The following is a 57671-nucleotide window of genomic DNA, read 5'->3' as shown; positions in this document are numbered from 1 at the left end:
CAGAAAAAGCAACACAAAGATTAAATTTCGCACAATCATTTAATGGTTTGGCGGCTTCTGTTGCTCCGATTATTGGTGGTATTTTTATTTTAGCAGAAGAACCAAAATCTCAGGATGAACTTTCGACATTGAGTGAAGCAGCAAAATTAGCGTATATCCAGGCGGAAACCTTTTTGGTAAAAGGACCTTACATGATTTTAGGATTAATTCTTTTATTGGTTCTTATCCTATTTTTCTTCATTAAATTGCCTGATGTGACCGAAAGCGAAGAAAAATCAACAAAAAATTATCTGCAGGTTTTAGGCGTAAGAAATGTCGGCTGGGGTGTTTTAGCTCAATTTTTCTATATCGGAGCACAAATTTACGTCTTTAGCTTTCTTCTTGTTTTTGCAGAAGATGCCATCAATATGGGCGGACAAGAAGCCAAATATTATGCAGGAGTCGCAGGATTTTTATTTATGATTGGACGTTTTGCGGGAACCTTTTTTATGAAATATGTTTCGCCTCAAAAATTATTGAGAATTTACAGTGTCATCAGCATAATTCTCAGCATTTACGTCGTTGCTGGCTCAGGAATTTCAACTTTATATGCACTTGTCGGATTGACATTTTTTATGTCCATCATGTTTCCAACGATTTTTGCTTTGGGAATTGAAGGCGCAGGTTCAGAAACCAAACCAGCCTCAAGTTTATTAATTATGTCAATTGTTGGCGGTGCCATTATTCCCCCGATTGCCAGTAAAATCACAGATATTTCAGGGAATATTCACTTATCTTACCTTGTGCCTCTACTTTGTTTTATCATCGTTTTTTTATTTTCATTGAGATTCAAAACTAAAAATAATATTGAATAAATTATAAAATAAAAGAGAAAGTCTAATTTAAGTGAAACGGCTTTGTGAGACTAGAAACAGTTAGTAATTGAAACCTTTAGTGAACTTTGTGTTCAATCAGCACTATATAATAAAAATGAGCAATTTAATTTTAAAAATAAATCAAAAAGATAATGTTTTGGTCGCTTTGCAGGATATTCCGGCAGAAACCGAAATTATTTTCGAAAGTGTAACCTACAAAACTTTAGAAACCATTCCTGCCAAACATAAATTCTTTATGACTGACATGAAACAGGGAAAAGAAATTTTCATGTACGGAGTTTTGGTTGGAAAAGTTCAATACGATTTGCCTGCTGGAACGAGAATGACCACAGATAATACCAAACATGCTGCCGATCCTTACTATTATCGTGATGTTGACTATCAATGGACAAAACCTGATGTTTCTAAATTTCTGCATAAAACTTTTAAAGGTTATTATCGTTCAAACGGCGAGGTAGGAACAGCCAATTACTGGCTTTTTATTCCGACTGTTTTTTGCGAAAACCGAAATTTGGATATTATTAAAGAATCGCTTTACAATGAATTGGGATATGCGGTTGACGAAAAATATAAGAGCTATACACATCAGTTAGTTGAAGCCATTTCTAAAGGAGAGAATTTAGATGAGATTGATTTTTCAACCTCAAATATTCCTAAAAAAGAAAGAGTTTTCAAAAATGTGGATGGAATTAAATTTCTCAATCACACCGGCGGTTGTGGCGGAACGAGGCAGGATGCAGATACGCTTAGCAAACTTTTGGCTTCTTACGCAGACCATCCTAATGTCGCAGGAGTTACTTTGTTGAGTCTGGGATGTCAACATTTACAAATCGAAAATTTCAGGAAAGATTTATTAAACAGAAATCCTGATTTTTCTAAACCTCTGCTTGTTTTCGAACAACAGAAAGCCGAAAGCGAAGAAACCATGATTAAAAATGCGATTTTTGAAACTTTGAAAGGACTTTTAGAAATCAATAAAATTGAACGTGAAGATGCGCCACTTAGTAAACTTTGCGTTGGCGTAAAATGTGGTGGAAGTGATGGTTTCAGTGGTATTTCGGCGAATCCTGCTGTGGGACATTTGGCGGATATTCTTTCAGTTTTAGGAGCAAAAGTTTTACTGGCAGAGTTTCCGGAATTGTGTGGTGTCGAACAGGAATTAATTGACCGTGCCATTGATAAGCCAACCGCAGAAAAATTCATCCGGTTGATGACAGAATATGATGAACTCGCCCATGCAGTCGGTTCAGGGTTTTATATGAATCCTTCTCCGGGAAATATTAAAGACGGATTAATTACTGATGCTATCAAATCGGCAGGAGCAGCAAAAAAAGGTGGTTCTTCGCCTGTTTTCGATGTTTTAGATTATACCGAACCAGCAACGAAACCAGGACTGAGTCTGGTTTGTACACCTGGAAATGATGTAGAAGCAACCACAGGAAAAGCAGCGTCGGGAGCTACTCTGATCTTGTTCACCACAGGACTTGGAACGCCGACGGGAAATCCGGTTTGTCCGGTTATTAAAGTGGCTACGAATACAATTTTAGCTAAAAAAATGTCTGATATTATTGATATTGATACAGGTGCAATTGTTCGTGGCGAAAAAACGATTCAAGAAATGGGCGAAGATATTTTGGATTTCTGTATTGAAGTGGCAAGTGGAAATATTATTCCTAAAGCGGTGGCTTTGAATCAGGATGATTTTATTCCCTGGAAACGAGGGGTAAGTTTATAGGGAGAGCCAAGTAAAAAGTAGAAAGAGACAAAGTGAAAAATACTGTCAACAATTCCCCACCTTTGGAGGGGTGGCGAAAAATCTTCGATTTTTGATGGGGGGGGGTGGTTTATACAAACAATATCATCAAAGCTAAAAGTTATTAGTAAAATTGTAAATAAAAATATATAAATGTTTTCATTAAAAAATAAAAAAGCCGTTGTGACAGGCGGTGGAAGTGGAATTGGGCAGGCGATTGCGGTTCAGTTGGCAGCCAATGGTGCGGAAGTTCATATCCTTGAAATTACACAGCAGAATGGGCAGGAAACGCTTGGAAAAATTAAGTCTGCGGGAGGAAATGCGAAAGTTCATGCATGTGATGTTTCAAAACAGAAGGATGTTTTGGAAGTTTTCGGACAGATTGGAGCGATCAATATTTTGGTTAACAATGCTGGAATTGCCCATATTGGGAAAGCTGACACGACTTCGGAAGAGGATTTTGACAGAATTTATAATGTCAACATTAAAGGGGTTTACAATTGTCTGTTTGCAGCAATTCCTCAGATCAGAAAATCTAACGGCGGCGTGATTATTAATATGGCTTCGATTGCTGCGTTGGTGGGAATTCCGGATCGGTTTGCTTACAGTACGGCAAAAGGTGCGGTGAAGGCAATGACGATGAGTGTTGCGAAGGATTATATCAGTGAAAATATCCGTTGTAATTCTATTTCTCCGGCGCGGGTGCATACGCCTTTTGTGGATGGATTTTTAAAGAATAATTATCCTGATAATATTGAAGAAATGTTTGCTAAATTATCAAAGACACAACCTATCGGAAGGATGGCTCATCCTGAGGAAGTGGCCTCGTTAGCGCTTTATCTGTGCAGTGACGAAGCGTCATTTATTACGGGTGTAGATTATCCTATTGACGGTGGTTTTACAACTTTGAATAATTAAAATTTGTAAATTAACTAAAGAGTTGAAAAAGAGCAAAACTACCCTAGCCCCGATAGGAACGGCATCCTTTTTTGTCATTGCGGTGGCGAAAAAGTTCAGCTTATTATCCCAGTTGTCCGCAATGACAAAAAAGATACAGTGGATAGCGGGATTAAGCTCCTAAAAAAAATCAAGTGGATTAAATTCTGCAATCAAATATTTAACAATAATCAAATATGAAATTAATAAAATTCGGACAGCCGGGACAGGAAAAACCGGGCGTCATCATCGGAGACAAAAGATATGATGTGTCTCATCTTGTGAGAGATTATGATGAAAATTTCTTTTCAGGTGAGGCGATTGAAAATTTAAAATCTGAAATACATACCCATAATTTACCCGAAATTTCTGCTGAAGAAAGACTGGGAGCACCTTTGGCAAGACCTTCAAAAATCATCTGTGTGGGACTGAATTATAAAGACCATGCCGCTGAAACCAACGCGCCAATTCCGCAGGAACCGATTTTGTTTTTTAAGGCGACTTCTGCGATTGTGGGTCCAAATGATGATTTAATCATTCCAAAAACGAGCACCAAAACCGATTGGGAAGTTGAGTTGGCCATTGTGATTGGAAAAAAAGCAAGTTATGTTTCCGAAGAAAATGCCCTCGATCACGTTGCAGGATATGTTTTGCACAACGATTACAGTGAAAGAGAATTTCAGCTTGAGAGAAACGGACAGTGGGTAAAAGGAAAAAGCTGTGATACATTTGCGCCGATTGGGCCTTTTATTGCGACTCCTGACGAAATTGAAGATGTTCATAATTTGCGTCTTTGGTTGAAAGTTAATGGGCAAATTTTGCAGGACGGAAATACTTCAAATTTGATTTTCAATATTCCTTTTGTGGTAAGCTATATCAGTCAGTTTATGACGTTGCTTCCGGGAGATGTGATTACGACGGGAACGCCTGCTGGTGTTGGTTTGGGACAGAAACCTGAGCCGTGGTATTTAAAAGCTGGAGATGTTGTTGAATTAGGAATTGACGGTTTGGGAAGCAGTACTCAAAAAGTAAAAGCGTACGAAGCGTGAAAAAATATTGCCTTGCTTTAGATCTCGTTGATGATCCTGAATTGATCGCAGAATACGAAAAATATCATCAAAATGTCTGGCCGGAAATCAAGCAAAGTATTTTGGATTCGGATATTACAAACATGGAAATCTATCGTGTTCAAAATCGATTAATGATGATAATTGAGGCGGATGAAAATTTCTCTTTTGAAGCTAAAAATGAGGCAGATAAAAGCAATCCTAAAGTTCAGGAATGGGAAGAATTGATGTGGAAATTTCAGCAACAATTACCCAATTCTAAGGCGGAAGAAAAGTGGCAGTTGATGGATAAAATATTTTCACTGTAATTTTTTAACCACAAAAGATTTAAAAGATAAGGATTGAGAAAATAGAAGTTCAAAAGTTAACAAAATGATTGTTAAATAACTTGTTACATTTTGTTAACTTTTGATTCTCTAAAAACATCAGAAAATCTTTTGGTGCTTTTGCGGTAAATATATTCAACAAAAATTAATTAAATAATGATTATTGATTCTCACATGCATTTTTGGAAATTTGATCCGATTCGTGATGCCTGGATTACGAATGAAATGACTGCAATTCGGAGAGATTTTTTACCAGAAGATTTTTCGTTTTATTTAAATGAAAATCAGGTTGAAGGTTGTATTGCAGTTCAGGCTGATCAAAGTGATGAGGAAACTTTCTTTTTGTTGAATTTGGCTAAAGAAAATCCTTTTATCAAAGGAATTGTGGGTTGGATTGATCTGACTTCCGAAAAGTTGGAAGAATCGCTTCAAAATTATCAACCTGAAAAATTAATTAAAGGTTTCAGACATATTGCTGAAGGTGAAGAAATGGGGTTTTTACTGCAGGAAAATATATTGAATGGAATTTCTAAACTGCATCAGTTTAATTATACTTTTGATATTTTGTTAAGACAGCACCAACTTTCTGATGCGGTAAAACTTTCGGAAAAATTACCCGATCAGCCTTTCATTTTAGACCATTGCGGAAAACCAGATTTACAAACAAATGATCTGAAAGACAGGAAATCGAACATATCAGAATTGGCTAAAAATCCGAATGTGTATTGTAAAATTTCAGGACTTTTAACACAAGGAAATTTGAATAATATTGATGAAAAATCAATTTTTGAAACTTTGGATTTTGTTTTTTCTCAGTTTGGAATTCGACGTTTGGTTTTCGGAAGTGATTGGCCTGTGATGTTATTAGGAGGAAATTATAAGATGTGGTTGGAGTTAGTTTCAAAATATGTCAATCAATTTTCAAAGGAAGAACAGGAACTTTTTTTCTTTGGAAATGCGGTGAAATTTTACAATTTATAATTTTTTACACATAAATCACATTAGATTTAAATTAAAAAACTTTGTGATCTTAGTTAAGTGAAACGCCTTTGCGAGCTTAAAAACAATTAGTATTTAAAAAAATCTTTGCGCACTTTGCATTAAAAACAAATATAATCAAATCATGAACTTAGGTTTAGAAAATAAAATAATCATCATAAGCGGCGGTGCAAAAGGCATCGGAAATGGTATTGCAAAAATTCTAGCAGAAGAAAAAGCAATTCCAATAATCATTGGTAGAAATGAAAACGACAACAAAAAAGCTATTCAGGAAATCATTGATAATGGTGAAAAAGCAGATTTTGTAACTGCCGAACTTTCCCAACCTGATGAATGCAAAAAAGCAATTGATGAAGTCGTAAAAAAATACGGTAAAATTGATGGAATTGTTAATAACGCGGGAGTCAATGACGGAGTTGGTTTGGAAAACGGTTCGTATGAAGGATTTATGGCTTCGTACCATAAAAATGTGGTGCATTATTATCTTTTGGTACATCATGCACTTCCCTACTTAAAAGAAAGTAAAGGTTCTATTTTAAATATTGGCAGTAAAACTGCTGAAACCGGACAAGGCGGAACTTCAGGTTATGCCGCAGCAAACGGTGCAAGAAATGCCTTAACAAGAGAATGGGCGGTTGAACTTTTGCCATATAGCATTCGTGTGAATGCGATTATTGTTGCAGAAGCCTGGACTCCACTCTACCAATCGTGGATTTCTACTTTTGAAAATCCTGAAGACAAACTGAAAAGCATTACTTCAAAAATCCCTTTGGAAAAACGGATGACGACTTCGGTAGAAATTGCGAATATGGCGGCGTTTCTTTTATCGGAAAAGTCTTCGCATACGACAGGGCAATTGATTCATGTGGATGGTGGTTATGTGCATTTGGATAGGGGTTTGGGGTAAAATTTTCAGAAATTTCTCACCACGCAAAATCCCGAAAAATATTGATAAAAAAAGCGGAAGATTTTTCTCCTGCTTTCTTTTATTTTATTTTAGAACTACATCGTCATTATCGTAAAGCTACTGCTGCAATAACTATAAGTATGGTTCTATTTTCTATCAATGAATTAAAATCACTTATCTTCGTAATGTCCCATTGCAGAAATAATTTCAACTATTACAGTATTTTCCTCGACAGTGTAGATCATTCTGTCTTTTTGATTAATTCTTCGGAACCAAAAACCTGAAAGCTTATATTTTAATTGTTCAGGTTGACCGATTCCAATGTACGGATGCTCTTCCAATTCCGATATAATTTTTGAAATTCTGTTCAGTGTAGCTTTATCTCCTGATTTTTTGTGTTTCTGTAAATCTTTAATTGCTGTTTCAGTATATTTTATCAGATACTTTCCCACAGCTTATCAGTTTCAATGATTACACGCTTATCATTTTTATGAGAATTTAAAATCTTTTCAACAAACTCTTCGCTATAATTGTCTTTTTCCGAAATTATTTCAACTCCATTCTTCTCTTTAGAAAAAATGTCAATCAAATTTCTCAAAGTCTTACCTGCTTTGATACGTTCGTTAATTTTAATCGTTATTGTTGTGATATTGAAAGATTTACATTACAAATTTAATAAAAAAACCTAACAGTTTAAAAAAGCTGTTAGGTTTAATTTATGAAAGTCGAAACGTGCTAAAACTACATCGTCTCCATCTTAAAGCTCATACTTTCAATCACTTTCAGGATCGCTTCAACTGTATCCATTGATGTTAAACAGGGTACACCGTTTTCAACACTCATTCTTCTGATCTGGAAACCGTCTCTTTCAGACTGTTTTCCTTTGGTCATGGTATTGACAACGTACTGAACTTTTCCTTTTTGAATTAAATCGATCAGGTTGACATCTTCTTCGCCGATTTTGTATCCGATTTTGCATGGAATACCTTTTTCTTCGAAGAATTTTGCCGTTCCTTCCGTTGCCCAGATTCTGAAACCAACTTCGTGGAATCTTGAAGCCAGATCAGCGGCTTCCTGTTTGTGTTTATCAGCTACCGTAAACAGGATTGAACCGTGCATCGGAACTTTTCTTCCGGCTGCAACCAATCCTTTGTAGAGTGCTTTTTCCAAAGTCGTGTCTTTCCCCATAACCTCTCCTGTAGACTTCATTTCTGGGCCTAAAGAGATGTCAACTTTCGTTAATTTTGAGAAAGAGAACACTGGAACTTTTACGAAAACGCCTTCTTTATTCGGTACCAATCCGTTTTTATAGCCTAAATCTTTCAGTTTCTGACCTAAAATCGCTTTCGTAGCCAAATTTGCCATCGGAACATCGGTAATTTTAGACAAGAAAGGAACTGTTCTCGATGAACGAGGATTCACCTCGATTACATACACATTACCTTCAAAAAGAACATACTGAATATTCATTAAACCGATCACATTCAGTCCTTTAGCCAGTCTTTGAGTATAATCAACCAAAGTATCGATTTCTGCCTGAGAAACATTCTGTGGCGGATAAACTGCAATCGAGTCACCGGAGTGAACTCCTGCTCTTTCGATGTGTTCCATAATTCCAGGAATGATTACCGTCTCGCCATCGCAAATTGCATCGACTTCCACTTCTCTTCCCGTAATGTAACGGTCAACCAAAACCGGCTGATCCGGACTTGCGTCTACCGCAAACTCCATGTAGTGCGCCAATTCTGCTTCTGTGTACACAATTTCCATCGCTCTACCTCCCAAAACGTAGCTTGGACGAACCAAAACCGGATAACCGATCTCGTTTGCAATCACAATCGCTTCTTCTTTTGAAGTTGAAGTTTTTCCTAAAGGTTGTGGAATTCCCATTTCCTGAAGGGCTTTTTCAAACTTATCTCTATTTTCAGCTCTATCCAAATCTTCCAGTGAAGTTCCTAAAATCTGAACTCCATAAGCTGCTAATTTATCGGCTAAATTAATTGCTGTCTGTCCACCGAACTGTACCACAACACCTTTTGGTTTTTCAAGGTCGATGATGCTCATCACATCTTCTTCCGTCAAAGGCTCGAAGTATAATTTATCTGAAATCGAGAAGTCTGTAGAAACCGTTTCAGGATTATTGTTGATGATTATCGCTTCGTAACCCATTTCTTTGATCGCCCAAACCGAGTGAACCGTTGCGTAATCGAACTCAACTCCCTGCCCGATTCTGATCGGACCAGAACCTAAAACGATGATTTTTTCTTTATCTGTAACTACAGATTCGTTTTCCTCTTCGTAAGTTCCGTAAAAATAAGGAGTTTCAGATTCAAATTCAGCAGCACAGGTGTCTACCATCTTATAAACAGGCACAATTCCGTTTTCTTTTCTGAAATTATAAACTTCTCTCTGAGTAGATTCCCATAAATGAGCGATATTCTGATCTGAGAAACCTAATTTTTTAGATTGAATTAAAATTTCTTTGTCGAATCTGTTAGCTGCAATTGTCTTTTCGAAATCAACTAATTTCTTTAATTTCCAGATGAAGAATTTGTCGATTTTACTCCATTCTACGATTTGTTCCCAATCGTAACCTCTTCTCAAGGCGTCACAGATGATAAACAGTCTTTCGTCATCACAAACTCTGATTCTTCTTTCGATATCTTCGTCTGTTAAAGCTGCAGCCTGTTTTGTTTTTAAACCTAAATGTCTCAAACCAGTTTCCAAAGAACGAACTGCTTTCTGTAAAGACTCTTCAAAATTTCTTCCGATCGCCATTACTTCTCCGGTAGCTTTCATTTGAGTTGACAATCTTCTGTCCGCAGTCTCAAATTTGTCGAAAGGGAATCTTGGGAATTTAGTAACCACATAATCCAAAGCCGGCTCGAAGCAAGCGTAAGTTTTTCCTGTAACCGGATTCATGATTTCATCTAAAGTCAATCCGACAGCGATTTTAGCAGCGATTTTAGCAATCGGATAACCTGTTGCTTTTGATGCCAAAGCCGATGAACGGGAAACTCTTGGATTTACCTCGATGATGTAGTAATCGAATGAATGTGGGTCTAAAGCCAACTGCACGTTACATCCACCTTCGATTCCTAAGGCTCTGATGATTTTCAGTGAAGCGTTTCTCAGCAACTGATACTCTCTGTCTGAAAGCGTCTGAGAAGGTGCCACAACGATTGAGTCACCTGTGTGAACTCCCACCGGATCTATATTTTCCATATTACAAACCACAATCGCGTTGTCGTTTGCATCACGCATTACTTCGTATTCAATTTCCTTGAAACCTGCGATTGATCTTTCAATCAAACACTGGGTAACCGGACTGTATTTCAGACCTAATTCTGCGATTTCCTTTAATTCAGCTTCTGTAGCAGCGATTCCACCACCGGTTCCTCCCATGGTGAAGGCTGGACGAACGATTACAGGATATCCGATCTCATTAGCAAAATTAATTGCTCCTTCTACCGTATTCACGATGTCAGATTCAGGAACAGGTTCGTTTAATTCTCTCATCAGTTCACGGAACAAATCTCTGTCTTCCGCTCTGTTGATCGCAGAAAGTGTAGTTCCCAAAACTTCCACCTTGCACTCTTCAAGAATCCCTGATTTTTCAAGTTCCACCGCCATGTTCAGACCTGTTTGTCCGCCAAGTGTCGGTAAAAGAGCATCCGGACGCTCCTTTCTAATGATGTGACTTACAAACTGAAGTGAAATCGGCTCGATGTAAACCTTGTCAGCGATTTCAACATCCGTCATAATCGTTGCAGGGTTTGAGTTGATCAAAATCACCTTGTAACCTTCTTCTCTCAGGGAAAGACAGGCCTGCGTTCCTGCGTAATCAAATTCCGCCGCCTGACCGATGATAATTGGGCCGGAACCGATTACTAAAATTGTTTTTATGTCGTTTCTTTTCATTTTTCTTTTTATTAATATTCAAATTCGGACTTTTTCAATTCAAATTTCATTTCATATTCAAACAAAGAAATATCTGTTGTTGAAAGAATTGCATATTTGATTTTTTCATCCATTTTATTAGCAACAAGAACACCTTTCACTTTTTTACCTTTAGCTAGATTAACTTTAACCCAACCCATATATCTTAATAATTGTCCAATTGCTCTATCTGCTCCCTTAGATAATTTCAATTCAAAAACTACAAAATTTCCATTTTCATCATTAGTTAAAATATCAATATTTCCTACCGTTCCAGCGGGATATTCTTTTCCATCTCTTCCATTTTCATCTTCAAATAATTTGAGTTTTGAACCTTTGAAAGTATCTAAGTTTTTAATTAAAAAATCTCTGAGATTTGCTTCAATTGGAAATAAAAAGTTTGAATTTTCAATAACTTCTTCTTCAATCTCATCTATAACTTCCTCATTATTCACTTGTCTTATACCTAATCCACCGAATTCATTTTCATAAATTTCCCAAAGACCATGTTCCTCTGGTTTATATAGGACAACCTCGCCCCTTCCAACTGAATACAAAACATCATATTGAGAATTGGAAATTCTTGGTTTTTTATTTTCAGGATAATGATATCTTGAAGGCTGATTTACGCTCATTACAATAATTTGAGCATTGATCGTTCTTTCATTTACATTTTCCCATTTACTATGAATGTAATTTTTAATTTCGGGATATGTAGCTTTTCCACCGAGATTTTCTACAGCTTCTTTAACCATTTGCCAAATGAAAGGTCTTTCCATATTTTTATTAATGTAATTTTTACCTAACAATTATTTATTTTTAAAATCCTCCATCAACGTGATGAAATCATCAAACAAATAATTCGCATCCTCTGGACCCGGGCTCGCTTCAGGGTGATACTGAACTGAGAAGCAAGGATGAATTTTATGTTTCAAACCTTCATTTGTCCTGTCATTCAATGCGATATGGGTTTCTATTAAATCTGTTCCTTTAAGACTCTCCTGATCAACTGCGTAACCGTGATTTTGAGAAGTGATCGCTACTTTATTTTTTTCCAAATCCAAAACAGGGTGGTTTCCGCCTCTGTGACCGAACTTTAATTTAAAGGTTTTTGCTCCGCAAGCCAAGCCAATCAACTGATGTCCAAGGCAAATCCCGAAAATTGGAACTTTTCCTAATAATCCGCGGATCATGTCTAAAGCGTGTTGGTTGTCTTCAGGATCTCCGGGACCGTTGGATAACATGATTCCATCCGGATCCATTAACAGAATTTCTTCCGCTGTTGTATCTTGCGAAACTACAATAATATCGCAATTTCTTTGAGATAATTCTCTGATTATTCCTAATTTAGACCCAAAATCAACAAGTACTACTTTAAGTCCTCTTCCCGGATTGGCGTAAGAAGTTTTTGTTGAAACCTGCTCTACCTGATTGGTTGGGAAAGTTGTAGATTTTAATTCTTCAACTGTTGTATTTTCGTCTGCATCTGCATTCACGATTTTTCCTTTTACCACTCCTGAATTACGAAGAATTCTTGTCAGTCTTCTGGTGTCAATTCCTGAAATTCCCGAAATATTTTTCTTTTTAAACAGTTCCTGTAATGTAATCTGTGTTCTGAAATTGGAAGGTAAATCGCAAATTTCCTTTACAATAAGACCTTTGATTGCAGGCTCGATGCTTTCGTAGTCATCACGGTTGATCCCGTAATTTCCGATCAGCGGATACGTCATGCAAACAATCTGACCGCAGTACGATGGGTCAGAAATCAATTCCTGATATCCCGTCATTCCGGTATTGAAAACCACCTCTCCTGCTGTTTCCAAATCTGCTCCGAAACCTTCTCCATGAAATACTTCACCGGACTCCAGTATTAATTTTTTCTTCATTTTAACTTTTATCTTTATTTCTATTTTTACTTTTTTTAAATCATCTTCTTTTGATGACCTTTTTTTAACCACCCCGTCAAAAATTCTTTGAATTTTTGCCACCCCTCCAAAGGAGGGGAATTTTGTGAGTGCTTTATATAACTTAAGCCTTGTTAATTGAAATATGAATAACTCTTAACATGGCTCTTTTTACTTTTACCTTTTTACTTAAATGAAAACCCTTTCTCATCCAAAGCATTTTTCAGAATCGCCATTCTAGCGAAAACACCGTTCTGCATTTGCTTAAAGATTCTTGAGCGTTCACATTCTACCAAATCGGTGTCAATTTCTACTCCTCTGTTGATGGGTGCAGGATGCATGATGATTGCTTCTTTTTTCATGGTTTTTTCTCTTGCTTTCGTCAAACCATATTTTCTGTGATATTCTGAAGCTGAGAAACTCATTTTTGAATTGTGTCTTTCGTGCTGGATTCTCAATAACATTAAAACATCCACATCGTGAATCATCTCATCTACAGAAAGATATGTACCGTTAATCAAAGCTCCTTCATCAAACCACTGTTCAGGTCCTGAAAAGTATACTTTTGCGCCCAATCTTCTTAATGCTTCAGCGTTTGAGTTGGCGACACGGCTGTGTTTTACATCTCCTACGATTCCGATTTTTAAACCTTCAAATGTTCCGAATTCCTGATAGATCGTAAGCAAATCGAGCATACATTGTGAAGGATGATTTCCTGTTCCGTCGCCACCGTTGATCACCGGAATGGTAATATTTTTTAAATCATCAAAATACCGGTCTTTCTTATCTCTGATTACGACAAGATTTACACCTATGCTTTCAATCGTTTTTACGGTATCATATAAACTTTCACCTTTATTGACAGAACTGTTGGATGCATCAAACGGAACGACCTGCAAACCCAGTTTTCTTTCGGCAACATCGAAGCTTGTTTTGGTTCTTGTGCTGTCTTCAAAAAACAGATTTGAACAGAAAACTTCGCCTTCAATTTTGGCAGTTTTTCCGTTGGCAAAAGCCAAAGCTTCCGTCAGTATCTTGTTGATTTTCTCTGTACTTAGTTCGGTAATCGTAAACATAATATCTTAATTTTTGAACATAAAAAAAGCGAAGAAAATATCTTCGCTTAAAATAAATAAATATCGTAAAGGGCGTCTACGCCCGGTAATTCTAATGATATAAATACTGTGTTATTCATTAGGTGCAAAGATATAACATTTGGGTAACATGACAAAGCGAAAATTTAAAAAAATTAAAAAACTTCAATCGCTGGTTATTCTCATTTATTCTTAATATTTTTGTTAGAATTCAAATACAGTTTATGGACGCAAAAGACAGGATGATTCTCAGCATAATTCAGGAAGATTCTACTTTCTCGGTGAAAGAAATTTCAGAGAAAATTGGCTTGACCTTTACCCCAACGTATGAACGCATCAAACAGTTGGAAAAACAGGGAATTATAGAGAAATATGTTGGACTTCTCAACCGTGAGAAGCTGGGTTTAAATATTGTCGTTTACTGTAACGTCCGCCTGAAAGAACAGTCTAAAAAAGTTCTGGAAACTTTCGAGAAAAACATCATGCAACACGATGAAGTTCAGGAAATCATCAGTCTATCCGGAGAATATGATTATATGCTGAAAATTATCGCCAAAGACATTAATTCTTATAATGACTTTACTGTAAATGTCATTTCAAATATTCCGAGTATTGGGCAGTATCACAGTTCTATTGTGCTTCATGAGGTGAAAAAGTCTACTAAGTTTAAGATTGATTTAGGCTAAATATTTAAAATTGAACCATTAAGATTTTATTTAAGGAGTTAAGTTTAATTAAGAAAATCTAACAATTTTTTAAGCATTGCTTCATTATTCGCTTGCGAATCTTAACTATTCTTAATCCCTTAAATTACCTTAATGGCTTAACTCAAACTATCAACCCAATAATTTATTTTTCAGTTTATTAAACTGATATTCTATTTTATCCAGACAAAGATTTCCTATACTTCCCTGATGGGTGTGATTAAGATTTCCGATTTCAAAATCAAACTCATTATTTTCAATCTCCTGCCCTACTTTTACATAGGCATCACGGAATGAACTCCCGTTTTTTACTTCTTCATTTATTTTCTCAACGCTGAAAAGATATTTATACTTTTCGTCTTCGAGAATCCCGTCTTTTACCTCAATGTTTGGTAAGGTATAGTTTAAAATTTCCAGACATTCCTTTAATGAATCGATTGCCGGGAAAAGAATTTCCTTCGTCAACTGCATATCTCTATGATAACCTGAAGGAAGATTATTTGTCAACAAAATAAACTCATTCGGCAACGACTGAATTCTGTTGCAACGTGCACGAACCAACTCGAAAATATCTGGATTTTTCTTGTGAGGCATAATGCTGCTTCCCGTTGTAAACTCTTTAGGAAAGCTTATAAAATCAAAATTCTGACTTAAATACAGGCAAACATCATAAGAAAACTTGCCCAACGTTCCCGCCAAAGTTGCCATGGCCATCGACAACATTTTCTCCGATTTTCCACGAGTCATTTGAGCATAAACGGAATTATAATTCATCGACTGAAAGCCTAAATTATACGTCGTACTCTCACGATCAATCGAGAAAGACGAGCCATAACCCGCCGCCGAGCCCAATGGATTTTTATTGATGATATTTTTTACCGAAAAAAGCATTTCAACATCATCCAACAAAGCTTCTGCATATGCTCCAAACCACAATCCAAATGAAGAAGGCATCGCAATCTGTAAATGTGTATATCCAGGAAGCAAAACGTTTTTATGCTGGTCTGCCAATTTGATTAATATTTGAAAAAATTCGTCCGTTAAAGCGGTGATTTCACGAATTTCATCAACCAAATACAGTTTAATATCTAATAAAACCTGGTCGTTTCTTGAACGCGCCGTGTGAATTTTCTTTCCGGTATCACCTAGTTTTTCAATTAAAATAGATTCGACCTGAGAGTGAATATCTTCCGCACTTTTATCAATTTCAAAAGTTCCGTTTTCGATATCTTCTAAAATTTCCGCTAAAACAGATAACATCTCCTTTGATTCTTCGTTGGAAATAATTCCAACTTCTGCTAACATTTTACAGTGAGCCATTGAGCCTTTAACATCATATTTTGCCAAACGCTCATCAAAGTCAAGATCCTTCCCGACTGTAAATGTATTCACTAATATATTGGCGGCAAGGTCATCCTTCTGCCATATCTTTTTCATATTTTTTTCTTTAAAAATTTAGTCTGTTTTGAAAACTCAGCAGGACGCCCTTATTATTTTGTACAAGCAATAAACATTTCCACATGGTAAAGCCTTTCATTTTTAATTTTAATTTTTGCATACATCTTTATTAAAAATATTCAAACTTCATCGCCTGCTGAGTAAGGTCAAAACATATTTGAGTTAGAAGATGGGAGCCTGATGCTGGAAGTTGACTACCAACCGCTTTATCTTCATTCTTTATTTTATTCATCTTCTCATTCCGACGAACGAGAAATCCATTTAATATTATCAAAAAAGATTCTTCAATCCACTTGAATAAAAAACTTTTTTTTATTATATTTTTCTTTTGTCTTGAAATCGAAGATTCGACGTAGTCAAACAAAAGAAACAAAAATTGCCTCCGTAAAGTCGGCGAATGTTATTTCAAGATTTGGAAACTTTCGCTAAAAAACATTTTTATTCTCTAAAAATCCCAAAACTCGTGCGAATTGAAGATTGGTTCTTTGATCCACTATTTGTGTCGCACTCAAACAATGGGATTTTCTTAACGTTCATAAAATTATTTTTCTTAACGCTACATTTTCCTAAATCATTTTTATAAAACTTTTTCAAGGATTTGACTATAAATTTCAATTCCTTCTTTTATTTCATCTATATAAATAAACTCATCCGCTGTGTGAGAACGCCTACTGTCGCCTGGTCCGAGCTTTACAGAAGTACAAGGAATAATCGCCTGATCAGATGAAGTGGGCGAACCGTAAGTTGTCCTTCCGATTTCTAAACCGGCTTGAACAAACGGGTGATCCATTTCAATTTTTGAAGAATTTAATCTGAAGGATCTTGCTGTTAAAGTTGATTTCATCTGTGATTGGATGATTTCAAATGCTTCTTTATTAGAATATTCATCCGTAACCCTCACATCTAAAGTAAAAGCACAAGATTCCGGAACGACGTTATGCTGAACTCCAGCGTGAATCCCTGACAATGTTACCTTTACCTCACCCAAATAATCCGAAACTTTTGGAAATTTGAAGCTCAGAATATTCTGAAGATCTTCCATACATTTCACAATCGAGTTATCGTTATTCGGATGAGCGGCGTGAGAAGGAGTACCTTTCATTTCCCCATCAATAACCAAAAGTCCTTTTTCCGCGATCGCCAGATTCATCTGCGTTGGCTCTCCTACAATGGCGAGCTCCACATTCGGAAGCTGCGGAAATAAAGCTTCGATCCCATCAAACCCTGAAATCTCCTCCTCGGCCGTCAAAGCAATAACTAAATTATATTTTAAATCTTCTTTATCAAAAAAATGCAAAAAAACCTGCGCCATTGAAACCAAAGAAGCACCTGCATCATTACTTCCCAATCCGAATAATTTTCCGTCTTTTTCGATTGGTAAAAACGGATCCAACGTGTAAGCCTTATTCGGTTTTACGGTATCGTGATGCGTATTCAGCAAAATTGACGGCTTGAAAACATCAAAATTTTTATTCACTGCCCAGATGTTATTTTTAAAACGTTTTGTCGGAATCTGATGTTTTTTGAAAAAATTTTCAATTTCCACAGACGTATTAAATTCATCTTTGCTGAATGACGGAATTTCAATCAGTTTTTTCAACAATTCTACTGCATTATTCAGTAATTCTTCTTTACTATAAACAGATTTCAGTTCCTGCATGATGATTTTCTATATGGTTTTTCAGTTCGGTTTCTTTAATTAAGAATACCTTATTTACATTATTTTTTACAGCTCCCAAAGCGTTTTCCAACTTGGGTAAAATTCCTTTATGCAATTTCCCTTCTTCTTTTAAAGTTGAAAATTCTTCTTCAGAAATATTTTTTATAACAGATTCCGGATTGTTTACATCTTCCAAAACGCCTTCTTTATCGAAACAATATAACAATTCAACATCATATTTTACTGATAAAGATTGAGCAATAACCGAAGCAATCGTATCTGCATTGGTGTTGAAAAGATGTCCTTTTTTATCGTGAGTAATTGCTGAAAACACAGGAACCAATTCCAGTTTAAGCAATTTTGAAATTAATTTTTTATTGATACTTTTTTCGGTAATATCGCCTACAAATCCGAAATCTATTTCAGCGTGTTCTCTTTTTTTGGCTTTAATTAAATTCGCGTCCGCACCCGAAAACCCCATTGCTTTGCATTTTTTATGCTGAAGTTTTGCGACAATATTTTTGTTGATGCCTCCCGCATACACCATCGCCACAATATCCAAAGTATCTTTATCGGTGATTCTTCGTCCATTCACCAGCTTCTGCTCAATTCCTAATTTATCAGCTAAAGTCGTTGCCAGTTTTCCGCCGCCATGAACAAGGATTTTCTTTTCCTGAATTTCGGCAAACTGCTCCAAAAATTGTTCTAATAATTCCTCATCATCAATTAATGCTCCGCCAATTTTTATGATGTATAATTTTTCTTTCATTTTTATACATTTTTAGATAGGATTACATCCTATCCTGATTTAAGTCGTCCTTTCAGGACTCCAATAATTTGTTATGAATTCAATTCGTCCAAGATTTCAGAGAAAACTGCCTGAGCCGAGAAAATTCGGTTTTTTGCCTGTTGGTAGATGATAGAATTTTCACCATCCATCACCTCATCACTCAACTCTACATTTCGACGAACCGGAAGACAGTGCATTACTTTTGCCTGGTTGGTATTTTCCAGTTTTTCGTTCGTCAACATCCAACTTTCTTTTACTTCTGGCATTGCGGCATAATCATCAAAAGAAGACCAGTTTTTAACATAGATAAAATCGGCATCTTTTAATGCTTCGTCCTGGTTGTGAATCACTTTAACATCTTTGGTGAAGTTTTTATCCAAATCATAACCTTCAGGATTGGCGATTACCAACTCAACATCCATTTCCTGCATCCATTCTGCGAAAGAATTTCCTACGGCATGAGCGATTGGTTTAATGTGAGGCGCCCAAGTTAAAACGACTTTCGGTTTACACTCTTCTTTCCAGTTTTCAGTGATAGTAATGCAATCTGCCAAACTTTGTAAAGGGTGACGAGTAGCGGATTCCAATGAAATAACCGGAACTTTTGCATGTTGCTCGAACTGGCTTAAAATGCTTTCGTTTACATCATCTTCCTTGCTTTTCATTCCTGCAAAACAACGAACTGCAATGATGTCACAATATTGATTTAAGACTTCAATCGCATCTTTGATATGCTCAACGGTGTCGCCGTTCATCACCGCCCCGTCCGCAAATTCTAAGTTCCATGCTTCCTGAGCGGCATTTAATGTTAAAACATTTAAGCCTAAATTTTGCGCCGCAATTTGACTGCTTAAACGAGTTCTCAAGCTTGAATTTAAAAATACAAGTCCGATGGTTTTTCCTTTTCCTTTCTCGGTTTCCGAAAGAGGATTTTCTTTAATTTGTAAAGCTTTTTTTATAATATCCTGTAAGTTTTCAACATCACTTACAGAGGTGAATTTTTTCATTTTAAATTGATTTTTTACCACAAAAGTCACAAAAGATTATTACCTATTTTAAAGTTTAATACTTTGAAAATATAAGTTCACATAAGCTAAAATATCTGATTACCAGCGGTTCTTTTTGCTCTTATCACAGATTTACATTTTCTTTAATTATAATATTAAAAACTTTTGTGACTTTTGTGGTTAATTAAAATTTAAAGATTTTCTAAAACAGTTTTTAAAGCACTGATGAACAAATCAGTTTCTTCTTTTTTAATGTTAAGCGCCGGAAGGATCCTCAACACAGCCTTATCATTAGAATTTCCAGTGAAAATATGATGATTGTGCAACAGGCTGTTCCTCACTTCCGAGCAATCCCTGTCGAGTTCAATCCCAATCATCAACCCTTTCCTTCGGATCGTTTTAATATGTGGAAAATCTTTAATTTCGTTTCCAATATAAGCGCCCATTTCCTGAGCATTTTCGATGAGATTTTCATCTTTCATTACGTCCAGAACGGCAATCGCCGCAACACAAGCCAAGTGATTTCCTCCGAAAGTTGTTCCCAACAAACCATTGCTTGCCTGAAATTTCGGATGAATCAAAACGCCACCGATCGGGAAACCATTTCCCATTCCTTTTGCGGTTGTGATAATATCAGCTTCAATTCCGAATTCCTGATGTGCAAAGAAATAGCCGCTTCTTCCGTATCCTGACTGAACTTCATCCAAAATCAAAACAGCATCATGTTTTTCGCACAATTCTTTGATTTTAGTTAAAAATTCAACCGTTGGAATCATAATTCCTCCAACTCCCTGAATCCCTTCAATAATAACGGATGAAATTTCGCTTCCTAGTTTTTCGAAAACCTCTTCAAGTTGTTCTATATTGTTCCATTCAGATTTAATAAATCTTTCATCGTAATTTACCGGAGCTACGATTTTTGGATTATCTGTCACAGAAACTGCCGCCGAAGTTCTTCCATGGAACGAGCCTGAGAAATAAAGAACCTTGTTTTTTCCGTTATGAAAAGATGCCAGTTTTAAAGCATTTTCATTCGCTTCAGCTCCTGAATTACACAGAAATAAATTATAATCTTCCAAACCTGAAAGTTTTCCTAATTTTTCAGCCAATTCAGTCTGTAATTCGTTCTGAACTGAGTTTGAATAGAAAGATATTTTATCTAACTGGTTTTTTAATTGTGCTTGATAATGCGGATGGTTGTGCCCGATAGAAATCACAGCGTGACCTCCGTAAAAATCAAGATATTTTTCTCCTTTATCGTCCCAAAGAAATGATCCCTGAGCTTTTATTGGATTTATATTAAATAATGGATATACTTTGAATAAATTCATGTCTTTTTATAAATGATAATTGATGTTTGATGAATGATTCATCTGATTATTTTCTTTTGCCTTGAAGCAAAAGAAACAAAAATTCAAGACTTGGAAACTTCCGCTAAAAATTTAAATTGAATCCTAAAATTCCCAAAACTCGGGCGGAAACTACTATTACATTTTAGAAATAACATTTTTGCCGCCACTCAAACAGTGGGAATTTCTTAACGGATTAAATTTCAATTTTCTTAACGCTCCATTTTCCTATGTCGTTTTTACTTTGAGTTTAAAAATTCACTATTGACTTATTGACAATTGACATTTAAAACGCAATCGGTTTTAAGTTTAATCCTGAATTCTCTTCCCAGCCCATCGCAATATTCATATTTTGAACTGCCTGTCCGGAAGCTCCTTTCAACAAATTGTCAATCGCTGAATGAATAACCGCAACATTTCCACTCTTTTCTATATGAATCACACAGCGATTCGTGTTGACAACCTGTTTTAAATCAATTGCTTTCTCACTTACCTTTACAAAAGGTGCATCTGCATAAAAATCCTGATACAATTGATTGATATCTGAAAGTTCTAAATCTGTTTTCACCGTGGAACTCGTAAAAATCCCTCTCGCAAAATCTCCTCTCCATGGAACAAAATTCATACTGATTTCATTCGTATTAAAAGAAACTAACTGCTGTAAAATCTCATCTACATGCTGATGGGTCAAAGTTTTATAGGCTGAAATATTATCATTTCTCCAAGTGAAATGAGTCGTTGCCTGCAAAGACTGACCCGCTCCTGTAGAACCTGTAATTCCCGTTGTGTACACTTCATACAGCAAACCTTTTTGAGCTAATGGAAGCAAAGCCAGTTGAATTGCCGTTGCAAAACATCCCGGATTGGCAATACTTTTCGCTCCTGAAAGTTGTTTCTTGTTGATTTCAGGTAGTCCGTAGATAAAATTTCTGTTTCCTAAATTTCCATCTAAACGAAAATCATTTCCTAAATCGATCACCAACGTTGAATCTTTTACAGGATTTTGAGTCAGCCAATTCTGACTTTCTTTGTGAGGAAGACATAAAAATAAAATATCAACTTCTTCAGGTTTATCCGTTAAAACCATCTCACAAACTGTCGCTAAATCCGGGTACAAATCTGAAATTTTTGTGCCCGAATTCGAACGACTATATAAAAAACTCAAAGACACATGAGGATGATAAGCCAGCAGACGAACCAGTTCGCTTCCCGTGTAACCGTTGGCTCCGATGATTCCTACTGTTTTATTAATTTCAATCATTTTTATTTTTACCATAGGTTTCACCTACGGCTATTATTGTTGAACCCTTCGGGTTCTGGGTTAAAATCCAGAATTAATCTGATGATATATATTTAAAGAATTGCTTACAATTTTCGTGTAACCTTTCACATCTTCGCCCGTCCATGCTCTGTTTGCTTCGCCATAGCTTCCGAATTTATCAGACATTAAATCATGTTGAGACTCAATTCCATTCAAAATAAATCGATAAGGATGAAGGGTTACAAAAACTTTTCCACTGACTGTTTTTTGAGAATCAACCAAGAAAGACTCGATATTTCTCATTACAGGATCCAAGAAAAGTGCTTCGTGAAGCCAGTTTCCGTACCAGTCGGACAATTGAGACTTCATCATCTGCTGATATTTGGAAAGTGTATGTTTTTCCAACAAATGATGCGCTTTGATAATTACTGAAGCCGCTGCCGCCTCGAAACCCACTCTTCCTTTGATTCCAACAATTGTATCTCCAACGTGAATATCACGACCAATTCCGTAAGCCGAAGCCAACTCTTCAATTTTTTGAATGGCGTAAACCGAGTGTTCAAAATTTTCACCGTTTACCGCTACAACTTCACCATTTTTAAACTCAATTTCCAATTCTGCAGGCTGAGTTTCTTTAATTTGAGAAGGAAAAGCTTCTTCGGGAAGGTAATTTCTTGATGTCAAAGTTTCTTTTCCACCAACTGAAGTTCCCCAAAGTCCTTTATTTACAGAATATTGTGCTTTTTGGAACTCTTTTTCGTAGCCGTGACTTTTCAAAAATTCAATTTCTTCTTCACGAGATAAAGACATATCACGAATTGGCGTAATAATTTCTACATTCGGACACATTACCTGAAAAATCAAGTCAAAACGAACTTGGTCATTTCCAGCACCTGTACTTCCGTGAGCAATAGCATCAGCCCCGATTTCAATCGCAAATTTTGCAATTTCCTGTGCCTGAATCGTACGTTCAGCACTTACAGACAATGGATACGTATTGTTTTTCAACACATTACCAAAGATCAAATACTTTACACAAGAATCATAATAATCTTCCTGAGCATCAACACACCTGTATTCTTTTACCCCAAGATTAAAGGCATTTTTCTCCAGTTCTTTTTCCTCTTCTTTAGAAAAACCTCCGGTATTTACAGTGACTGCATACACCTCATATCCAAGTGTTTCACTCAAATATTTAGCACAGTAAGAGGTATCGAGACCTCCGCTAAACGCTAAGATTACTTTCTTGCTCATTTCTATATTGATTTTCGGGTTGATCACTTACAACACCATTTACTTTATTATTATCGGGAACGAAAAGCATTGCTGTACAAAGGCAGTTTTTACGTTCTTTTTTCATTAAAATTTCATAATTCACACAGTTTTTACAACCGTTCCAGAATTCTTCATCTTGTGTTAATTCAGAATAAATTACAGGTTTGTAACCTAAATCACTGTTGATTTTCATTACGGCGAGACCTGTTGTCAATCCAAAAACTTTTGCAGTCGGATATTTATCTCTGGATAATTGGAAAACTCTATTTTTGATTAAAGTAGCAGCTCCTCTTTCCCTGAATTTTGGCGAAACGATTAATCCGGAGTTAGCCACAAATTGACCATGTGACCAAGTCTCTATATAGCAGAAACCTACCCACTCTCCATTTTCAGTAGCTACCACAGCATTCCCTTCTGAAATCTTTTTACTTAAGTATTCTATGGAACGTTTCGCAATACCCGTCCCTCTTCGCTGTGCAGAATCGTACATTTCCTGCTGTATTTCACTCACATACATCAGATGTATGGATGAGGAAATTTCTATTTCCATTTATTTATCTAAATTTTTTGGCAAATTTAAAGTATAATAACTTTAAAAACCAAATTAAAAAGATAATTTTATTGAATTAATTTAATATACAGGTAATTTTATCTTTATACTAAATTAACATTTTGCTAAATTATTATATATTTGCTAAAAAGATATAGTTATGGAAAATCAATGCCCTAAATGCAACGGTTCTAAGGTGGTAAAAAGCGGAATTGTAAACGAAAAGCAACGTTTCCTTTGCAAAGACTGCAACTATTATTTCACCGTAAAAAAACTCGGAAAACAGATTGATGATTATTACGTAACAAAAGCTTTGCAACTATATCTTGAAGGATTGAGCTTCCGTGAAATAGAGCGAATTATAGGTGTTTCTCATGTAACAATCAGTTCATGGATCAAGAAATATAATATCACAAGACCCCCTCATTCTGGCTTTCATCCGGTTTATAAAATTTTAAAACAAAATGAGCTGATTGAATATATTGCCAAAGAAGAAAACATTAAAGATTCCGGTTTAATTATTACCCAATTTGCAGATAAATATATGTTAATCAAATGGGAACGTTTTAAGAAATAATTTTCTGAATGACGAGTTATAAATTATAAGTTATGAGTTTTTTATAAAATTTAACTCAATTATTATCAATAGTTTAATTTAAAATAAAAAAAAGAACTTTCGAACTCATAATCCATCATTTATAATTCATAACTATACACAAAGCATAAATATATATTAAATTTTCACAACTAAATTATTAATTCCAATTTGGCTTTCACAAAATAACAGCCAAAAAATTAATAATTTATGAAGAAAATATTAAGTTTTATTGGATTAGCTTTAATGAGCAGTTCTGTATACGGTCAAGGTTCCCCTGATTATGGAAATGGTTTAAAAATCAACATCAATACTGAAGGAGATAAATATGTCAGATTTATTCTCTGGGATCAGTTCTGGATCAGGAACACCGAAATGAACCCCGGGAGTATGGTTGGAGACGAACCGACTGACAATACCTGGAACTTAGGAAACCGACGAGCGCGTATTCTAGCCTATGCTCAAATTACTAAGCGTTACATGATTCTTACACACTTTGGAATCAATAATCAGACTTTCATTAACGGAGGCGCAACCGGAACTACAGGAACTGGTGGCTACGGAAATGGTAAAAAACCTCAACTTTTCTTTCACGACGCTTGGAATGAATATGCTGTCATTATGCCGGGTGAAGCAGGAAAATTCAGTTTAACATTGGGAGGCGGACTTCATTATTATATGGGACTTTCCCGTATGACGATGGCTTCGACCTTAAATTTTCTAACATTAGATTCTCCAATTTTCAGTTGGCCTTTGATTGATAATTCTGATCAGTTTGCAAGACAAATGGGCGTTTTTGCCAAAGGTAAATACGGACAATTTGAGTACAGAATGAGTTTAAACAAACCATTTGCAACAGATCTTGCTCCTGCAAACACTTTAATTCCCGGAAATGAAATCGCGGTTGATAACAACGGAAACCCAAACTGGTCTAAAGCTGGATATTTTGAATATCAATTTTTAGATACAGAATCCAATCTTCTTCCTTTTAAAGTCGGTTCTTACCTGGGAACCAAAAAAGTTTTCAACGTCGGTGCAGGTTTTTATCATCAGGCAGAAGGAACAAGAACTTCGGTTAACTCAAATATCGAAAAACATGACATTACTCTACTCTCTGTAGATGCCTTTGCCGATATTCCATTGGGGGAAGCTAAAAATAAAATGGCAGTTTCGGCTTATGCAGGATATTTCAATTATAATTTCGGACCGAATTACGTAAGAAATTTAGGTACAATGAACATCGCAGCCAACGACCCGAATTTTGTCGGACAAAGAGCTTTAGCTGGTCCAGGAAATCTACAACCAATGATCGGAACCGGAAATGTGGTCTATGCTCAGGCAGGTTTGTTATTGCCGAGTCAGGCAGAAAAACCAAAAATCAGAATTCAGCCATTTGCTGCTTATACATATAAAGATTTTGAAGCTTTTGACAAGCCATCATCGCAGTTTGATGTGGGAGCCAACTGGTTTCTCGACGGTCATCACGCAAAAATCACGACACAATATTCTACAAGACCCGTTTACACAAGTCCGACAGAAAACCCTAAATCTAAAGGAGAATTTATTGTACAGCTTCAGATTTATTTATAAAAACCAATTCCATTTAATTTAATTATTAACAAAAAAAATCTATTGATATGAGCGAACAACACCACGATGTTTACGAGAATATGACAGATAAGCAGAAGAACCGCACCATTTGGAGCGTGATCACCGCATCGTCCCTCGGAACCTTGATAGAATGGTATGATTTCTATATTTTCGGAAGTCTGGCAGTCGTTTTGGCGACCAAATTCTTCCCGGCAGACAATCCTACTGCAGCATTTTTATCTACGCTGGCCACTTTTGCGGCCGGATTTGTAGTGAGACCTTTCGGAGCCCTGTTTTTCGGAAGACTGGGAGACATTATCGGAAGAAAATATACTTTCCTGGTTACTTTATTGATCATGGGATTTTCGACCTTCCTGATCGGATGTATTCCGGGATATGAAACGATCGGATTTATGGCGCCGGTTTTAGTTTTAATCTTAAGACTTTTACAGGGACTGGCTTTAGGTGGGGAATACGGTGGCGCAGCAACTTATGTTGCAGAATATTCACAGCCACACAGAAGAGGTTACTGGACTTCATGGATTCAGACTACCGCTACAGCAGGACTTTTCATTTCACTGATCGTTATTTTAATTACTAAAAATACACTTTCAGCAGAAGACTTTGACTCATGGGGATGGAGAGTTCCATTCTGGATTTCAATTTTGATGGTTGGAGTTTCGTATTTCATCAGAAAAAACATGAAGGAATCACCGCTTTTTGCAAAGGCTAAAAGTGAAGGGAAAACTTCAAAAAATCCTTTAAAAGAAAGCTTTGGAAATAAATTCAATTTCAAATTTGTCTTGTTGGCTTTATTCGGAGCTGCGATGGGACAAGGAGTAATCTGGTACACCGGACAGTTTTATGCGATGAGCTTCCTTCAAAAAGTAATGAACATTAATTCGATGCAGGTTGATTATCTGATGGCAACAGCTTTATTGATGGGAACACCGTTCTTCGTATTTTTCGGTTGGCTTTCAGACAAAATTGGCCGAAAAGCAATTATGATGACCGGAATGCTAGTCGCAATCTTAGCTTACAGACCCATTTACGACGCGATGTACAAAAGCGTGAATATAGAAGCGAAAACTGTAGCAAGTGAAGGTATTAAAGAAACGAGAGTTGCAGCCATTCACAAAACGATTGCAACAGACAGTTTAGTTACATTCCATAAAGAAACAACTTACACAGATGGAACTTTAATTAAAAAAGACAGTATCGTTCACTGGTCAGCCGCCGGTCCTGTAATGAAAGACGGAAAAGCGGAAGAGCCAAAAGTTTCAACATCGATTACATTGAATGACAACACGAGATGGTATTTGGTCTTCCTCGTATTTATTCAGGTGATTTTTGTGACGATGGTTTACGGTCCGATTGCAGCATTTTTAGTTGAAATGTTCCCGGTGAGAATCCGTTATACATCGATGTCGTTGCCGTATCATATTGGTAATGGGGTTTTTGGAGGATTGCTTCCCGCAGTAGCCACTTATCTCGTAACTTCAGGAAAAGATGCAGGACATGCGACGTGGTATCTTGAGGGACTTTGGTATCCGATCGGAGTTGCCGCAGTCTGTTTAGTCATCGGATTGATTTATCTAAAAAATAAGAACAACAATATCCACGATTAATAGGGATAATCACTCAAAAATTTATTAATTTTAAATCTACTAAAATGAACGGATTAAAAAAAATATTAGGCATTGTATGGATTTTAGCCGCCCTGATCGTTGCCTATTTTGGAATAACGGTGATGGGCATCCCTAAAATCACATCAGGAAAACAGGAAGACCTTGTGTTCGGCATCATTATACTTTTTGTATTGGTTCCGATTGTCACAGGCGGATTGGCCATCTTTGGATATTATTCTTTGACTGGAGAATATTCTGACGAGAAATAATTTATAAATGATAGATGATAATTGATGAATGATTTCGGTCTGTTCATCAATTATCGTTTTTAATAAAAAAAGTTGACCGGAAATTATATCCCCCCGACCCATCCTTCGACAAGCTCAGGATGACATGGTAGTTATTTTAGTCAATTCTAAATAGAAGTTTTCCTCTATTTTAGGGCTGGAGAAAAGCGGAATTATTTTAAATTTTCATTAAAATTGAATATAAAAAAACTTTAAACATTCGAATCAATCAACTACCATTCATCAATAATCACTTATGAAAAAGCGTCACGAGCAAAAACTGATTATTCTGAGCGTAGGTCTTTTGATTGCGTTCAGCATTCCTATTTCATTGTTGTTTAACAGTGAAAGGGAGGTTTTTGGGTACCCGATGATTCTTGTTTATTTCTTTGCAGTCTGGATGATTTCCATCATTATTTCTTTTGTAATCGTAAAAAAATATGATGAGTAGTTTCGCATTATTTATCGTTGTCCTTATTTACCTCGCACTTTTGTTCTTGGTTGCCCATTTGGCAGAGAAGAAAAAGAGTAAGATGTGGATCAATAATCCTTACATCTATGCATTGTCTCTTGCTGTGTACTGCACCGCATGGACGTATTATGGAAGTATCGGTGTAGCAGCGACAAGCGGACTCAATTATTTACCGATTTACATTGGCCCGATCATGGTGATTCCGGCCTGGATTTACATTAATACCCGGATTGTCCGCATTTCGAGAGTCAATAAAATCAGCAGTTTGGCAGATTTCATTTCATTAAGATATGGTAACAGCCGGAGTTTCAGTGCAATCATCACTCTGGTTTGTCTGTTTGCTATTATTCCATACATCGGATTACAAATCAAAGCAATTTCCGAGACTTTTCATTTGGTTACAGAAACTAAATTTTCTCAAAATATTTTAACTGACAGCGGAACTTTTGTAGTCATTCTAATTGCTGTCTTTTCATCCTATTACGGAACAAAATATGTTGATGCCTCCGAAAAGCGTTTAGGAATTATTTCTGCTATCGCCTTGGAAAGTTTCCTGAAACTATTCTTTATAATCATTTTAGGATTATTCGTTATCTATTATGCGTTTGACGGATTTTCAGACCTCTATCAAAAGGCGAGTAAATTCCCTGATTTTAAAGCAAAAAATACATTTAACGGGATTGAAGGCGCGATGAACTGGATGGTTCTCTGCATGATTTCCGGAACAGCCATCTGTATTTTACCGAGACAGTTTCACACTGCAATCGTTGAAAACAGACAGGAAAAGCACATCAAAACAGCAATCTGGTTTTTCCCTTTATATCTTTTGATATTTACGATTTTCATTTTCCCGATTGCCTGGGGCGGACGATTGATTTTTAACGGACAAAACGTGAATCCAGAGTTCTATTCTATTTTGATTCCGCAACATTTTGACAATACTTTGATTACTGTTCTGGTGTTTTTGGGAGGCTTGAGCTCATGTATTTCAATGATTATTATTTCGGCGATTACTCTGTCTATTATGCTTTCAAACAATCTGATTATTCCTTATGGTTTACTTGGAAAATTTAAAGCTGAAAATGAAGTTCAAAACACGCGGAACATTACCAATATCCGTAAATTCTCGATTTTCGGGTTGATTATAGTTGCTTTTGCCTTTTATAAATATTTCATTTTAAAAACTTCTTTAGATTCTGTCGGACTGATTTCATTTGTCATTATTGCTCAGTTGGCACCTGCATTTTTTGGAGCAATATTCTGGCGAAGAGGCAGTTATCAGGGCGCAGTGGCCGGACTTTTAGCTGGATTAATTATCTGTTACTTCGGATTGATTATTCCACAGTATTATTTTTCTTACAATTCTGAATTGAAAGGAGTTTTAAGAGATTTGTATAATGCTTTTCAGTTTTTTGACATTTCGTTTTTAACCCGAATTCCTGAAATTTTCTTTTGGTCGATTTTGGTTAACACTGCCCTATTTACGATACTTTCCGTAAGCATGAAAGGAAATTACCGTGAGAGAAATTTTGCGGAACTATATGTTGACATTGATAAATACATTCAAAATCATGAAAACGCATTTATTTGGCGTGGAACAGCCTATGTTTCTGATATTCAAAATATTCTCGAGCGTTTTTTAGGCAAAAAGAAAACAGAACAGGCAATGCGGATTTTCAATATTAAATACAATATCGATTCACAAACCGAAACAGCCGATTCAAGATTTATTAAATTTTCTGAAAACCTTTTGGCGGGAAGAATCGGGACGGCTTCCGCAAAAATCCTGATTGAAGGCGTGACTAAGGAAGATAAAATTTCATTGAAAGAAGTTTTAAATATTTTGGAGGAATCAAAAGAAAATATCACGCTAAATAAAAAACTGACCGAGAAATCTGAAGAGCTGAAACAGCTTTCCAACGACCTCAGTGCAGCCAATGAAAATCTCATCGTGAAAGACCGTCAGAAGGATGATTTTCTGGATTCTGTAGCGCATGAACTGAGAACTCCAATTACAGCAATACGTTCAGCAGGAGAAATTTTAGCCGATGACGACGATATTCCTTTAGATATTAAAAAAGAATTTTTAAACAATATCATCACAGAGTCTGACCGTTTGAGCGAAATCATTAATGATATTCTCTACTTAGATAAACTACAACACGGAGAAATTGCCTTAAATATTCAGGAAAATAATATTATCGAAACCTATAAAAAAGCCTTAAATCCTATCCTGCATTTGATTCAGCAGAAATTTATTCATGTCAGCGAACTTGATTTATTAAAGCGTTATCAATTTGAATATGATGAAGCGAGATTTATCCAGTTGTTTCAGAATATTTTAGGAAACGCTTTGAAATTCACCGATGAACAGGGAATTATACAGACGAAACTTTCAGAAAAAGATGATAATTTGATCATTAAAATTTTCAATACGGGGAAAAATATTCCCGAAGAAGATCTGGAAATGATTTTCGATAAATTTTATCAGTCTAAAAATCAAAACATTATCAAACCTACCGGAAGCGGCCTTGGATTAGCGATTTCCAAACGAATCATTGAAGCTCACAACGGAACCATAAAAGCAGAAAACAGCGGATTGGGTGTGACGTTTACCATCATCCTGCCGAAAAACAATATAAAAGACCATGAAGTTGAACCCTAACGAAGTACAAAAATGAAAAAGATCTTAATCGCCGACGACGAGCACAAGATATTAATGTCTCTGGAATACAGTTTTCGGAAAATCGGTTACGAAGTTTTTATCGCCAGAGATGGAACTGAAGTTTTGGAATTTTTAAAAACCATTGTTCCAGATGTGATTTTACTCGACATTATGATGCCGAATCTTGACGGCTACAGCACTTTGGAAGAAATTAAAAAGAATGAAAATTTAAACAGTACAAAAGTTCTGTTCCTCAGCGCCAAAAACAATCCAAAAGATATTGAGAAAGGTCTGGAAATGGGAGCTGACGCGTATGTAACGAAGCCATATTCTATTAAAAAACTGATTTCTCAGATTGAGGAACTGTTGATTAATTAAACACGAATATCATAAATAAAATTGCGCAAATGATTTAGTGCAATTCGTGAAAAAATTCGTGCAATTCGTGTTTTAAAAACAACAAATTATGAACACAGATAATCTATTTAAACAAAGCATAGAAAACAAAGAGCAGTTCTGGAAAGAACAGGCTCAGGAAATTTCGTGGTTTGAATTTCCAGAAACAATTATTTCAAAGGACGGAAATGATTACACCCAATGGTTTGCAGACGGAAAACTCAACATGTCTTATCTCTGCATTGACAAACATATTGAAGATGGTTTTGGAGAAGAAACAGCGATTATCTACGATTCTCCCGTTACCAACCATAAAATAAAATACACCTTTAATCAGGCTAAAAAAGAAATTTCAAAATTAGCTGGCGGATTGGTTTCTTTAGGCTTAAAAAAAGGCGATACCGCAGTCATTTATATGCCGATGATTCCTCAGACGCTTTTTGCGATGTTGGCCTGTGCGAGAATCGGCGTAATTCACAATGTGGTTTTCGGAGGTTTTGCACCTCATGAACTGGTTGTGAGAATTGATGACTGCAAACCGAAAGCTTTGATTACAGCCACAGCAGGAATAGAAATTGCCAAAAGAATTCCTTATTTACCTTTAGTTGAAAAAGCAATCGAACTGGCACAGGATAAAGTCGAAAATATCATTGTTTTTAACAGAAGATTAATCGACAATCAGGATGAAATGTTTGAAGGCATAATCGATTACGAAGAATTGGTTGAAAAGTCTGAGCCTGCAGATTGTGTTTCTGTGGAATCGAATCATCCGCTTTATCTTTTATATACTTCAGGAACTACCGGAAAACCAAAAGGCATAACGAGAGATACAGGCGGCTATGCAACTGCTTTGAAATTTTCCATGAAATACATCTATGGAATTGAACAAGGCGAAACGTTTTGGGCGGCTTCCGATTTTGGCTGGGCAGTTGGACACAGTTACAGCGTTTATGGACCTTTGATCAACAGAAACACCACTATTATTTTCGAAGGAAAACCAATTATGACTCCCGATGCAGGAACTTTTTGGAGAATTATTTCTGAGTACAAAGTTTCCGCAATGTTTACGGCTCCTACAGCCATCAGAGCGATTAAAAAAGAAGATCCGAATGGCGAATTAGTAAAGAAATATGATTTAAGCCATTTCAAAAAACAGTTTTTGGCAGGCGAAAGATGCGATGTTGCAACTTTGGATTGGTTTGAAAAGTATATCCGTGTACCCGCCATCGATCATTGGTGGCAGACAGAATCAGGCTCGCCGATGCTAGGCTTACTCACTCTTGCTGATAATTATAAAATTAAAAGAGCTTCCGCAGGAAAACCGATTCCAGGATATGATATTAAAATTTTTGATGAAAATGGATATCAAGTGGATGAGCATAAAGAAGGATATTTAGTTATCAAACTTCCGCTTCCGCCCGGTGCAATGCTGGGAATCTGGAATGATTACGAGCGTTTTGAGAAAAGTTATTTATCTCAGTACAAAGGTTATTATTTTTCCGGAGACGGTGCTATTAAAGATGAAGACGGCTATATTTTTATCACAGGAAGAGTGGATGATGTCATCAACGTTGCCGGTCACCGACTTTCAACTTCGGAAATGGAAGAAATTGTTTCCTCGCATCCCGATGTCGCTGAATGTGCAGTAGTCGGAATTGATGATGAATTACGCGGACAGGTTCCTTTTGCAACGGTTGTTTTAAAAAATGGCTCAGAAATTTCTGATGAAAATATTGAAAAAGAAATCATTCTGAAAGTCAGAGAAAAAATAGGTGCAGTAGCATTTCTAAAGTCTGTAATGATCGTAAAAAGACTTCCAAAAACCCGTTCAGGGAAAATTTTAAGAAAACTAATCAGAGCGATTATTGATGGTAAAGAATTTCAGATTCCATCGACGATTGATGATGAGATGATTATTGAGGAATTAAAGGAGAAGATTCTGCAATACAGAAATTCACAAACTTAAGTGTGATGACGGAAATTATCAAAGCAAATGTCAATGACGACAGGATTTTAACCGAGATTACAAAAACATCAAAGGCTTACTGGGGATATTCCGATAAACAAATGGATGAGTGGTCAGATTTGCTAACCATTACTTCAGAATACATCCAAAAGAATCAAGTGTATAAATTAATTGTTAATCAATCAAGCATCGCTTATTATTCTTATTTTGAAACTGAAAATAATAGTGTGAGACTAGATAATCTGTTTGTTTCACCTAAAAATATCGGTATAGGATATGGTAAATTATTAATGAATGATTTCATTTTAAAAATAAAACAGAGCGAAAGATCAAGAATAATTCTTGACGCCGACCCAAACGCACAGAAATTTTATGAAAGCTTCGGGTTTACAAAATTTGGACAAATTGAAACATCCATAATAGACAGATTTTTACCAATTATGGAACTCAAATTGGATTAAATTTTTGAAAATTCATTTGAATGGACACCACTATAATTATGTAAGTGAAACGGCTTTGTGAAACTTATAGTAGTGTACGTAAAAAATGCTTTGTGAACTCTGTGTTCAAATGTAAAGCATGAGAAAATAATTTAAACATTAAAAAATAAATAATTCTAAAAAGAAAAAGTATGAGAAATTACGTGATAGAAGATTTACCGCACTACTTTGAAGAGTACAAAAAATCAATCAAAAACCCGAAAAAATTCTGGGATAAAGTGGCTGACCAAAATTTTGTTTGGTACCAAAGATGGAGCAAAGTGGTAAAATATGATATGAATGAAGCAAAAATCACATGGTTTAAAGATGCTAAATTAAATATCACTAAAAACTGCCTCGACAGACATCTTTCCGTACGTGGCGAAAAAACAGCAATCATCTGGGAACCCAACGACCCAAAAGAAGAAGCGCAGCATATTTCCTATAACGAACTGTATGAAAGGGTTAACAAAACAGCCAATGTTCTAAAAGACATGGGTATTGAAAAGGGCGACAGAGTCTGCATCTATCTTCCGATGATTCCTGAGCTGGCAGTTACAATGTTGGCCTGCGCAAAACTCGGAGCTGTACATTCAGTTATTTTCGCCGGATTTTCAGCTTCAGCGGTAGTTTCTAGAGTAAATGACTGCGGCGCAAAAATGCTGATTACTTCAGACGGAAGTTACAGAGGCAACAAAGTTTTAGATTTAAAATCAATTATCGATGAAGCGTTGGAAAAATGTCCGACTATCGAAAAAACTTTGGTGGTCAAAAGAACCAACAACGAGGTAAACATGAAGGAAGGCAGAGATTTCTGGATGGCTGATCTGTATGAAAAAGCTTCCGCAGATTTCGTGACGATCATCATGGATGCAGAAGATCCTTTGTTCATTTTGTACACTTCAGGTTCTACGGGAAAACCAAAGGGAATGCTTCACACTTCCGCTGGCTACATGGTGTATTCCGCTTACACTTTCAAAAATGTTTTCAATTATCAGGAAAATGACATCTATTGGTGTACCGCAGATATTGGCTGGATTACAGGGCATTCATACATTCTTTACGGGCCTTTATTGAATGGTGCAACCACCGTGATTTTCGAAGGAGTTCCGACTTATCCTGAGCCTGATAGATTCTGGGAAGTAATTGAAAAGCATAAAGTTACCCAATTCTACACTGCACCAACCGCCATTCGGTCTTTAGCAAAAGAGAGCGCTGAATGGGTTGACAAACACGATTTAAGTTCATTGAGAGTGATCGGATCTGTTGGTGAACCTATTAACGATGAGGCATGGCACTGGTTTAACGATCATGTGGGGAGAAAAAAATGCCCGATTGTCGACACATGGTGGCAGACAGAAACCGGGGGAATTATGATTTCTCCAATTCCATTCGTAACACCGACAAAACCAACTTACGCAACACTTCCGTTACCTGGAATTCAACCTGTCTTAATGGACGATAAACGCAACGAAATTACAGGAAATCAGGTAACAGGAAACTTGTGCATCCGTTTTCCGTGGCCGGGAATTGCAAGAACAATTTGGGGCGACCATCAAAGATATAAGGAGACTTACTTTTCCGCATTTCCGGGGAAATATTTTACTGGTGACGGTGCTTTGAGAGACGAAGTCGGTTATTACAGAATTACCGGTCGTGTGGATGATGTGGTGATTGTTTCCGGACATAATTTGGGAACTGCACCGATTGAAGACAGCATCAACGAACATCCGGCGGTTGCAGAATCTGCAATTGTTGGTTTCCCGCACGACATCAAAGGAAGTGCTTTGTACGGTTTTGTGATTTTAAAAGATTCTGGATCAGACAGAAAGCAGGAAAATTTAGTAAAGGAAATTAATCAGTTGATCTCAGATCAGATTGGCCCGATCGCAAAACTGGATAAAATTCAGTTTGTCTCAGGACTTCCGAAAACCCGTTCAGGAAAGATTATGCGTAGAATTTTAAGAAAAATTGCCGAAGGAGATTTTAGTAATTTCGGCGACACTTCTACTCTATTGAATCCTGAAATTGTGGAGGAAATTAAAAATGAGAGAATTTAATTTTATTCAAATAATTTAGTGCCTGTTTAATTTTAGACAGGCTTTTTTATTTTAAAACTTTAATGATGAAACTGATACACATTTTAATTGTACTACTATTCCTGCAATCATGTGAGAAAAAAGAACTTAATGAAGATGAAATTTTAGAAATTATACATTCAAATGAAGGTTATGAAAATATGAATCTCAAGAGGGATTTTTTAACAGGTAACGAATTTGTAGATTCACTAAAAACTTTTAGAAAAATTCTTAATGAAGAAAATTTTAAACCAATCTATAAAGCTGATTTTAACAACGACGGTAAGAAAGACTATTTGGTAAATCTTGCTTATCCAATAGTTTCAGATATTAATAATATTGTTAAACCTCGTATAAGCGAACATAATTATAATTCTGCATTACTAATAAGTGATAATGATGGTTACAAAGTTTTAAATCCGGGAAAAGGTAAAGTTTATGAAATTGTTGCATCAAAAACAATCAAATTAAAAAACCAACCCTTAATTAAACTGATCTCCTATAATCAAGCCTTCGATGATTCTTATCATATATTTGATATCGATACTTTGATGATTAAAAATAATATATTGACTGAATACTATGCTAACAATAAAAAACACAAAGTTGACAAAATAATTTTCACACAAAATGAAGGTTATTCTCCTGTAAGAATTTACCAATTAATATTAACGAAAGATTTAGTAATTCTCCATTCTGATAACTATAAAAATTTGAAGGGAAATTATTCAGGAGACAACAATTCTGGTTTTCAAAAGTTAGCAAACCATTTAAATGAAATTAATTTTTTAAAACTAAGAGAAAAATCTTTATTTCCATGCTGTAATGAATCTTCAGTTGAAACCGAAATCTTTTTCGACAATGGAAAATCAAAAAAAATTCATGACTACAACGCAAAGGGAAATTTGAGCTTAATGAATTTTTACGAGATGGTTAATAAAATAGCTGAAAATGAAAATTGGAAGAAATAAAATAATAGATATTATCTTAAATAATAATAAATTTTTATAGATAAAATAAAATATTGTAAATTTTATTGAATTTTTATTAATTATTTCAAAAATATTTCTATCTTTAGATAACCAATATAAAACAAAATTACTATGTCAAGCATTTTAGCAGGATTATTTGGACCAAACAGTGATTACAAAAAACTCGAGAAAGAAATTGAGGATTTAGGATTCTTAGATTCTGAGTACATTGTATATCTTAGTGACGATCATCATAACTCCCAATACTTGGCGAGTGTAGAAATAAAAAACAGAGATATGACCGATAAACTAAGGCACATATTTTCTGAAAACCATGTACATAAAACTTACCTATTCGAAAACATGAGCATCGATCAGGCTTCCTACAGCAACCTAAAAAGATTGATTGATGCAAGAAGCAAAGCAGAAATTCACAGTAGTCCCGATGTGAGGATAAAAGTTCAGCACGACGGAATGAACTCTGAAGTGAAAGCTTAAGACAAAATAAAAACTTTTAACCGAATCCGCAGATTTTCTTTCTGCGGATTTTTAGTTTTTAGAATCGACAAATCATTATATTTTTCGTATTTTCGTTTAAATAAAGCCTTTTACACAGATGAGTTACGACTTAGAACAAGAAAATAAAGAAATCCTAGCAAGGTATAAAGACCTGATTTCTAATACATACAGAACTTTGGATGAAGAAAATAATAAACTCATCCGAAAGGCTTTTGATATTGCTCTTGATGCTCACAAAGATCAGAGAAGAAAATCGGGTGAACCTTATATTTATCATCCTATTGCGGTTGCAAAAATTATTGCAAAAGAAATTGGTTTGGGTGCAACTTCCATCGCTTGTGCGCTTTTGCATGATGTAATTGAAGATTCAGATTACACTTATGAAGATCTAAAGAAAATTTTTGGAGAAAGAATTGCCGGAATTGTCAACAGTTTGACGAAGATTTCCATTATGAATCACCAAAATATCTCTGTACAATCTGAGAATTACAGAAAACTTTTACTGACGCTTTCTGAGGATTTCCGGGTAATTCTGATTAAAATTGCCGATCGACTTCACAACATGCGTACTTTGGACAGTATGGCACCAGATAAACAGAAGAAAATCGCTTCTGAAACGGTCTATATTTATGCTCCAATGGCGCATCGACTAGGATTATACAACATTAAATCTGAACTTGAAGATTTATCTTTAAAGTATAACAATCCAGATGTTTATAATGAAATAACAGAAAAACTTGAATTAGCGAAAGACAACAGAATCCGCTACATTGATGAGTTTACTAAAGAGGTCTCTGAAAGATTAAAGGATGAAGGTTTAAATACAAGTATAAAAGGGCGTGCAAAAGCAATTTCCTCGATTTACAGAAAAATGCTGAAACAAGGCGTTTCTTTTGAGGAAGTTTTTGATAATTACGCCATCAGAATCATCTATAAATCAGATGCTAAGAACGAAAAATTTCTTGCCTGGAAAATATATTCAATCGTAACAGATGTTTATCACAGTAACCCGTCGAGAATGCGTGACTGGATTACACAACCGCGTTCTACAGGCTATGAAAGTTTACATTTAACAGTTCTTGGACCCGATAGAAAGTGGATTGAAGTGCAAATTCGTTCCGAAAGAATGGATGACATTGCTGAAAAAGGTGTTGCCGCACATTACAAATATAAAGAAGGTTACAAACAGAGTAACGACGACAGAAATTTCGAAAAATGGGTGACAGAAATCCGTGATGTTCTTGAACAACAACAGAATCTTTCGACTTCTGAGCTTTTAGATAATATTAAATTAAACCTTTACTCAAAAGAAGTTTTTGTATTTACTCCGAAAGGGGAAATTAAAATTCTTCCGACGAATTCTACAGCTTTAGATTTCGCATTTTCTGTTCATACAGATTTGGGAATGAAATGTTTAGGTGCAAAAATTAACGGAAAATTAGTTCCAATTTCCTATGTTCTTCAAAACGGAGATCAAGTAGATATTCTTTCTTCTCAAAACCAAAAACCTAAATTTGACTGGCTTGATTTTGTAGCGACTTCAAAGGCAAAATCAAAAATTAAGAGTTATTTAAATTCAGAAAAAAATTCTTTTGTAGAAGAAGGAAAAGAGATTTTACAAAGAAAACTTCGTCATGCGAAAATAAATTTTAATGATGAAGAAATCAATAAACTTCAGAAATTTTTTAATCTTAAAACTTCACAGGAATTATTTTTAAAATTCCAAACTAATGAACTGGATGCAAGCAGTTTAAGAAAGTATATTGAAAGTAAAAACGTATTTAACAATCTACTTTCAAGGTTTAAAAGAAGTCCAAGTAAAAACCAGCATTACGAAGAGCCGAAAGAAATCAATCTCGACATGATCGTTTTCGGGAAAGATGAAGAAAAACTAAATTACAGTTATGCGAAATGTTGTACGGTAATTCCTGGAGATAAAATTTTTGGTTTCATCACAATTTCAGAAGGAATAAAAGTTCACAGTGACAATTGTCCGAATGCGATTAACCTTCGTGCGCAATATGATTATCGTGTAATTCCTGCAAAATGGGTGAATGAAGAAAGCTTCAAAAACCGTATTAAAATTGAAATTGAAGGGCTTGACAGAATGGGAATGATTAACGATATTACAACCGTTATCAGTGGCGCAATGGGAATGGATATGAAAAGTATGTCGATAGAATCTAACGACGGTATTTTTACAGGAAATATCAATTTGGAAGTAAAACATAAAGGTCAGCTTGAAGAAACATTTAAAAAATTAAAAGCCATCGACGGAGTTTCGAGAATCAGACGTATTTAAAAGTGAGAAATGAAGCTGTCGCAGTATTTTAAAAAGTTTTTTCAGAGCAGTCAGTCATCAGGAATTTTATTGATTTTCTGTGTTGCTTTTGCTTTAATAATTGCAAATTCATCGTTAGGAAATAGCTTTCAGCAATTTTTAAATTTTCATATTGGTTTTGAAGATTTACATTTAAAATATCCTGTCAGTATTTGGATTAATGATGGTTTAATGGCAATTTTCTTTCTTTTGGTAGGATTGGAAATTAAAAGAGAACTTGTAGAAGGTGAGCTTTCATCATTTAAAAATGCTTCACTTCCAATCTTTGCGGCAATTGGTGGAATGTTGGTTCCTGCATTAATCTACAGCGCATTCAATTCCGGAACGGATTACAGCAATGGTTGGGGAATTCCGATGGCGACAGATATTGCTTTTTCTTTGGCAATTATTTCAATGTTGGGGAAAAAAGTTCCTGCTTCACTCAAAATTTTCTTGGCAGCTTTGGCAATTGTAGATGATTTGGGAGCAATTTTGGTGATTGCTATTTTTTACACTGAACAAATTCATTGGATGTATCTTTTACTGTCTTTTGGAATTGTTACGATTTTATTTCTTCTAAACTTTTTGAAAGTAAAAAAACTCGTTTTTTATCTTATTCCTGGATTATTTTTATGGTATTTTCTGCATCATTCAGGAATTCATGCGACAATCGCTGGAGTTTTATTGGCTTTTACTGTTCCAACCAATAAATCTGAGACAAAAATTTCTCCTTTAGAAAAATTAGAACATTCGCTTCATTTTCCGGTAAGTTTTCTAATTATGCCAATTTTTGCTTTAACGAATACCAATATTGCGTTCAACAATACTATGATTGATGGATTGTTCAGTAGTTTAGGTTTAGGAATTATTGGCGGACTTGTTTTAGGAAAATTAATTGGAATAAATTTATTCTCTTTAATTGCCATTAAACTAAAAATCAGTTCGCTTCCTCAAAATTCCTCATGGAATCAAATGATCGGGGTCGGACTTTTAGCAGGAATCGGGTTTACGATGTCAATTTTTATCGCTTTACTATCATTTAAAAATGAAATCAATTTTCAGGATGAAGCGAAGTTTGCAATCTTGATTGCTTCCGTGATTGCGGCAATTTCGGGATATTTGGTTTTGAATTTAAGTGCGAAGTCCAAAATAAAGTAATTTAAAATACAGAGTCTAACAATTAAATTCGATTGTCTCTTCCATATAAAATTGCTTCACCGTATTTTTTATTTGATAAAGTCATAATAGCCCTTCTAAAATTATCGATTGCGCTTGGCTCAACTATAATTTCAAATTGAGCTCTGTTTTTATCTATATCATTAGATAGTACCGATGTTTCAATAATTATCTGAACACCAATATGAGATAAAGAACTATATGGATAAAATTTAACACAGAAATAAGAGCTTTTGGTTGGCTGTTCTCCAAATTCAAAGAATACTTCTTTTTCATTTTTAGGAAAATCAATAAGACTATTTGCAAGTTCTACCAACATTGAATCTGTAACATATAAATTTGTAAATCCTGAGAAATATGTATTTGATGCTTTAATATCTAATTCAATGATTTCGTCATAAAAAGTGTAACCTTTAAACTCTAAAAAGGATTTTAAATTCATTGCAGAATATTTATTATTTAAAAAAAATACTCAATAATAATGTTTTTATGGTGCATAAAATTACTTTTCTCTGATATGCTCCTCATCACTATCAAGATTGGGTTCTGAAATTTCAGCTTTATAATTTTTTGCGTCTCTTTTTATTTCATCTGAAAGCAATTTTTCTATTCTTAATTTACGTAACGCCATATTCAATTCGTTTCCAAAAAGAAGAAGGTACACATTCACATTTACCCAAACCATTAATAAAATCATACTTCCGATTGAGCCGTAAAGTACGTTGTAACGGGCAATATTTTTCACATATAAAGCAAAGAAATAAGTCGTCACCACAAACAAAACTGTCGTTAAAATAGCACCTGGAATTGCCTGTCTGAACCTGATGATTTTCACGGTTCCCAACCAATAAAACAATGCTAACAAAATAAAATAGAAAAACGGAAAGGAAAAAAAACCGATAATTTTAGATAAATTTCTTACAATCCAAGAAAGGTTATATCCCGGTGAGAAATCCTTTAAAACAACTTCAGTATAATACACCCCAAAAAGTGCTAAAAATATAATACTTACGAAACCAATTGTGATAAAAAATGAAAGAATAAACTCTTTTACATCCGTCAGTTTTTCTTTTGAATTTTCATTAAAACCGTTAATGAGAGAAAAGGTACCATTCGTTGCGAAAACCAGCGCTATAAGTATCGTGAGATTGCTTATACCTTTCATATTAGGAATAATGTTATCCTGAATATAACCTCGTACATCACCTTCAATATTGGAAGGGAAAATATTATGCATTAAAACTTCAAAAATATAGAACTGAAGCTTATCATAATGTGGCATATAAGGAATTACCGAAAGTAAAAACAGTAAAAACGGAAACAGACTCAAGGTAAAACTCCACGAAATGGCCGCTGCTTTTCTGCCTATTTTATCTTTAAAAATACCTGCAAAGTAGATCTGAAACATCTGCAAAAGCGATATTCCGAGTACCGGGAGATGAATACCATCCAGAAAATCTTGAATTTTTAATATAAACTTAGGAATTTTTATAGCCATAAAGTATATTTGTGCTCAGCAAATATAAGAAATGCGAATCAGTTTAGTTTGTATTGGGAAGACAGATGACAAAGAAATTACGTCTTTGATCAGTTATTATCTTACCCGACTTCCAAAACACTGGAATTTTGAAATTACAGAAATTCCGGATGTAAAAAATGCCAAAAACCTTTCTCCTGATCTTCTAAAAAAAGAAGAGGCAAAATTGTTTTTAAATCAAATTGATAAAAATGATCTGGTGATTCTTCTTGATGAAAAAGGAAAACAGTTTACAAGCCGAGAATTTTCAACAAAAATAGATTTTTGGATGAATTCTTCTGTGAAAAAAGTTCATATCCTGATTGGTGGAGCATATGGTTTTTCAGATGAAATTTACACCAGAGCCAACGAAAAAATGTCATTATCTAAAATGACATTTACGCACCAGATGATCCGGCTTTTTATCGTAGAACAGCTTTACAGAGCTGATCAAATTTTACAGGGAAAACCGTATCACAACGATTAATTATTTTGTAGTAACTGAAATAAGTTCTTTAATTCCTTTTTCTTTGTACTTCTTTTTTATTGAGTCATCTAAAAGAATTTTTACGTTTTTCACATGATCTCCTTTTAATTCTTTAAGGTCGCTTAATGAGCTTTCAACATTATCAATTAAAATCAAAGTTGAAGCTTTTAATTCAGGAGATGCTTCATGTCTTTTGACTGTATTTCCTAATAATGAATTGGTGTGTATTGCAAGATCATTTTTAGTTTCCTGAGCAAAAGTAGTATTAGAAATTGCTAAAGTCATTACAAAAGTTACTGATAAAACAAGCCTGGAAAGTGTTTTCATAATTTAAATAAATCTTTAATTAGTGATTTTTTTCAAATATACGAAAGCCATTCCATAATCATCAGAGATAAGTTTTATTTAACAGATTTTAATAATTAAAAAATCTTTATCTGTCTTAACCTTTCAGACCAATCTGTCTTTTAGCTTCACCCACAACAAAAGCCACAGAATTGGCAATATTAAAACTCCTGATCAATTTTGACATCGGAATCGTTAAATGATTTTCAAAACGGTCTAGAACGTCTTTACTTAAACCTTTACTTTCTTTCCCAAAAACCAACCAATCTCCATCTTGAAAATCGGTTTCCAGATAAGATTTTTCGGCATGTGAACTCATTAAAAAAACTCTTGATAAATCTGGAATTACTTTCATCCATTCATCTACATTTTCATATTCTGTAACATCAAGATGGACCCAATAATCTAAACCTGAACGTTTCAAATTCTTATCATCAATTACAAATCCGAAAGGATGAATAAGGTGTAATCTGCTTTCAGTTCCTACACAAAGTCTTCCGATATTACCTGTATTATTAGGGATTTCTGGTTCTACAAGAACGATATTTAACATGAATTTAATTTGTTTCTGAATATTTAAATAAAAATGCCATCTATTATAATGACATTGGTGAATCTAAAGATTCTTTTTTTATAAAACTTATTTTTACTTTTTTGCGCATTTTTCATCAAATTCAGTCAACAAAGCTTTTTCGTGACCTAATGCAATTGCTTTATCTAAATTCGCACAAGCTTCTTTATCTTTTGCAGATTCAAATAAAACTGTTGCTTTTGTAACGTAAGACTGAGAAAATTTAGGATCAATGGAAATCGCTTTATTAATGTCTGCTAAAGCTTCTTTTGATTTTTTCATTTTCAGATAAATATCGGCTCTTCCATTGTATAATAAAGATTCAGGTTTTTCGGAAAGCATTTGATTGTAATCTTTTAATGCACCTTCCAAATCTCCGCTATTCTTTTTTAAAGTAGCTAAACCTGTTCTTGCAAAAATATTATCTGGTGCAAAAGTTAAGATTTGCTTTAAATCTGCCATCGCCAAATCTTTTTTGCCTAAATTATTATAAATTTTAGAACGAATAAGATAAATTTCAGCATTTTCAGGCTCGAGTTTTACACCAGTATTTGCGTATTCTAAAGCTTTAGTGCGATTTCCTTTTTGGTTGTGTAAAGTTGCAAGATTTTCGTAAACTGCAATAGATTTTGGGTTTGATTTTAAAGCAGATTCGTAAGATTTAAAAGCCGCAGTCGTTTTACCTAATCTTTTCTGTGCAGTTCCTAAACTGATATAATATTCCGACTGATATTTCTGATTATGTTCTGTCAATACCAATTTTGAATATTGCTCTTCAGCGCATTTGTAATCAGCTTTTTTGAAACATTCTTCTGCAGTTTTTTTATCTTGAGCAGACAAAAAAGCGAATGATGTAAAAGCTAAGCTAAGAATGAGTAGATGTTTTCTCATAAATTTATAGTTTGTTTGTTAATTACTTTTTTTGCGAGCATAGCAAAAAGCCCTCCCAATAAAGTTCCAACAAACGCCCCTACCAAAATATCTATCGGGAAATGTACTCCTAAATATATACGGCTGTAAGATACAACTGCAGCCCAAACAAATATAGCATAAGGAAACCATTTAAGCTTATCTTTCAATAAAAAAGTTAGGTAACTTGCTAAAAAAAATACGTTTGAAGCATGAGCAGAATAAAAACCAAACGATCCTCCACAATCTACAATACGCATTGCACTGTTAACTGTAGGATCATGACATGGTCTTAGTCTTGCAACGCCATATTTGAAAATCCCTGAAATCTGGTCTGAAACTGTAATTCCTATTGCAACAAACAACAGAACATAAAGCAGAGATTTTAATTTGAAATTTTTATAAAGAAAATATAGAAAAATAACGTAAAGCGGAATCCAAATCCATTTTTCTGAGATCATCGTCCAAAAAGGATCGAAAGCAGCATCGCCTAAATTGTTGAGATAAAGAAATAGATTTTTATCTTCCTGAATAATTTCCTCCATGATTATCGGCTTACCGGTCCTTCGTAAGTTTCATCATCTGCAGGTTTTACTTTTGGTGCTTCCGGAGTAGTTGATGATTGTTCTTTAAGAATATTCTCTTCTATATTTTTCATCGGATTGAAATCTTTGGCAGCATCTTTTACTTTTTCAATCTCACGTTTTATTTCAGAAACGGGATTATCTGTTTCTTTCATAATTTCCGATTTGATATCGTCTACTGCTCCACGCATTTTTCTCACTCCTGCTCCAAGATCACGAGCAATTTGTGGTAGTTTATCCGGACCAAATAAAACTACAATTGCAATGGCAATGAGTGCCATTTCTCCAATGCTTAATTCCATGATGCTAAATTACAAAAGATTGTATATATAAAACAGGATATATTTAATTTTAAATAAATTTTAAGATTTCTTTTTCTGGAATGCATAGTACGTAACGAAAACACTGATTGTCATTAAAATAAATGCGAGAAAGAAAGGTGCACCGGAAAATTTGAACGGAGCTTGATCGTGTGTAAAATAGTAGAAAAGATTGGTCATCATTGGCGGACCAATAATTGATGTAGCGCTCATCAAACTTGTTAATGCTCCCTGCAGTTCTCCCTGTTCGTTTGCTGGAACAGATTTCGTAATCACTGACTGCAAAGCCGGACCACAAATTCCCCCTAAACAGTAAGGAATTAAAAATACAAACATCATCCACCCTTCTGTTGCAAAAGAAAATAACAACAAACCAATTGCATATAAGATTAAACCATAATAAATACTCTTTTGCTCACCAAATTTCGGCGTTGTCCACCGAATTAAGCCTCCTTGAACCAACCCTACCAAAAGTCCTACTACTCCAAGAGAAATTCCCACCATTCTTTCAGTCCAGTCGAATTCATACATTGTGAAAAAGCTCCAGTTACTTTGCACAGCATGACCTGCAATATAGATTAAAATCAAAGCAATAATTAAAGCAGAAATTTCAGGATGTTTACCTAAAAACTTAAATGAACCAACGGGATTTGCACGTTTCCAACTAAATTCTCTTCTTTTATCTTTATCTAAACTTTCGGGAAGAATAAAATATCCATAAAGGAAATTTAATAAGCATAAAACTGCTGCTGCATAAAAAGGAACTCTTGCTCCGTAATGCCCAAGTAAACCTCCGATTACAGGACCAATGATAAAGCCTAATCCAAAAGCGGCTCCAATTAATCCAAAGTTTTTTGCACGATCTTCGTCATTTGAAATATCTGCAATATATGCACTTGCTGTGGTAACGCTGGCTCCAGTAATTCCCGCAATGACACGCCCTATAAAAAGCCATATAATCGTGGGTGATAGTGCCAATAAAATATAATCAACTGCAAAACCAAAAAGTGAAATCAAAATAATCGGTCTTCTTCCAAATCTATCACTTAGATTTCCAACGATCGGCGAAAATAAAAACTGTGTAAAGGCATACGCAAAACCAAGCCAGCCTCCATACTTTGCCGCTTCACTGATATCTGCATGAATAAGTTCCTTAATCAATGCAGGAACCACAGGAATAATAATTCCCCAACCTGTAATATCTATCAATAACGTGATAAATATAAAACTCATTGCGGCTTTCTTTTTCGATTTTTCCATATGCTGCAAAATTAAGAAAATAGGAAAGGATAATCGTTCTAAATTGTGAATTGTTGATAGTTGTTGGTTGCTAGATGATGGGTGATGGATGTCTGAAATTCTTGTTATTATTTTTCTCTGAATTTTATATATTCAAATTTAATTTTAAACATAAAAAAAGAGCCTTTCAAACGAAAGACTCTTTTCTTATTTAATGTAGTTTAAATTATTTTGAAGCAAGAACTTCTTTATTTTCAGAAGATTTACCATGTACTCCTTCTTCTTTTCCTGTTTTAAGGAAGTCGTATGCAATTGCCGATGCAATAAAGATTGATGAATAAGCACCGAAACCGATACCGATTAACAATGCAAACATAAATCCTCTCAGGTTGTCTCCACCAAAGATGAAGATCGCAAGAATTACAAGCAAAGTAGTGAAAGTCGTGTTAAACGTTCTACCTAAAGTACTTGAAATAGCATCATCAAATAATCCAGATAATGTGAACGCTTTTTTCTCTCTCAAATATTCTCTAATTCTATCGAAGATAATTACGGTATCATTGATTGAGTAACCCAATACTGTAAGAATTGCTGCGATGAAATCCTGATTGATTTCCATATTGAAAGGCATTATTTTGTGAAGCAATGAGTATGCTCCTAAAATAATTATCGCATCGTGGAATAATGCTGCAACTGCTCCTAAAGAGAACTGCCATTTTCTAAATCTTACCAAAATATAGATAAAGATTCCTGCTAAAGCCGCAACCACTGCAAAAATACCGTGAGTCTGAATATCATCTGCAACTGTAGGTCCTACTTTTTCAGAAGAGATAATTCCTGCATGTGATGTATCTGCAGATTTAAATTCTTCCAAAGTAATATTTGATGGTAAGTCTGATTTTAAACCTTCAAATAATTTCTGCTCAATAGTCTGGTCAGCTTTTAAAGATTCGTCATCGATAAGATAATCTGTAGAGATTTTTAATTGCTTATCATTTCCAAAAGTTTTAGCTTCTACAGAAGAGTTTTTACCGTCTTCAGTAGTAAACATTTTTACAAGCTTGTGTTCTACATCATCAGCATTTACAGCTTTATTAAATCTTACTACGTAATTTCTACCTCCTGTAAAGTCGATACCATATTTAAATCCGTTAACGAAAATAGATCCGATAGAGATTACTGTTAAAATAGCAGAAATGATGTAAGAATATTTTCTTTTTCCGATAAAATCGATCCAAGTATTTCTGAAAAGATTTTTTGTTGGAGAAGTCCAAACAGAAAGTCCTTTACCTTTATTTAATCTGTGGAAAATCATTACTCTCGAAAGTAGAATCGAAGTAAATAATGTCATTACAGCACCAATCAATAAAGTTAATGCAAATCCTTTAATAGGTCCTGTTCCGAAGAAATATAATACGATTGCCGTAAGAATCATCGTTAAGTGACCATCAATAATTGCATTTAATGCATGTTTGAAACCATCTTTGTAAGCTTCAAGAATACCTTTACCTGCAAATAATTCTTCTTTTGTTCTTTCGTAAATAATTACGTTGGTATCTACCGCCATCGCCATCGAAAGTACGATACCTGCGATACCAGGAAGAGTCAATGTAAAGTCTCCGGAATCCATAATTCCGAAAATATAGAATAAGTTGATGATCATTGCAATTACAGCGTAAACTCCCGCTCCACCGTAATAGAAAATGATATATGCAATAATAATTAAGAATGCAATAGCAAATGAAATTACTCCAGCATCAATAGATTCCTGTCCTAAAGACGGACCTACTTGTGTAGCCTGAACAACTTTTGCACCTGCAGGTAATTTACCTGCACCTAAAACGTCTACCAATTCTTTAGCTTCTTCCTGAGAGAAGTTACCAGAGATTTGAGTTCTACCGTTAGGAATTGCACCCATTACATTTGGCGCTGTATACACTCTGTTATCCAAAGTTACTGCAACCGGTTTGTTTACGTTTTTCTCTGTAAGCGTTTTCCAGTCTTTAGCACCTTTAGAATCCATTTGCATGTCTACTACTACTCTGCTTAGTTCGTCATAACCAATACTTGCAGTTTCAACAGCACCATCTACCGGAGCTTTTTGGTTGATATTACCTCTTACAGCATATAAAACCAAACTCTTTTCATCTGTAGATTCCGGCTTATAACCCCACATAAACTGGGTATATTTAATGTTTGCAGGACGTAAAGACTGAGCGATTTTACTGTTAAGAATTTTATTTACTGTAGCAGTATCTGTCAATTTTACACTTGCAACACCATTCGTTTTCAATTTATCAAGTTGAATCAGGTTCATGAAGTTTACATTTTTCTTCACGCCCATAGAATCACCTTTAGCTGTAACTGTAGCTGTTAAAGTCTGAAAATAAGGAATTACTTCCGGAACTTGCTGCACTTCCCAAAACTGAAGTTTCGCAGAAGTCTGAAGCATTTTCTTAACCTTATCGATATCTTTCATTCCCGGCATTTCCACAGAAATTCTAGCGGTACCAGGAACTCTTTGAACGTTTGGCTGCACTGCACCCATTTTGTCAATTCTCGTTCTTATAACTTCGAAAGCAGTACCTACAGAAAGATCAATTCTTTTCTTAACGATGCTTTTTACCTGCTCATCAGTGGTATTGAATTTAATTTCAGAAAGATTTGTGTTTCCGAAAATTTCAGGATCTGCAAGTTTAAGATTTGCACCTTTTGCTTTGTTTACGGCATCAAACTCAACAAAGAAATTGTCGATGTAAGATTTTGTAGAGTTTTTCTGAACCTCGTCAGTTTTGTTTAAAGCCTCGATAAGAATAGGATTGGTAGAATAATTGGTTAAATCATTCACCAAATCTCTCTGATTGATTTCCAAAAGAACATTGATCCCCCCTTTAAGGTCAAGACCCAATTTCATTTCTTTATCTTTCGATTTAGCATAAGAAAGCTCTGTGAAACCAAGATTTAAAGTTTCTTCTTTTAATCTTTGGATCTCTTTCTCGTTTCCGTTCGCAGCTTCGATTTGCGATTCAATTCTGCTTGCGTACCAGGTTGGTAATAGCTCGTTTAAGCAAATTAACCCTAGTACAATAGCAACAATTGTAATAAGTCCTTTTCCTTGCATTTTATTATAACTACGTTAAATTAAGTGGGCAAATATAATGATTTTATTGATATTTTATGAATTTTTAAGAACAGAAATGGTTTATTTTCAGATATATTGACGCTTATTTTTTAGGATTAAATTTTTCTTTAATCATTTATTTCAAATTTCTTAGATTTATATAAAATCTATTGGTACGAAATTTTCATTTAAGCTTTACAACACCTTTAATTTCAAAATATTATGAAAAAACTACTATTTTCTCTAAGTATCTTTTCTTCTTTGATTTTTTATTCGCAAAGTTTTAATCTTGAAGAATTTGCAACGGGATTTACAAGTCCTGTAGAAATAACCAACGCCAATGACAATCGTCTTTTCATTGTACAACAGAATGGAATCATCAAAATTATTCAATCAAATGGTACCGTAAATGCTGCCGATTTTTTAAATATAAGCACTAAAGTTTCGTTCGGTGGTGAAAGAGGTCTTTTAGGTCTTGCTTTTCATCCTCAATACTCAACGAATGGGTATTTTTTTGTTTATTATAACAATACGGCAGGAAATATTGTCGTAGCTAGATATAGCGTAAGTACAACTAACACAAATGTTGCTGATCCCAATTCAGAGAAAATTATTTTAAATATTCCGAAACCATTTGACAATCACAATGGTGGAAGCATTCATTTTGCACCAGACGGAAATTTATGGATTGTTACCGGTGATGGCGGAAGTGGCGGAGATCCGAACAATAATTCTCAGAATAAAAATTCTCTTCTTGGAAAAATGTTAAGAATTGATATTAATTCAACAGGTCTTTACAATATTCCGGCTGGAAACCCATTTATTGGTATTGACGGAGCCGATGAAGTTTGGTCTTACGGATTAAGAAATGCCTGGAAATTTTCTTTTGACCTTACTACAGGAAATGCAATGATTGCCGATGTAGGACAAGGTGCTATTGAAGAAATCAACAGAATGCCGATTACTCAAGCTGGAATCAATTACGGTTGGAGATGTTATGAGGGAAACAATACTTACAATACCGTAGGTTGCGCAGCTTCGACGACGATGACTTTTCCTATAGCAGTTTACGATCATTCTGGTGGAAAATGTTCCATTACGGGAGGTTATGTTTACAGAGGAACGCAATATCCGAGTTTACAGGGAAAATATTTTTTTGCGGATTATTGCTCAAGACAAATCGGAGTAATGGAATCTAATAATGCAATTACATGGAGTACAGCATTTGCCGGGAACAACTTTTCAAGTTTTGGAGAAGATAATTTAAAAAATCTTTACGTCGCATCAGTTAGCAATGGTAAAATATTTAAAATTACGACAACCAGTTTGGGAGTTCAGGATAATAATTTGTTTAACGAAATCAGAATCTATCCAAATCCTGCTCATGAAAGAATTTTCGTAGAAGGTTTAAGAGATAGTCAAAGTACGGCTGAAATCATCAGTACAGAAGGAAGAAAAGTTTTAGATGAAACTAAATTTGACAGCGAAAACAGCATCAATATTACAGGAATTACTCCGGGAGTTTATTATATTAATATCAAATCGGGAGATTTAAAATCTTACAGCCAGAAAATTATTATTAAATAGCTTTAGGCTTTAGGCTTTAGGCTTTAGGCTTTAGGCTTTAGGCAAAGAAAAGCGATTCAACTTGAATCGCTTTTCTTTTATATTGTCATTGAGAAAATTCTTGTTTCTGGTTTGTTTCTCAACATTCTAAGATCAAAAACCATCGCAACGTTTCTTGTGAAAGCTCTGCCTTTTTCGGTAATTTTGATTTGATTATGATTAATTTCAACCAATTCATCACGCTCCATTTCTTTCAGCATTTCGAAAGCGTTTTCAATTTCAGGAATTGCAAATTTATTTTCAAAAGTTGTTTCCAACTGACACATTAGATTTAAAATATGTCTTCTGATTGATAAATCTTCTTCATTTAGAATATGACCTTTCACCACTGGAATTTCGTTTGTTTCAACAATTTTCTGATATTCTTCAACTGTTTTCACATTCTGTGCAAATGCATACCAAGAATCTGAAATCGAAGACATTCCCAAACCGACCATTAACTGCGTATTGCTCGAAGTATAACCCATAAAATTTCTATGAAGCTTTTTATGAATTAAAGATTGGTATAAATCATCGTGTTCCAGTGAAAAATGATCCATTCCAACTTCGATGTAGCCTAAATCCTGCAATAATTTTTTTCCGTCTTCATACAAACGGCGTTTTTCTTCTCCACTTGGCAAATCATTTTCATCAAAACCGCGCTGCCCCACTCCTTTTACCCACGGAACGTGAGCGTAAGAATAAAAAGCCAATCGATCGGGTTTTAATTCCAAAGTTTTTCTGATGGTATATTCCATTGCATCCCAATGTTGGTGCGGAAGTCCGAAAACCAAATCATGACTGATTCCTGTATAACCAATTTCTCTTGCAAGCTCAGTCACCTCTTTTACTTTTTCAAAAGGCTGAATTCTGTTAATTGCTTTCTGAACTTTTGGATCGTAATCCTGAACCCCAAAACTTGCTCTTCTGAAACCAAGATCAAACAAAGTCTGAAGATGTTCTCTTGTTGTATTATTCGGATGTCCTTCAAAAGAAAATTCGGGATGATCGGCAATTTCAACCGTATCAAAAATTCCCTGAAGTAAAGTTTTTAAATTTTGCGGAGAAAAAAATGTAGGAGTTCCACCTCCTAAGTGTAATTCCTTTAATTTCGGCTTTTCGCTAAATAACTTAAGGTAAAGCATCCATTCTTTCAGAACACTTTCCAAATAAGGAATTTCTACACTATGTTGTTTAGTAATACGTTTATGACATGCACAAAATGTACACAAAGCTTCACAAAAAGGAAGGTGAATGTATATTGAAATTCCTTCTGCCGAATTGCTTTCATTAAAAGATTTAATGACACTTGATTTCCATTTTTCCGGAGAAAAAGTAGACTCGTCCCAATAAGGAACAGTAGGATACGAAGTGTAACGCGGACCGGGAATATTATATTTATCGATTAACGAGTTCATTTGGAGTTTTAAATTTTTTCTAATTCAAATGAAATTCTAAAAGAATTTCACAATGCAAAATTAACCATAACTTCTGAATTAGAGATTATGAAATATATTAGTCTTTCTTTTCAAAATTTATAATGAGTCTAAATACCTCATCCGCAAACTGTTTCCCCAAATCGATATAACCTGCACTGTCATAATGCCATGGATCATTTCCGTAGTTATATTTTATGGTGGAACGAACGATTGCTGCATTCCTATCATTTCTCACAAATTTTTCCTGAGCATATTGCACCAACTCTCCCATCGGCCAGACTTTTCCTTTTTCATTCTTCCCAGAATCTGAAATTTTCCCGATGACAACAGGTAAATTATCGGTTAAAATTGAAGCACGCATCTGATTCATTAAAGTTTTTAAATGACCATAATAACTATTTGCAATTTCCTCATTGTAACTTGCGTCACCTTCTCCCTGCATCCAAAGAATTCCCGACATTACCAATTCATCGGATTTTCCGTTTCCATCAATGTCTTTTTCATTTAAAGCATTTTTAACAGTTTTAAGAAAATTATCGTATTGATTTAAACCGTTTTTTCCATTAAAATCCGTATCCCAACAACCAAAATTCGCTGCAGCTAAACTATCGATCGATGTTCCTTCTCTTGCATATTTTATCAGAGCAATTTTATCATTTGGGAAAAGTTCTTTCATTCTTTTAGCAAAAGTCATTTCCAATCCAAAACGGTCTGAAAGTGTATTTGTTTTTCCATCTGTTTTAAAACCTGTTCCGTTTCCCGGTTTCAGAACATCCCACTTTCCTACTCCTCCATTTTTATCTCCATCCTTAACCGAATTTCCCTGAAAAATATAAACATCTTTAAATGTTTTTGAATCATTGGGAAGGTCTTTATTATACCCGAAACCATTCATATTCGACTGTCCAGCCAAAATAAAAACTCTTATTTTTTGAGTATAAAATAATGTAGGAATCAATAAAAGGAAAAATATTTTTAAATTTTTCATGAAAATAATTTAATCAAAGGTAATTTGAAGAATGTTTAATTGAGTTTAATTTAAAAAGATAAAGTCTATCTCAAGAATTTAAAATTTTAATTTCATTAAAGAAATTTTATCTTTTCCTGCAAGAACGACAGTATTTTTATCAATCCATTTACAAACATAAAAACCTTTTTCATCTGAAATTTTTTTCCATGTTTTTCCAAAATCTGAAGAATAACTGATGTGTTGATCTCCAACGGAAATAATTTCTTTTCCATTTGAATTTGGTTTTATTTTTACACAAGTTGTATAACCCGCATTTTTTCCCGAGGCCTGAATCTGCCAAGTTTCACCGCCATCATTCGTCGTTGCAATATTGTTTAGATTGGCTTCCTGTTTTGTATAATCTCCACCAACTGCAATGCCGAATTTTTCATTTGCAAAATCAATTGAATAAATTCCCTGTGAAGATTCTCCTTGAGTAAATGGCGTATTGAAAATCTCAAATTTTTCATTTTTAAATGATAGTCTTAAAATTCTTGAAGATTTACCACCCGTTGCAATCCATAAATAATTTGAATTTGAAACTATATTTGAGTTACTTGCAGCAAAAGCAGCTTCTCCTTTATTTAATTTAATTCCATTTTCGATAACAAACCAACTGTTACGACCTTTAGAATTAAAAACAGCTAATCTTAGATTATTTCGCTCATCAGAATCGCTAAAAGCATATGCTAAATCAGCATTAACAAAATGTAATGCATCATAAAAAGCTGTTTTCAGAGTATCTTTAAAAATAATTTGATGTGTCAAAGTTTTTTTGTCAATTCTAAAAAACTGAGCCGGGCTTTCGATATTGATTGCATAAAAAGAGTTTTTATCCTGAGCCAAAGTTCTGAACTGCAATTTCTTTTCAGATAATCTAATTTGCTTCTTATTTTCAGGATTTTTTAAGTCTACAAAACCAAATTTAGAATCCGTTCCGCTGTACCAGACTTTGTTATCATGTAATTCGATTGCTCTGATACTTATTTTATCATTTAAAATAGTTTCAAAACTTACATTCTGGGAAAAGAAAAATGTTCCGAAAAACAGATATAGTGTAGGAAGGATTTTTTTCATATCAGTCAAATTTAATCAAAAAAAATTCCGCATAAAGCGGAATTTAAATTTATTCTTTATTATCGATATTGATATCGATGTCTTCTAAAGGTTTTTGTTCAGCCTTAAATGTTTCGCCATAGGCACCATTTTGTAATTTTGAATTTCTTTTACTGTAAAGGAAGTAAATAATAAATCCAATAATCAACCAACCAAAAGAATATTTCTGAGCCTCAATACTTAAATTGAAAATTAAATATACGTTGATTGCAATTCCTAAACAAGCAATTACAGGCAATGCAGGAACTCTGAAACTTCTAACTAAATTTGGTTCTTTTACTCTTAAAACCCAAACTGCAACACAAACCATTGTAAAGGCAAATAACGTCCCAAAACTTGTCATGTGTGCCAATTCATTAATTGGTGTTAATGATGCTACAATTGCAATAACTGCCCCTAAAATCATTAGGTTTTTTCTAGGAACTCCTGATGTAGGATTTACTTTTGAAAATGTAGCAGGAATAAGACCGTCTTTAGACATTCCTAAGAAAATTCTAGACTGTCCCATAATCATTACCATCAATACAGAAATTAAACCTACTGTAGCTGCAACTGTAATAATATAACCTGCCCAAGCCTGACCAGCAATATCAAATGCATACGCAACAGGAGCTTTAATCGCATCAGGATATTTACCTAGAGGATTAAAATCTGTATAATGCATCATTCCCGTAAGAACCAGTGAAACCAAAATATATAAAATTGTACAAATCACTAACGAAGTAATGATCGCAAAAGGCACATCTTTTTTAGGATTAATCGCTTCACCAGCTTGTGTTGAAACTGCATCAAAGCCTACATAAGCAAAGAAAATAGCAGAAGCTCCGGCTACAATTCCGGCAACACCATATGCATTGTGAGTGACTCCGTTTTCTGTAATAGTTGTTGCTTCAGGGATAAACGGTGACCAGTTCGCAGTATCGATGAAAAATAAACCGGCTATAATTACAAATATAATCGCAGAAACTTTTAATATTACAATGAAGTTATTTGCTTTAGCAGCACCTTTTGTACCTCTTAATAAAATCCAGATTACAAATAAAACGATAAGTAAAGCAGGAAGATTTAAGAAAAGTTTAAAATCTAAAATTTCAGGTGCAGCATTAAAATTATTAATAGTTTCGTGAAAACCCAATAATTTGTCTGCGGGAAGTTTTCCCTCTGCAATCTGCTTTGTAGCTTCACCGAAAGCTTTATTGGCAGTTCCGGGATCTGTAGTCATCCAATAAGGTAAATGAAGACCAAACATTTTGAGAAGTTTACCAAAGTAGCCCGACCAGGAAACGGCAACCGTCATCGAGCCCATCGCATATTCTAATATTAAACCCCAACCGATGATCCATGCAAAAATTTCACCTACAGTTCCGTATGCATACGCATAAGCAGAACCTTCTACAGGAAGTATAGATGCAAACTCAGCGTAACACAAAGCTGCAAAAACGCAGGCAATACCTGCAATTACAAAAGACAATGCCAATGCAGGACCCGCATTATAATAAGCACCGGTACCTGTAAGTACAAAAATTCCTCCTCCGATAATAGCTCCAATTCCGATAGCAGTAAGGCTCCATTTTCCTAAAACACGTTTTAGTTCGCTTTTCTGTATGTCGGCTTCATAAGCACTCATTGGCTTTTTCGCCCAAATTTTTGACATATTTTTTTTATTTATTAAAGATTTACGAAAATATAAAAATTTTAGAGACCTTAACATTTATTAATAGGTTTTCGTCAATTTATTTTAATTTTAAATTATAAAAAACTGATTTACACTTTGTTTAATGCATTTTACAGTGCTACATTTTTTAGTTATTTTTGAAACCATGAATTTATATGATCTTTTCATAAAACCGTATGAAACCTATACAAATTTGCAAATTCTTTTAGAAGCTACCGCTGCAGTTTTTGGAATTGTGAGCGTATATTTATCAATTTTAAAAAATATTTGGCTCTATCCTACGGGAATTATTTCTACACTAATTTATGTGTACATTCTTTTTAACTTCGGGTTGTTGGGAGATTGTATGATTAACATTTATTACACGATTATGAGTATTTATGGCTGGATTTTATGGCATAAAAATTCTGAAGATCATATTCATGTGGATGTAACTTATGCGACAAATAAAGAATGGATTTATTCAGTTTTACTATTCATTTTAAGTATCATTCTTGTTACTGTCATTTATTATTACAAACCTTATATTGACAATCAATTTTCAATGGAAGGTGCAAATCTAGGCTTAGATCATTTAGATTGGGCAAATTGGCTGGATGTTGCAACGACCTCTACATTTTTGGTCGGAATGTGGCTTATGGCGAAAAGACGCGTTGAAAACTGGATTTTCTGGATACTCGGAGATTTAATTTGTATGCCGATGTTTATTTATAAAGGTCTTGGAATCACTTCGGTTCAA

Annotated in this window: 52 protein-coding genes (2 of these 52 running past the window's edge); 25 read left to right on the top strand and 27 right to left on the bottom strand. The window is 34.9% G+C overall.

The window, feature by feature from the left end:
* The 7 genes from fucP to OF897_RS11540 all read left to right on the top strand — a co-directional run.
* Positions 1-854: the 3' portion of an L-fucose:H+ symporter permease gene (gene fucP, locus OF897_RS11570; protein ID WP_267265839.1), read on the top strand. 427 nt of this gene lie to the left of the window's left edge; the window shows 854 of its 1281 coding nt (coding positions 428-1281); its start codon lies off the left edge, out of view; the stop codon is at positions 852-854.
* A gap of 115 nt (positions 855-969) precedes the next feature.
* A complete protein-coding gene (locus OF897_RS11565; protein WP_267265838.1) occupies positions 970-2610 on the top strand; it encodes a UxaA family hydrolase in 1641 nt (546 codons plus the stop codon).
* 171 nt (positions 2611-2781) lie between these two features.
* Entirely contained in the window at positions 2782-3546 is a 765-nt protein-coding gene (locus OF897_RS11560) for an SDR family NAD(P)-dependent oxidoreductase (protein ID WP_267265837.1), read from the top strand.
* Positions 3547-3761: 215 nt separating this feature from the next.
* On the top strand, positions 3762-4613 hold the full coding sequence (locus tag OF897_RS11555; protein WP_267265836.1) for a fumarylacetoacetate hydrolase family protein: 852 nt from the start codon (positions 3762-3764) through the stop codon (positions 4611-4613).
* On the top strand, positions 4610-4939 hold the full coding sequence (locus OF897_RS11550) for an L-rhamnose mutarotase (RefSeq protein WP_267265835.1): 330 nt from the start codon (positions 4610-4612) through the stop codon (positions 4937-4939). The genes OF897_RS11555 and OF897_RS11550 overlap by 4 nt, the downstream gene beginning before the upstream one ends.
* A gap of 174 nt (positions 4940-5113) precedes the next feature.
* Positions 5114-5938, top strand: coding sequence for an amidohydrolase family protein (locus tag OF897_RS11545; protein WP_267265834.1), 825 nt, complete (start codon positions 5114-5116; stop codon positions 5936-5938).
* Between the two features lie 142 nt (positions 5939-6080).
* Positions 6081-6863 (top strand): L-fucose dehydrogenase, encoded by a 783-nt coding sequence (locus OF897_RS11540; protein WP_267265833.1) that lies wholly within the window; start codon positions 6081-6083, stop codon positions 6861-6863.
* Positions 6864-7033: 170 nt separating this feature from the next.
* Here the strand turns inward: OF897_RS11540 and OF897_RS11535 are convergent, their stop codons facing one another.
* The 6 genes from OF897_RS11535 to OF897_RS11515 all read right to left on the bottom strand — a co-directional run bounded on the left by OF897_RS11535 (position 7034) and on the right by OF897_RS11515 (position 13782).
* Entirely contained in the window at positions 7034-7315 is a 282-nt protein-coding gene (locus OF897_RS11535) for a Txe/YoeB family addiction module toxin (protein WP_267265832.1), read from the bottom strand.
* Positions 7300-7452 (bottom strand): hypothetical protein, encoded by a 153-nt coding sequence (locus OF897_RS21685; RefSeq protein WP_407648316.1) that lies wholly within the window; start codon positions 7450-7452, stop codon positions 7300-7302. The genes OF897_RS11535 and OF897_RS21685 overlap by 16 nt, the downstream gene beginning before the upstream one ends.
* A 152-nt stretch (positions 7453-7604) precedes the next feature.
* Positions 7605-10784 (bottom strand): carbamoyl-phosphate synthase large subunit, encoded by a 3180-nt coding sequence (gene carB / locus OF897_RS11530; RefSeq protein ID WP_267265831.1) that lies wholly within the window; start codon positions 10782-10784, stop codon positions 7605-7607.
* A gap of 11 nt (positions 10785-10795) precedes the next feature.
* Positions 10796-11581, bottom strand: coding sequence for an endonuclease NucS domain-containing protein (locus OF897_RS11525; RefSeq protein ID WP_267265830.1), 786 nt, complete (start codon positions 11579-11581; stop codon positions 10796-10798).
* 30 nt (positions 11582-11611) lie between these two features.
* Positions 11612-12688 carry a carbamoyl phosphate synthase small subunit gene (locus OF897_RS11520; protein WP_267265829.1) on the bottom strand — a complete coding sequence of 359 codons (1077 nt, stop codon included), beginning with the start codon at positions 12686-12688 and terminating at the stop codon, positions 11612-11614.
* 203 nt (positions 12689-12891) lie between these two features.
* Positions 12892-13782: an aspartate carbamoyltransferase catalytic subunit gene (locus tag OF897_RS11515; RefSeq protein WP_267265828.1), complete on the bottom strand. Its 891-nt coding sequence runs from the start codon at positions 13780-13782 to the stop codon at positions 12892-12894.
* A 242-nt stretch (positions 13783-14024) separates the two neighbouring features.
* On the opposite strand from OF897_RS11515, the gene OF897_RS11510 reads away from it, so the two are divergent.
* Positions 14025-14486: an Lrp/AsnC family transcriptional regulator gene (locus OF897_RS11510; RefSeq protein WP_047442942.1), complete on the top strand. Its 462-nt coding sequence runs from the start codon at positions 14025-14027 to the stop codon at positions 14484-14486.
* 150 nt (positions 14487-14636) lie between these two features.
* Here the strand turns inward: OF897_RS11510 and argH are convergent, their stop codons facing one another.
* The 8 genes from argH to OF897_RS11470 form a co-directional block, all read right to left on the bottom strand.
* Positions 14637-15941 carry an argininosuccinate lyase gene (argH, locus tag OF897_RS11505; RefSeq protein WP_267265827.1) on the bottom strand — a complete coding sequence of 435 codons (1305 nt, stop codon included), beginning with the start codon at positions 15939-15941 and terminating at the stop codon, positions 14637-14639.
* Positions 15942-16539: 598 nt separating this feature from the next.
* On the bottom strand, positions 16540-17622 hold the full coding sequence (locus OF897_RS11500; RefSeq protein ID WP_267265826.1) for a M20 family metallo-hydrolase: 1083 nt from the start codon (positions 17620-17622) through the stop codon (positions 16540-16542).
* A complete protein-coding gene (gene argB / locus OF897_RS11495) occupies positions 17597-18391 on the bottom strand; it encodes an acetylglutamate kinase (RefSeq protein ID WP_267265825.1) in 795 nt (264 codons plus the stop codon). The genes OF897_RS11500 and argB overlap by 26 nt, the downstream gene beginning before the upstream one ends.
* 71 nt (positions 18392-18462) lie before the next feature.
* Entirely contained in the window at positions 18463-19419 is a 957-nt protein-coding gene (locus tag OF897_RS11490) for a Rossmann-fold NAD(P)-binding domain-containing protein (protein ID WP_267265824.1), read from the bottom strand.
* Positions 19420-19610: 191 nt separating this feature from the next.
* Complete coding sequence (locus tag OF897_RS11485) at positions 19611-20750, bottom strand: aspartate aminotransferase family protein (RefSeq protein ID WP_267265823.1); 1140 nt, start codon at positions 20748-20750, stop codon at positions 19611-19613.
* 304 nt (positions 20751-21054) lie between these two features.
* Positions 21055-22044, bottom strand: coding sequence for an N-acetyl-gamma-glutamyl-phosphate reductase (gene argC / locus OF897_RS11480; protein ID WP_267265822.1), 990 nt, complete (start codon positions 22042-22044; stop codon positions 21055-21057).
* Between the two features lie 45 nt (positions 22045-22089).
* Complete coding sequence (locus OF897_RS11475; protein WP_267265821.1) at positions 22090-23283, bottom strand: argininosuccinate synthase; 1194 nt, start codon at positions 23281-23283, stop codon at positions 22090-22092.
* Entirely contained in the window at positions 23255-23854 is a 600-nt protein-coding gene (locus OF897_RS11470; RefSeq protein ID WP_267265820.1) for a GNAT family N-acetyltransferase, read from the bottom strand. Before OF897_RS11470 ends, OF897_RS11475 begins: the two co-directional genes overlap by 29 nt.
* Before the next feature lie 160 nt (positions 23855-24014).
* Here OF897_RS11470 and OF897_RS11465 point away from each other — a divergent pair, with 160 nt between their 5' ends.
* The 14 genes from OF897_RS11465 to nhaA all read left to right on the top strand — a co-directional run bounded on the left by OF897_RS11465 (position 24015) and on the right by nhaA (position 40978).
* Positions 24015-24431, top strand: coding sequence for an IS1/IS1595 family N-terminal zinc-binding domain-containing protein (locus OF897_RS11465; RefSeq protein ID WP_267265819.1), 417 nt, complete (start codon positions 24015-24017; stop codon positions 24429-24431).
* A 228-nt stretch (positions 24432-24659) separates the two neighbouring features.
* Positions 24660-26039 (top strand): porin, encoded by a 1380-nt coding sequence (locus OF897_RS11460; RefSeq protein WP_267265818.1) that lies wholly within the window; start codon positions 24660-24662, stop codon positions 26037-26039.
* A gap of 47 nt (positions 26040-26086) precedes the next feature.
* On the top strand, positions 26087-27667 hold the full coding sequence (locus OF897_RS11455) for an MFS transporter (RefSeq protein WP_267265817.1): 1581 nt from the start codon (positions 26087-26089) through the stop codon (positions 27665-27667).
* Positions 27668-27711: 44 nt separating this feature from the next.
* Positions 27712-27936, top strand: coding sequence for a DUF6814 family protein (locus tag OF897_RS11450; RefSeq protein ID WP_056080148.1), 225 nt, complete (start codon positions 27712-27714; stop codon positions 27934-27936).
* Between the two features lie 274 nt (positions 27937-28210).
* Positions 28211-28405 carry a hypothetical protein gene (locus tag OF897_RS11445; RefSeq protein WP_047442934.1) on the top strand — a complete coding sequence of 65 codons (195 nt, stop codon included), beginning with the start codon at positions 28211-28213 and terminating at the stop codon, positions 28403-28405.
* Positions 28398-31091 carry an ATP-binding protein gene (locus OF897_RS11440; RefSeq protein WP_267265993.1) on the top strand — a complete coding sequence of 898 codons (2694 nt, stop codon included), beginning with the start codon at positions 28398-28400 and terminating at the stop codon, positions 31089-31091. The genes OF897_RS11445 and OF897_RS11440 overlap by 8 nt, the downstream gene beginning before the upstream one ends.
* A 12-nt stretch (positions 31092-31103) precedes the next feature.
* A complete protein-coding gene (locus OF897_RS11435) occupies positions 31104-31469 on the top strand; it encodes a response regulator transcription factor (protein ID WP_267265816.1) in 366 nt (121 codons plus the stop codon).
* An 88-nt stretch (positions 31470-31557) separates the two neighbouring features.
* Complete coding sequence (locus tag OF897_RS11430; RefSeq protein ID WP_267265815.1) at positions 31558-33453, top strand: AMP-binding protein; 1896 nt, start codon at positions 31558-31560, stop codon at positions 33451-33453.
* A 5-nt stretch (positions 33454-33458) separates the two neighbouring features.
* A complete protein-coding gene (locus OF897_RS11425) occupies positions 33459-33914 on the top strand; it encodes a GNAT family N-acetyltransferase (RefSeq protein ID WP_267265814.1) in 456 nt (151 codons plus the stop codon).
* 170 nt (positions 33915-34084) lie between these two features.
* Entirely contained in the window at positions 34085-35992 is a 1908-nt protein-coding gene (gene acs / locus OF897_RS11420; protein ID WP_267265813.1) for an acetate--CoA ligase, read from the top strand.
* A gap of 65 nt (positions 35993-36057) precedes the next feature.
* Positions 36058-36981, top strand: a complete 924-nt coding sequence (locus OF897_RS11415) for a hypothetical protein (protein WP_267265812.1) — start codon at positions 36058-36060, stop codon at positions 36979-36981.
* Positions 36982-37113: 132 nt separating this feature from the next.
* Positions 37114-37479, top strand: coding sequence for a hypothetical protein (locus OF897_RS11410; RefSeq protein WP_267265811.1), 366 nt, complete (start codon positions 37114-37116; stop codon positions 37477-37479).
* Between the two features lie 118 nt (positions 37480-37597).
* Complete coding sequence (locus OF897_RS11405; protein WP_267265810.1) at positions 37598-39802, top strand: RelA/SpoT family protein; 2205 nt, start codon at positions 37598-37600, stop codon at positions 39800-39802.
* A 9-nt stretch (positions 39803-39811) separates the two neighbouring features.
* The gene (nhaA, locus tag OF897_RS11400; RefSeq protein WP_267265809.1) at positions 39812-40978 is read left to right on the top strand and encodes a Na+/H+ antiporter NhaA; all 1167 of its coding nucleotides are present in this window, start codon (positions 39812-39814) and stop codon (positions 40976-40978) included.
* A 22-nt stretch (positions 40979-41000) separates the two neighbouring features.
* Here nhaA and OF897_RS11395 read toward each other — a convergent pair whose 3' ends face one another.
* On the bottom strand, positions 41001-41438 hold the full coding sequence (locus OF897_RS11395; protein WP_267265808.1) for a hypothetical protein: 438 nt from the start codon (positions 41436-41438) through the stop codon (positions 41001-41003).
* Between the two features lie 60 nt (positions 41439-41498).
* Positions 41499-42494, bottom strand: a complete 996-nt coding sequence (locus tag OF897_RS11390) for a YihY/virulence factor BrkB family protein (RefSeq protein WP_267265807.1) — start codon at positions 42492-42494, stop codon at positions 41499-41501.
* 31 nt (positions 42495-42525) lie between these two features.
* Here OF897_RS11390 and OF897_RS11385 point away from each other — a divergent pair, with 31 nt between their 5' ends.
* Positions 42526-42999: a 23S rRNA (pseudouridine(1915)-N(3))-methyltransferase RlmH gene (locus OF897_RS11385; protein WP_267265806.1), complete on the top strand. Its 474-nt coding sequence runs from the start codon at positions 42526-42528 to the stop codon at positions 42997-42999.
* On the opposite strand, the gene OF897_RS11380 is transcribed toward OF897_RS11385, so the two are convergent.
* From OF897_RS11380 to secD, 7 genes are all read right to left on the bottom strand, one after another.
* Complete coding sequence (locus tag OF897_RS11380) at positions 43000-43326, bottom strand: hypothetical protein (RefSeq protein WP_267265805.1); 327 nt, start codon at positions 43324-43326, stop codon at positions 43000-43002. It abuts the gene before it with no gap.
* A gap of 115 nt (positions 43327-43441) precedes the next feature.
* Positions 43442-43897: a tRNA (cytidine(34)-2'-O)-methyltransferase gene (locus OF897_RS11375; protein WP_267265804.1), complete on the bottom strand. Its 456-nt coding sequence runs from the start codon at positions 43895-43897 to the stop codon at positions 43442-43444.
* A gap of 93 nt (positions 43898-43990) precedes the next feature.
* The gene (locus OF897_RS11370) at positions 43991-44806 is read right to left on the bottom strand and encodes a tetratricopeptide repeat protein (RefSeq protein ID WP_267265803.1); all 816 of its coding nucleotides are present in this window, start codon (positions 44804-44806) and stop codon (positions 43991-43993) included.
* Positions 44803-45369, bottom strand: a complete 567-nt coding sequence (locus OF897_RS11365; protein ID WP_267265802.1) for a phosphatase PAP2 family protein — start codon at positions 45367-45369, stop codon at positions 44803-44805. The genes OF897_RS11370 and OF897_RS11365 overlap by 4 nt, the downstream gene beginning before the upstream one ends.
* A gap of 2 nt (positions 45370-45371) precedes the next feature.
* Entirely contained in the window at positions 45372-45710 is a 339-nt protein-coding gene (locus tag OF897_RS11360) for a Sec-independent protein translocase subunit TatA/TatB (RefSeq protein ID WP_267265801.1), read from the bottom strand.
* A gap of 60 nt (positions 45711-45770) precedes the next feature.
* Positions 45771-46988, bottom strand: coding sequence for a TCR/Tet family MFS transporter (locus OF897_RS11355; protein ID WP_267265800.1), 1218 nt, complete (start codon positions 46986-46988; stop codon positions 45771-45773).
* 205 nt (positions 46989-47193) lie between these two features.
* Positions 47194-50088 (bottom strand): protein translocase subunit SecD, encoded by a 2895-nt coding sequence (gene secD / locus OF897_RS11350; RefSeq protein WP_267265799.1) that lies wholly within the window; start codon positions 50086-50088, stop codon positions 47194-47196.
* A gap of 222 nt (positions 50089-50310) precedes the next feature.
* Here secD and OF897_RS11345 point away from each other — a divergent pair, with 222 nt between their 5' ends.
* Complete coding sequence (locus OF897_RS11345) at positions 50311-51675, top strand: PQQ-dependent sugar dehydrogenase (RefSeq protein ID WP_267265798.1); 1365 nt, start codon at positions 50311-50313, stop codon at positions 51673-51675.
* Positions 51676-51752: 77 nt separating this feature from the next.
* On the opposite strand, the gene hemN is transcribed toward OF897_RS11345, so the two are convergent.
* From hemN to OF897_RS11325, 4 genes are all read right to left on the bottom strand, one after another.
* The gene (gene hemN / locus OF897_RS11340) at positions 51753-53111 is read right to left on the bottom strand and encodes an oxygen-independent coproporphyrinogen III oxidase (RefSeq protein ID WP_267265797.1); all 1359 of its coding nucleotides are present in this window, start codon (positions 53109-53111) and stop codon (positions 51753-51755) included.
* A gap of 97 nt (positions 53112-53208) precedes the next feature.
* Entirely contained in the window at positions 53209-54120 is a 912-nt protein-coding gene (locus OF897_RS11335; RefSeq protein ID WP_267265796.1) for a sialate O-acetylesterase, read from the bottom strand.
* A 78-nt stretch (positions 54121-54198) separates the two neighbouring features.
* On the bottom strand, positions 54199-55218 hold the full coding sequence (locus OF897_RS11330) for a WD40/YVTN/BNR-like repeat-containing protein (protein WP_267265795.1): 1020 nt from the start codon (positions 55216-55218) through the stop codon (positions 54199-54201).
* Between the two features lie 49 nt (positions 55219-55267).
* Positions 55268-56911, bottom strand: a complete 1644-nt coding sequence (locus OF897_RS11325) for an APC family permease (protein WP_323809048.1) — start codon at positions 56909-56911, stop codon at positions 55268-55270.
* A 166-nt stretch (positions 56912-57077) separates the two neighbouring features.
* Between OF897_RS11325 and pnuC the strand changes: the two genes are divergently transcribed.
* Positions 57078-57671 carry the 5' portion of a nicotinamide riboside transporter PnuC gene (gene pnuC, locus OF897_RS11320; protein ID WP_267265794.1) on the top strand. 84 nt of this gene lie beyond the right edge of the window, so the window shows 594 of its 678 coding nt (coding positions 1-594); it begins with the start codon at positions 57078-57080; its stop codon lies off the right edge, out of view.

Origin of the sequence: Chryseobacterium formosum, assembly GCF_026460885.1 — a bacterium.
In the GTDB taxonomy this organism is placed as follows: Bacteria; Bacteroidota; Bacteroidia; order Flavobacteriales; family Weeksellaceae; genus Chryseobacterium; species Chryseobacterium formosus.
Note: the sequence above shows the minus strand (reverse complement) of the source record. Positions and strands in the feature narration are given on the sequence as shown.

Coding starts and splice junctions, on each gene's coding strand:
- OF897_RS11470 (WP_267265820.1), bottom strand. CDS start 23,854: ATGGAAATAGAAATTTCCTCATCCATACATCTGATGTATGTGAGTGAA.
- secD (WP_267265799.1), bottom strand. CDS start 50,088: ATGCAAGGAAAAGGACTTATTACAATTGTTGCTATTGTACTAGGGTTA.
- OF897_RS11430 (WP_267265815.1), top strand. CDS start 31,558: ATGAACACAGATAATCTATTTAAACAAAGCATAGAAAACAAAGAGCAG.
- OF897_RS11555 (WP_267265836.1), top strand. CDS start 3,762: ATGAAATTAATAAAATTCGGACAGCCGGGACAGGAAAAACCGGGCGTC.
- nhaA (WP_267265809.1), top strand. CDS start 39,812: ATGAAGCTGTCGCAGTATTTTAAAAAGTTTTTTCAGAGCAGTCAGTCA.
- OF897_RS11325 (WP_323809048.1), bottom strand. CDS start 56,911: ATGTCAAAAATTTGGGCGAAAAAGCCAATGAGTGCTTATGAAGCCGAC.
- OF897_RS11515 (WP_267265828.1), bottom strand. CDS start 13,782: ATGTTTACGATTACCGAACTAAGTACAGAGAAAATCAACAAGATACTG.
- OF897_RS11385 (WP_267265806.1), top strand. CDS start 42,526: ATGCGAATCAGTTTAGTTTGTATTGGGAAGACAGATGACAAAGAAATT.
- OF897_RS11425 (WP_267265814.1), top strand. CDS start 33,459: ATGACGGAAATTATCAAAGCAAATGTCAATGACGACAGGATTTTAACC.
- OF897_RS11545 (WP_267265834.1), top strand. CDS start 5,114: ATGATTATTGATTCTCACATGCATTTTTGGAAATTTGATCCGATTCGT.
- OF897_RS11520 (WP_267265829.1), bottom strand. CDS start 12,688: ATGAAGAAAAAATTAATACTGGAGTCCGGTGAAGTATTTCATGGAGAA.
- argB (WP_267265825.1), bottom strand. CDS start 18,391: ATGAAAGAAAAATTATACATCATAAAAATTGGCGGAGCATTAATTGAT.
- OF897_RS11560 (WP_267265837.1), top strand. CDS start 2,782: ATGTTTTCATTAAAAAATAAAAAAGCCGTTGTGACAGGCGGTGGAAGT.
- OF897_RS11335 (WP_267265796.1), bottom strand. CDS start 54,120: ATGAAAAATTTAAAAATATTTTTCCTTTTATTGATTCCTACATTATTT.
- OF897_RS11345 (WP_267265798.1), top strand. CDS start 50,311: ATGAAAAAACTACTATTTTCTCTAAGTATCTTTTCTTCTTTGATTTTT.
- OF897_RS11355 (WP_267265800.1), bottom strand. CDS start 46,988: ATGGAAAAATCGAAAAAGAAAGCCGCAATGAGTTTTATATTTATCACG.
- OF897_RS11490 (WP_267265824.1), bottom strand. CDS start 19,419: ATGAAAAAATTCACCTCTGTAAGTGATGTTGAAAACTTACAGGATATT.
- OF897_RS11390 (WP_267265807.1), bottom strand. CDS start 42,494: ATGGCTATAAAAATTCCTAAGTTTATATTAAAAATTCAAGATTTTCTG.
- OF897_RS11415 (WP_267265812.1), top strand. CDS start 36,058: ATGAAACTGATACACATTTTAATTGTACTACTATTCCTGCAATCATGT.
- OF897_RS11460 (WP_267265818.1), top strand. CDS start 24,660: ATGAAGAAAATATTAAGTTTTATTGGATTAGCTTTAATGAGCAGTTCT.
- OF897_RS11475 (WP_267265821.1), bottom strand. CDS start 23,283: ATGAGCAAGAAAGTAATCTTAGCGTTTAGCGGAGGTCTCGATACCTCT.
- OF897_RS11330 (WP_267265795.1), bottom strand. CDS start 55,218: ATGAAAAAAATCCTTCCTACACTATATCTGTTTTTCGGAACATTTTTC.
- OF897_RS11405 (WP_267265810.1), top strand. CDS start 37,598: ATGAGTTACGACTTAGAACAAGAAAATAAAGAAATCCTAGCAAGGTAT.
- OF897_RS11435 (WP_267265816.1), top strand. CDS start 31,104: ATGAAAAAGATCTTAATCGCCGACGACGAGCACAAGATATTAATGTCT.
- OF897_RS11395 (WP_267265808.1), bottom strand. CDS start 41,438: ATGAATTTAAAATCCTTTTTAGAGTTTAAAGGTTACACTTTTTATGAC.
- OF897_RS11565 (WP_267265838.1), top strand. CDS start 970: ATGAGCAATTTAATTTTAAAAATAAATCAAAAAGATAATGTTTTGGTC.
- OF897_RS11540 (WP_267265833.1), top strand. CDS start 6,081: ATGAACTTAGGTTTAGAAAATAAAATAATCATCATAAGCGGCGGTGCA.
- OF897_RS11440 (WP_267265993.1), top strand. CDS start 28,398: ATGAGTAGTTTCGCATTATTTATCGTTGTCCTTATTTACCTCGCACTT.
- OF897_RS11380 (WP_267265805.1), bottom strand. CDS start 43,326: ATGAAAACACTTTCCAGGCTTGTTTTATCAGTAACTTTTGTAATGACT.
- OF897_RS11370 (WP_267265803.1), bottom strand. CDS start 44,806: ATGAGAAAACATCTACTCATTCTTAGCTTAGCTTTTACATCATTCGCT.
- OF897_RS11500 (WP_267265826.1), bottom strand. CDS start 17,622: ATGCAGGAACTGAAATCTGTTTATAGTAAAGAAGAATTACTGAATAAT.
- argC (WP_267265822.1), bottom strand. CDS start 22,044: ATGGTAAAAATAAAAATGATTGAAATTAATAAAACAGTAGGAATCATC.
- acs (WP_267265813.1), top strand. CDS start 34,085: ATGAGAAATTACGTGATAGAAGATTTACCGCACTACTTTGAAGAGTAC.
- OF897_RS11375 (WP_267265804.1), bottom strand. CDS start 43,897: ATGTTAAATATCGTTCTTGTAGAACCAGAAATCCCTAATAATACAGGT.
- OF897_RS11445 (WP_047442934.1), top strand. CDS start 28,211: ATGAAAAAGCGTCACGAGCAAAAACTGATTATTCTGAGCGTAGGTCTT.
- OF897_RS11485 (WP_267265823.1), bottom strand. CDS start 20,750: ATGAATTTATTCAAAGTATATCCATTATTTAATATAAATCCAATAAAA.
- OF897_RS11410 (WP_267265811.1), top strand. CDS start 37,114: ATGTCAAGCATTTTAGCAGGATTATTTGGACCAAACAGTGATTACAAA.
- argH (WP_267265827.1), bottom strand. CDS start 15,941: ATGAAAAAGATATGGCAGAAGGATGACCTTGCCGCCAATATATTAGTG.
- OF897_RS11450 (WP_056080148.1), top strand. CDS start 27,712: ATGAACGGATTAAAAAAAATATTAGGCATTGTATGGATTTTAGCCGCC.
- hemN (WP_267265797.1), bottom strand. CDS start 53,111: ATGAACTCGTTAATCGATAAATATAATATTCCCGGTCCGCGTTACACT.
- OF897_RS11510 (WP_047442942.1), top strand. CDS start 14,025: ATGGACGCAAAAGACAGGATGATTCTCAGCATAATTCAGGAAGATTCT.
- carB (WP_267265831.1), bottom strand. CDS start 10,784: ATGAAAAGAAACGACATAAAAACAATTTTAGTAATCGGTTCCGGCCCA.
- OF897_RS11465 (WP_267265819.1), top strand. CDS start 24,015: ATGGAAAATCAATGCCCTAAATGCAACGGTTCTAAGGTGGTAAAAAGC.
- OF897_RS11455 (WP_267265817.1), top strand. CDS start 26,087: ATGAGCGAACAACACCACGATGTTTACGAGAATATGACAGATAAGCAG.
- OF897_RS11525 (WP_267265830.1), bottom strand. CDS start 11,581: ATGGAAAGACCTTTCATTTGGCAAATGGTTAAAGAAGCTGTAGAAAAT.
- OF897_RS11360 (WP_267265801.1), bottom strand. CDS start 45,710: ATGGAATTAAGCATTGGAGAAATGGCACTCATTGCCATTGCAATTGTA.
- OF897_RS11365 (WP_267265802.1), bottom strand. CDS start 45,369: ATGGAGGAAATTATTCAGGAAGATAAAAATCTATTTCTTTATCTCAAC.